At 42.6% G+C, this 47,111-nt stretch carries 46 protein-coding genes, 1 pseudogene and 1 CRISPR repeat array (1 of these 48 only partly in view); of the genes and pseudogenes, 40 read left to right on the plus strand and 7 right to left on the minus strand.

The features are described from left to right. Positions 1-842 carry the final stretch of an ATP-dependent chaperone ClpB gene (gene clpB, locus KH180_RS09495; protein ID WP_290759651.1) on the plus strand. Its footprint begins 1,741 nt before the window's first position, so the window shows 842 of its 2,583 coding nt (coding positions 1,742-2,583); its start codon lies beyond the left edge, outside the window; the stop codon is at positions 840-842. Between the two features lie 69 nt (positions 843-911). Here the strand turns inward: clpB and KH180_RS09500 are convergent, their stop codons facing one another. Both KH180_RS09500 and KH180_RS09505 read right to left on the minus strand, forming a co-directional pair. Continuing rightward, positions 912-1,742: an HAD family hydrolase gene (locus KH180_RS09500; protein ID WP_290759653.1), complete on the minus strand. Its 831-nt coding sequence runs from the start codon at positions 1,740-1,742 to the stop codon at positions 912-914. A gap of 102 nt (positions 1,743-1,844) precedes the next feature. Continuing rightward, positions 1,845-2,330, minus strand: a complete 486-nt coding sequence (locus KH180_RS09505; protein ID WP_290759655.1) for a peptidylprolyl isomerase — start codon at positions 2,328-2,330, stop codon at positions 1,845-1,847. 174 nt (positions 2,331-2,504) lie between these two features. Between KH180_RS09505 and mltG the strand changes: the two genes are divergently transcribed. The 6 genes from mltG (at position 2,505) to KH180_RS09535 (ending at position 11,439) form a co-directional block, all read left to right on the plus strand. Further along, complete coding sequence (mltG, locus tag KH180_RS09510; RefSeq protein ID WP_290759657.1) at positions 2,505-3,365, plus strand: endolytic transglycosylase MltG; 861 nt, start codon at positions 2,505-2,507, stop codon at positions 3,363-3,365. Positions 3,366-3,638: 273 nt separating this feature from the next. Then, positions 3,639-7,163, plus strand: a complete 3,525-nt coding sequence (nifJ, locus tag KH180_RS09515) for a pyruvate:ferredoxin (flavodoxin) oxidoreductase (RefSeq protein WP_290759659.1) — start codon at positions 3,639-3,641, stop codon at positions 7,161-7,163. A 306-nt stretch (positions 7,164-7,469) separates the two neighbouring features. Next, a complete protein-coding gene (locus KH180_RS09520; protein WP_290759661.1) occupies positions 7,470-9,110 on the plus strand; it encodes a Na/Pi cotransporter family protein in 1,641 nt (546 codons plus the stop codon). A 94-nt stretch (positions 9,111-9,204) separates the two neighbouring features. Next, the gene (gene rpe, locus KH180_RS09525) at positions 9,205-9,861 is read left to right on the plus strand and encodes a ribulose-phosphate 3-epimerase (RefSeq protein ID WP_290759663.1); all 657 of its coding nucleotides are present in this window, start codon (positions 9,205-9,207) and stop codon (positions 9,859-9,861) included. 2 nt (positions 9,862-9,863) lie between these two features. Further along, positions 9,864-10,685: a P-loop NTPase gene (locus KH180_RS09530; protein ID WP_290759665.1), complete on the plus strand. Its 822-nt coding sequence runs from the start codon at positions 9,864-9,866 to the stop codon at positions 10,683-10,685. Positions 10,686-11,025: 340 nt separating this feature from the next. Further along, a complete protein-coding gene (locus KH180_RS09535) occupies positions 11,026-11,439 on the plus strand; it encodes a 3D domain-containing protein (protein ID WP_290759667.1) in 414 nt (137 codons plus the stop codon). A gap of 74 nt (positions 11,440-11,513) precedes the next feature. Here the strand turns inward: KH180_RS09535 and KH180_RS09540 are convergent, their stop codons facing one another. Beyond that, positions 11,514-12,428 carry a nucleotidyltransferase family protein gene (locus KH180_RS09540; RefSeq protein WP_290759669.1) on the minus strand — a complete coding sequence of 305 codons (915 nt, stop codon included), beginning with the start codon at positions 12,426-12,428 and terminating at the stop codon, positions 11,514-11,516. Between the two features lie 357 nt (positions 12,429-12,785). Further along, a CRISPR array of direct repeats spans positions 12,786-13,211; the repeat unit is 30 nt; unit sequence GATAAACATTAACAAGAGTTGTATTGAAAT. Positions 13,212-13,520: 309 nt separating this feature from the next. Between KH180_RS09540 and KH180_RS09545 the strand changes: the two genes are divergently transcribed. The 11 genes from KH180_RS09545 to KH180_RS09595 all read left to right on the plus strand — a co-directional run bounded on the left by KH180_RS09545 (position 13,521) and on the right by KH180_RS09595 (position 23,554). After that, positions 13,521-15,449 (plus strand): BglG family transcription antiterminator, encoded by a 1,929-nt coding sequence (locus tag KH180_RS09545; RefSeq protein WP_290759671.1) that lies wholly within the window; start codon positions 13,521-13,523, stop codon positions 15,447-15,449. Positions 15,450-15,531: 82 nt separating this feature from the next. After that, entirely contained in the window at positions 15,532-15,897 is a 366-nt protein-coding gene (locus KH180_RS09550) for a winged helix-turn-helix transcriptional regulator (protein ID WP_290759673.1), read from the plus strand. A 78-nt stretch (positions 15,898-15,975) separates the two neighbouring features. Then, positions 15,976-16,485 carry a YbhB/YbcL family Raf kinase inhibitor-like protein gene (locus KH180_RS09555; protein WP_330624507.1) on the plus strand — a complete coding sequence of 170 codons (510 nt, stop codon included), beginning with the start codon at positions 15,976-15,978 and terminating at the stop codon, positions 16,483-16,485. Positions 16,486-16,687: 202 nt separating this feature from the next. Next, entirely contained in the window at positions 16,688-18,754 is a 2,067-nt protein-coding gene (locus KH180_RS09560) for a BglG family transcription antiterminator (RefSeq protein ID WP_290759675.1), read from the plus strand. After that, the gene (locus KH180_RS09565; protein ID WP_290759677.1) at positions 18,735-19,199 is read left to right on the plus strand and encodes a PTS sugar transporter subunit IIA; all 465 of its coding nucleotides are present in this window, start codon (positions 18,735-18,737) and stop codon (positions 19,197-19,199) included. The genes KH180_RS09560 and KH180_RS09565 overlap by 20 nt, the downstream gene beginning before the upstream one ends. A 50-nt stretch (positions 19,200-19,249) precedes the next feature. Next, positions 19,250-19,534, plus strand: a complete 285-nt coding sequence (locus KH180_RS09570) for a PTS sugar transporter subunit IIB (protein WP_290759679.1) — start codon at positions 19,250-19,252, stop codon at positions 19,532-19,534. Between the two features lie 32 nt (positions 19,535-19,566). After that, on the plus strand, positions 19,567-20,928 hold the full coding sequence (locus KH180_RS09575) for a PTS galactitol transporter subunit IIC (RefSeq protein WP_290759681.1): 1,362 nt from the start codon (positions 19,567-19,569) through the stop codon (positions 20,926-20,928). A 13-nt stretch (positions 20,929-20,941) separates the two neighbouring features. Then, positions 20,942-21,448: a hypothetical protein gene (locus tag KH180_RS09580; protein ID WP_290759683.1), complete on the plus strand. Its 507-nt coding sequence runs from the start codon at positions 20,942-20,944 to the stop codon at positions 21,446-21,448. Further along, a complete protein-coding gene (locus KH180_RS09585) occupies positions 21,442-22,314 on the plus strand; it encodes a class II fructose-bisphosphate aldolase (protein WP_290759685.1) in 873 nt (290 codons plus the stop codon). Before KH180_RS09580 ends, KH180_RS09585 begins: the two co-directional genes overlap by 7 nt. A 17-nt stretch (positions 22,315-22,331) precedes the next feature. Further along, on the plus strand, positions 22,332-22,853 hold the full coding sequence (locus KH180_RS09590; protein WP_290759687.1) for a YjbQ family protein: 522 nt from the start codon (positions 22,332-22,334) through the stop codon (positions 22,851-22,853). A gap of 11 nt (positions 22,854-22,864) precedes the next feature. Further along, on the plus strand, positions 22,865-23,554 hold the full coding sequence (locus KH180_RS09595; RefSeq protein ID WP_290759689.1) for a triose-phosphate isomerase: 690 nt from the start codon (positions 22,865-22,867) through the stop codon (positions 23,552-23,554). Positions 23,555-23,801: 247 nt separating this feature from the next. Here KH180_RS09595 and KH180_RS09600 read toward each other — a convergent pair whose 3' ends face one another. Further along, on the minus strand, positions 23,802-24,635 hold the full coding sequence (locus KH180_RS09600; RefSeq protein WP_290759691.1) for a class II aldolase: 834 nt from the start codon (positions 24,633-24,635) through the stop codon (positions 23,802-23,804). Between the two features lie 321 nt (positions 24,636-24,956). Here KH180_RS09600 and KH180_RS09605 point away from each other — a divergent pair, with 321 nt between their 5' ends. The 20 genes from KH180_RS09605 (at position 24,957) to KH180_RS09700 (ending at position 45,565) form a co-directional block, all read left to right on the plus strand. Beyond that, a complete protein-coding gene (locus KH180_RS09605) occupies positions 24,957-25,367 on the plus strand; it encodes a PTS sugar transporter subunit IIA (protein WP_290759693.1) in 411 nt (136 codons plus the stop codon). Further along, on the plus strand, positions 25,364-25,849 hold the full coding sequence (locus KH180_RS09610) for a PTS sugar transporter subunit IIB (protein WP_290759695.1): 486 nt from the start codon (positions 25,364-25,366) through the stop codon (positions 25,847-25,849). Before KH180_RS09605 ends, KH180_RS09610 begins: the two co-directional genes overlap by 4 nt. A 15-nt stretch (positions 25,850-25,864) precedes the next feature. Then, positions 25,865-26,659, plus strand: a complete 795-nt coding sequence (locus KH180_RS09615; protein ID WP_290759697.1) for a PTS mannose/fructose/sorbose/N-acetylgalactosamine transporter subunit IIC — start codon at positions 25,865-25,867, stop codon at positions 26,657-26,659. 1 nt (position 26,660) lies between these two features. Continuing rightward, entirely contained in the window at positions 26,661-27,500 is an 840-nt protein-coding gene (locus tag KH180_RS09620) for a PTS system mannose/fructose/sorbose family transporter subunit IID (protein WP_290759699.1), read from the plus strand. Positions 27,501-27,520: 20 nt separating this feature from the next. Further along, on the plus strand, positions 27,521-28,567 hold the full coding sequence (locus KH180_RS09625) for a zinc-dependent alcohol dehydrogenase (protein ID WP_290759701.1): 1,047 nt from the start codon (positions 27,521-27,523) through the stop codon (positions 28,565-28,567). 3 nt (positions 28,568-28,570) lie between these two features. After that, positions 28,571-30,049 carry a xylulokinase gene (gene xylB / locus KH180_RS09630; protein ID WP_290759703.1) on the plus strand — a complete coding sequence of 493 codons (1,479 nt, stop codon included), beginning with the start codon at positions 28,571-28,573 and terminating at the stop codon, positions 30,047-30,049. Positions 30,050-30,065: 16 nt separating this feature from the next. Further along, positions 30,066-30,644 carry a DUF4428 domain-containing protein gene (locus KH180_RS09635; protein ID WP_290759705.1) on the plus strand — a complete coding sequence of 193 codons (579 nt, stop codon included), beginning with the start codon at positions 30,066-30,068 and terminating at the stop codon, positions 30,642-30,644. 1 nt (position 30,645) lies between these two features. Next, positions 30,646-30,903: an HPr family phosphocarrier protein gene (locus KH180_RS09640; RefSeq protein ID WP_290759707.1), complete on the plus strand. Its 258-nt coding sequence runs from the start codon at positions 30,646-30,648 to the stop codon at positions 30,901-30,903. A gap of 210 nt (positions 30,904-31,113) precedes the next feature. Further along, positions 31,114-32,022: a quinolinate synthase NadA gene (nadA, locus tag KH180_RS09645; protein WP_290759709.1), complete on the plus strand. Its 909-nt coding sequence runs from the start codon at positions 31,114-31,116 to the stop codon at positions 32,020-32,022. A 44-nt stretch (positions 32,023-32,066) separates the two neighbouring features. After that, positions 32,067-33,374, plus strand: coding sequence for an L-aspartate oxidase (locus KH180_RS09650; protein ID WP_290759711.1), 1,308 nt, complete (start codon positions 32,067-32,069; stop codon positions 33,372-33,374). Next, on the plus strand, positions 33,343-34,197 hold the full coding sequence (gene nadC / locus KH180_RS09655; RefSeq protein ID WP_290759739.1) for a carboxylating nicotinate-nucleotide diphosphorylase: 855 nt from the start codon (positions 33,343-33,345) through the stop codon (positions 34,195-34,197). Before KH180_RS09650 ends, nadC begins: the two co-directional genes overlap by 32 nt. A 499-nt stretch (positions 34,198-34,696) precedes the next feature. Next, positions 34,697-36,502 carry a trypsin-like serine peptidase gene (locus KH180_RS09660; protein WP_290759713.1) on the plus strand — a complete coding sequence of 602 codons (1,806 nt, stop codon included), beginning with the start codon at positions 34,697-34,699 and terminating at the stop codon, positions 36,500-36,502. Further along, the gene (locus KH180_RS09665; RefSeq protein ID WP_290759715.1) at positions 36,499-37,065 is read left to right on the plus strand and encodes a hypothetical protein; all 567 of its coding nucleotides are present in this window, start codon (positions 36,499-36,501) and stop codon (positions 37,063-37,065) included. Before KH180_RS09660 ends, KH180_RS09665 begins: the two co-directional genes overlap by 4 nt. A 273-nt stretch (positions 37,066-37,338) precedes the next feature. Next, complete coding sequence (locus KH180_RS09670) at positions 37,339-39,312, plus strand: BglG family transcription antiterminator (protein ID WP_290759717.1); 1,974 nt, start codon at positions 37,339-37,341, stop codon at positions 39,310-39,312. Positions 39,313-39,589: 277 nt separating this feature from the next. Further along, entirely contained in the window at positions 39,590-40,288 is a 699-nt protein-coding gene (locus KH180_RS09675) for a ribulose-phosphate 3-epimerase (RefSeq protein ID WP_290759719.1), read from the plus strand. 4 nt (positions 40,289-40,292) lie between these two features. Then, complete coding sequence (locus KH180_RS09680) at positions 40,293-40,721, plus strand: PTS sugar transporter subunit IIA (RefSeq protein ID WP_290759721.1); 429 nt, start codon at positions 40,293-40,295, stop codon at positions 40,719-40,721. A 14-nt stretch (positions 40,722-40,735) separates the two neighbouring features. Further along, positions 40,736-41,803 (plus strand): PTS fructose transporter subunit IIC, encoded by a 1,068-nt coding sequence (locus KH180_RS09685; RefSeq protein ID WP_290759723.1) that lies wholly within the window; start codon positions 40,736-40,738, stop codon positions 41,801-41,803. 32 nt (positions 41,804-41,835) lie between these two features. Then, a complete protein-coding gene (locus KH180_RS09690; RefSeq protein WP_290759725.1) occupies positions 41,836-42,150 on the plus strand; it encodes a PTS fructose-like transporter subunit IIB in 315 nt (104 codons plus the stop codon). Between the two features lie 147 nt (positions 42,151-42,297). Beyond that, a complete protein-coding gene (locus KH180_RS09695; RefSeq protein ID WP_290759727.1) occupies positions 42,298-44,652 on the plus strand; it encodes a glycyl radical protein in 2,355 nt (784 codons plus the stop codon). Position 44,653: 1 nt separating this feature from the next. Next, positions 44,654-45,565: a glycyl-radical enzyme activating protein gene (locus KH180_RS09700; RefSeq protein WP_290759729.1), complete on the plus strand. Its 912-nt coding sequence runs from the start codon at positions 44,654-44,656 to the stop codon at positions 45,563-45,565. A 75-nt stretch (positions 45,566-45,640) separates the two neighbouring features. Here the strand turns inward: KH180_RS09700 and KH180_RS09705 are convergent, their stop codons facing one another. After that, positions 45,641-45,796, minus strand: a complete 156-nt coding sequence (locus KH180_RS09705; RefSeq protein WP_290759731.1) for a hypothetical protein — start codon at positions 45,794-45,796, stop codon at positions 45,641-45,643. Positions 45,797-45,879: 83 nt separating this feature from the next. On the opposite strand from KH180_RS09705, the pseudogene KH180_RS16845 reads away from it, so the two are divergent. Further along, positions 45,880-45,942 (plus strand): annotated as a pseudogene (locus KH180_RS16845) (helix-turn-helix domain-containing protein); the annotation flags it as partial. 115 nt (positions 45,943-46,057) lie between these two features. Here KH180_RS16845 and mobC read toward each other — a convergent pair. Together mobC and KH180_RS16965 are read right to left on the minus strand one after the other, a co-directional pair. Further along, positions 46,058-46,312, minus strand: coding sequence for a plasmid mobilization relaxosome protein MobC (gene mobC / locus KH180_RS09715; protein ID WP_290759733.1), 255 nt, complete (start codon positions 46,310-46,312; stop codon positions 46,058-46,060). Between the two features lie 178 nt (positions 46,313-46,490). Next, positions 46,491-46,568 carry a hypothetical protein gene (locus tag KH180_RS16965; protein ID WP_442859914.1) on the minus strand — a complete coding sequence of 26 codons (78 nt, stop codon included), beginning with the start codon at positions 46,566-46,568 and terminating at the stop codon, positions 46,491-46,493. A 389-nt stretch (positions 46,569-46,957) separates the two neighbouring features. Here KH180_RS16965 and KH180_RS09725 point away from each other — a divergent pair. Beyond that, the coding region (locus KH180_RS09725; RefSeq protein ID WP_290759741.1) for a MerR family DNA-binding transcriptional regulator at positions 46,958-47,111 on the plus strand (154 nt) is incomplete at its 3' end.

Below are 47,111 nucleotides of genomic sequence, written 5' to 3' on the forward strand. Positions count from 1 at the left end.
CAGATTCCATTATACGTTCCAAGGCAGGCATTAAGGATCCAAGCAAACCGATCGGTTCCTTCCTCTTTTTAGGTCCGACTGGTGTGGGTAAAACCGAACTTGCCAAAGCACTGGCAGAAAGCCTGTTTGACAATGAACAGAACATCGTCCGCATTGATATGAGTGAATATATGGAGAAGCATTCTGTAGCCCGTCTGATCGGAGCGCCTCCGGGATATGTAGGATATGAGGAGGGCGGCCAGCTGACAGAAGCAGTCAGAAGAAAACCATATTCTGTTGTACTGTTTGATGAGGTGGAAAAGGCGCATCCTGATGTGTTCAATATTTTGCTTCAGGTGCTGGACGACGGCAGGATCACGGACTCTAAGGGAAGAACGGTAGATTTTAAAAATACAATATTGATCATGACATCCAACATCGGTTCCACATATTTGCTGGAAGGTATTGATCAAAACGGCAATATTACAAAAGAAGCGGAAGACATGGTTATGGCAGATCTGAAGAACCATTTCCGCCCGGAATTCTTAAACCGCCTGGATGAGATGATCCTGTTTAAACCGCTGACAAAAGACAATATTACAAATATCATTGACCTGTTAGTGTCAGATCTGAATAAGCGTCTCAGCGACAAAGAATTGGCTGTGGAATTGACACCTGCTGCAAAAATCTTTGTAGCCGACAACGGTTATGATCCGATGTACGGGGCAAGGCCGTTAAAGAGGTATCTGCAGAAAAGTGTGGAGACATTGGCGGCAAGGCTTATCTTAAGTGATGGGGTCAACATGGAAGATACCATTTTGATTGATGAGCAAAACGGTGAACTTACAGCAAGAGTGAAATAACAGCAAAAACAAAAAGGGGATATGCCAGGTGATTTGGCATATCCCCTTTGTTATGTATAACAAGCAGTCTTAGAAAGCGGAACGCTGCGGCCGTAAGAAGCCGTAGTGGTCCAGTGCATTCCAGATTCCGCGGGCATCAATATCGGTGGTCACATACTCGGCTGCGTTTTTGATGCAGTCATAAGCGTTTCCGAGGGCAATGCCGTGTCCTGCAGCTTCAAACATAGGCAGGTCGTTGGGCGCGTCTCCAAAGGCATAGCAGTCATCTGTCGGGATGTTGAAATATTCTGCAATAAAAGTGATGGCAGTTCCTTTGGATGTGCCTTCCGGAATGATCTCATAGAAAGAATCATCATTTTGGATACACTTCAGCGGAAAATCCAGAGCCTTAATCTGTTCAATAAATAAAGCCATATCCTGGGGGACATCGGGGCGGGAAAAGCAGACCAGTTTGTCAAAGGACCTCACGTGGTCCCAGCTGTATTCAATGGTCATACCGTCTGAGTTTTTGCTTACTTGGATCATAGAGGCATAATAGGGATGGAACGAAATGTCATCGTCAGTGAAGTAAGAGCAGAGACTGCCTTCAAGACAGGCCCGAATGCCGTAAGTGCCGCAGAGTTCTATGATTGCGGTCTGGATGTTCTTTGGAAGCGTCCTCTGATAAAGTATATCCCCTTTATAACGGATATCAGTACCGTTTCCGCAGAGATAACCGTCAAAATCCAGGGAAAAGAAGTCAGCGCCTACATAAGCATACGGTCTTCCCGTATTTAAGAATATTTTGTGGCCGTTGGCCTGAGCACGCTTCAGGGCCTCTCCTGCACTGGGTGGAATCTGGCCGGTTTTATTGCTGTATAAAGTCTCGTCAACATCAAAAAATAAATACTTATGTTCCAAAAAAATACCTCCCTATCAGACTTATAATCTGTGCCGCGTTAAAAGACATGCCCAGAACAACGAAGTGTCCTAAGCATGTCCGGTACAATCTTTTGATGTCTTTTATTCTTCTACGGTCACAGATTTCATGACCTGTTTTTCCAATGGAGCATCAGAGTAATCAGTTGCAACTTCTGCAAGTTTATTGACCACATCCATTCCTTCAATAACCTGTCCGAAGCCAGCGTACTGACCATCCAGGTGCGGAGAAGTTTTATGCATGATAAAGAACTGAGAACCGGCAGAATCCGGATCCATTGCTCTTGCCATAGATAAAACGCCCGGGGTATGTTTTAAGTCGTTCTGCACTCCGTTTAAACTGAACTCACCTTTGATAGTGTGTCCCGGTCCGCCTGTACCGTTTCCGTTCGGGCATCCTCCCTGGATCATAAATCCGGAGATAATGCGGTGGAATGTCAGTCCGTCATAAAATCCTTCCTTTACGAGATTGACAAAGTTTTCGACGGTAACTGGGGCAATATCAGGGTACAATTCTGCCTTGATAACATCTCCGTTTTCCATTGTAATTGTTACGATTGGGTTTGCCATAATTCCTATTCCTTTCTATATCTTCCTATATAACTGATTATATAGCAAACCAAAAGAATGTCAATGAAGTTACAAATGTATTAAAAATATTAAAATAAATTAATAAAAAGGGTGGCTTTTCATAACAATATCAGTATAATGAGAGATAAAGAATGTCGAATTATGGAGGATTTTATGGGGTTAAGTTTTTACGAAAAGAAAAAAAAGAAAAAGAAGCTGTGGATTTTCCTGCTCGTTTTGATTATTGCTGTTCTGGGGGCGGCGTGCTGGATGTTTAAAGTAAAAAAAGAAGAGCGTCAGCAGGCAGCCGCAAAAAAGAGGGCGGAGCGGACAGTCAGGATTACGATCCCGGAAGGATATACGGCAGAACTTACAGCGCAGAAATTAGAAAAGCAGAATGTGTGCAGTGCAGAAGACTTTTTAAAGGCTGTCAATGACCTTGACGGATACTCCTACGACTGGATCAAGACGATTCCTGAAAAAGCAAAGGTTACTTATAAGCTGCAGGGATTTTTATTTCCTGACACCTATGAAGTATATAAAAACACGGATGCGAAGAAGATTGTGGGAATGATGCTGGACAATTTTAATTCGAAATGGGAGCAGATTTCCAAAGAAAGCAAGAGTAGCCTGACCCCGTATGAGATTGTGACCCTGGCTTCGGTTGTGGAGAGGGAAGCAAAAGTGGATGCAGAATATGCAAAGATTTCCGGTGTAATATATAACCGCCTGGATAAAAAAATGAAACTGCAGATTGACGCTACAGTTCTATATCCTCTCACAAAAGGCAAATATAATAAGAAGAGAACGCTGTATAAGGATCTGGAAGTGGATTCACCATATAATACGTACAAATACCAGGGGCTGCCTGCGGGGCCGATCTGCAATCCGGGAACCAACGCACTCAGTGCGGCAGTTTCTCCGCAGAAGAATTCCTATCTCTATTACCATACGGATAAAACAGGAAATGGAACTCATATTTTCTCAGAAACTTTCAGCCAGCACCAGAAATCATTAGAAAATCAGTCAAAATAGACAAAAGACACTGTTATTTTTTGGACAAGATTTTTATATAAAAAAATGATTCATAAAGTACTAAAAAAAATACGAAGAAATTTGGGCAAAATCCTTTAAAAACCCGCTTAAATGATGTAGAATAAAGCTGTATGCAGGATTGTATACAGTTTTATTTTGTTCTAAACAACGGTCTCGTTGTTGTGATAACATCCTGTCTCCGCTGGAAGGAGCAGGGGAAAACTTAAGTGTAGATTGTTAATATTTACACAAGATTTTTTAGGAGGAAGAAACATGGCAAGAAAAATGAAAACCATGGATGGTAACACAGCCGCAGCACACGTATCTTATGCGTTTACTGAAACAGCTGCAATCTATCCGATTACACCATCCTCACCAATGGCAGAGTCTACAGACCAGTGGGCAACACAGGGTAAGAAAAATATTTTCGGACATCCTGTAAAATTAGTTGAAATGCAGTCAGAGGCCGGAGCAGCGGGAACTGTTCATGGATCTCTTGCAGCAGGTGCATTGACAACTACATACACTGCATCTCAGGGATTATTACTGATGATTCCTAACATGTATAAGATCGCAGGTGAGTTAATGCCTTGTGTATTTGATGTATCTGCACGTGCAATCGCATCTCATGCACTGAATATCTTTGGTGATCATTCTGACGTTTACGCTTGTCGCCAGACAGGTTTTGCAATGCTTTGCAGCTCCAGCGTTCAGGAAGTTATGGACTTAGGCGCTGTTGCTCATTTATCTACAATCAAGGGAAGCGTTCCTGTTCTTCATTTCTTCGATGGATTCAGAACATCTCATGAGATCCAGAAGATCGAAATGTGGGACAACGAAGATCTTGCAGACATGGTAGATTATGATGCTCTTGAAAAGTTCAGAGCTAACGCTTTGAATCCGGAACATCCGGTTCTCCGCGGATCTGCTCAGAATCCAGATATCTTCTTCCAGGCAAGAGAAGCATGCAATAAATACTACGATGCATTCCCGGCAATTGTTGAAGATTACATGAACCAGGTAAATGCTAAGATCGGTACAGATTACAAATTATTCAACTACTACGGAGCTGCTGACGCAGAATCTGTTATTATCGCAATGGGATCTGTATGTGAGACAATCGATGAGACAATCGATTACTTAACAGCAAAAGGTGAAAAAGTCGGTGTTGTTAAAGTAAGACTTTACAGGCCATTCGTAGCTGAGAAATTACTCGAAGTTATCCCAGAGACTGTTAAAACAATCAACGTTTTAGACAGAACAAAAGAACCGGGATCTCTTGGAGAGCCATTATACTTAGATGTTGTTTCTGCATTAAGAGGAACAAAATTCGAACAGGTGACAATCAACGGAGGACGTTACGGATTAGGTTCCAAAGATACAACTCCTGCTGATATCATCTCTGTATTCAATAACAAAGATAAGAAAGAATTCACAGTTGCAATCAACGATGATGTAACAAACTTATCTCTTGAAAGAGGAGAAGCTGTTTCTTCTACACCGGAAAGCACAGTAAGCTGTAAGTTCTGGGGTCTTGGAGCAGATGGTACTGTTGGTGCCAACAAGAACTCTATCAAGATCATCGGTGACCACACAGATAAATATGCTCAGGCATACTTTGATTATGATTCTAAGAAATCAGGCGGTGTTACAATTTCCCACTTACGTTTCGGAGATGACCCGATCAAAGCAACATACCTGATCAACAAGGCTGATTTCGTTGCATGTCACTGTGCTCCGTACATGACAAAATACAACATGGTTCAGGACTTAAAAGACGGCGGAACATTCCTGCTGAACTGCAGCTGGCCGGTAGAAGAGATCGGAGATCACCTTCCGGGACAGGTAAAAGCTTACATGGCTAAACATAACATTAAGTTCTATGTGATCGACGGTATTAAGATCGGTAAAGAAATCGGACTTGGCGGACGTATCAACACAGTGCTTCAGTCTGCATTCTTCAAATTATCAGGAATCATTCCGGAAGCAGATGCAATCCAGTACATGAAAGACGCTGCTACAGCTTCTTACAGCAAAAAGGGTGATCACATCGTTAAGATGAACCATGATGCAATCGAAGCTGGTGCCAAGAGTGTCGTAGAAGTTCCGGTTCCTGCTGAATGGGCTGACTGCGGAGAAGAAAGCTTACTGCATCCGGTATCAGGAGACAGAAAAGATCTTGTTGATTACGTTAACAATATCCAGAATGCTGTCAACGGACAGATTGGTAATTCCTTAAAGGTAAGCGACTTAGTTCCTTATGCTGACGGACATATGCCTCAGGGATCTGCTGCATACGAAAAACGTGGAGTTGCTGTAGATGTTCCTACATGGAATCCGGATAACTGTATCCAGTGTAACTTCTGTGCTTATGTATGTCCTCATGCAGTAATCCGTCCGGTTGCAATGACAGAAGCAGAACTTGCTGCAGCACCGGAAGCTACAAAATCTCTTCCGATGACTGGAATGCCGGATTACAAATTTGTAATGACAACAACAGTTCTTGACTGTACAGGATGTGGATCTTGTGCAAATGTCTGCCCAGGAAAGAAAGGCGAAAAAGCCCTCACTATGGTATCTCTGGACAGCATGAAAGATCAGCAGGAAGTATACAACTACGGACAGTCTTTACCTGTAAAAGAAGATATCTTCGACAAATTCAAACCAGAATCTGTTAAGGGAAGCCAGTTCAAGAAACCTCTCCTTGAGTTCTCCGGAGCTTGTGCAGGATGTGGTGAGACACCATATGCAAAACTGATCACTCAGTTATTTGGTGAAAGAATGTACATCGCCAATGCAACAGGATGTTCTTCTATCTGGGGTGGTTCTTCACCTGCAACACCTTACACAGTAAACAGAGAAGGACAGGGACCGGCTTGGTCAAACTCTCTGTTTGAAGATAATGCTGAGTTTGGTTTAGGTATGTTCACAGGACAGACTACACTGAGAGAGCAGACAAAAGAAAAAGTTGCTGCTCTGGCAGAGACAACAGGAAATGCAGATGTAAAAGCAGCTGCAGCTGAATATTTAGATACTTTTACAGACGGCAAGAAAAACGGAACAGCTACTAAGAAGTTAGTTGCAGCGTTAGAGGCATGTGGATGTGAAGAAGGCAAAGAGATTCTTAAGATGAAAGATTACTTATCTAAGAAATCTCAGTGGATCTTCGGCGGTGACGGATGGGCTTACGACATCGGATTCGGCGGTGTTGACCATGTACTTGCAAGCGGTGAAGATGTAAACATCTTTGTATTCGACACAGAAGTTTACTCTAACACTGGCGGTCAGGCATCCAAAGCTACACCGGCAGGAGCAATCGCTCAGTTCGCAGCAGCTGGTAAGGCTGTGAAGAAGAAAGACCTTGCAGCAATCGCAATGAGCTACGGATATGTATATGTTGCTCAGATTTCTATGGGTGCTGATTACAATCAGACAGTCAAAGCAATCGCAGAGGCAGAAGCTTATCCGGGACCTTCACTGATCATCGCTTACGCTCCATGTATCAACCATGGTATCAAGGGCGGAATGAGCATTGCTCAGTCTGAAGAAAAGAAAGCAGTTACATCAGGATACTGGAATTTATTCCGTTTCAACCCTGAATTAGCTGAAGATGGAAAGAATCCATTCTCATTAGATTCTAAAGAGCCTACAACAGAGTACAATGACTTCATCATGGGTGAGGTTCGTTACAATGCTCTTGCTCGTCAGAATCCAGAAAGAGCAAAAGAACTGTTTGAGCAGGCTGAAAAGAATGCCAAAGAAAAATTTGCTCGTTTGAAAGAATTAGCAGATAAATAAAAAGCAGTTACGAAAAAGGCAGGTGCACTGAATAACTCAGTGCACCTGTTTTTTTGTTGCATAGGAAATTCCTTCAGAATCCCCTATGCAATAAAAAGCACTCCGTGCAGGATGCGCACAAATGCACAGAGAAATTATTTGCCTGTGGCAAATCGCATTTGGCGCGCAAAGTGAACAAGCCCACTTTGTTCTAATGTTTAACCTTGATTTTACAAGGATTTAACATTATTCTCCACAAAAATCATGTAAAATAAAATTGCTGTTAAATTACAGTGAAATGATTGTGAGACAAAGGAGAATAAAAATATGAATACAACGATTATATTAGGGCTGCTGGGTGGACTTGCTCTGTTCCTGTATGGTATGCAGATGATGGGCTCCGGGCTGGAAGCGGCTGCGGGCAACCGGATGAAACGGATTCTGGAGAGGCTGACTTCCAACCGGTTTTTGGGAGTTGCTGTAGGGGCCGGCATTACGGCTGTCATCCAGTCGTCTTCTGCCACGACTGTTATGGTTGTAGGCTTTGTGAATTCAGGACTCATGACGCTGAATCAGGCAGTCTGGATTATCATGGGAGCCAATATTGGGACAACCATTACCGGACAGCTGATTGCCCTGGATGTAGGGGCTATGGCTCCCGTCTTTGCATTTGCAGGGGTGGCTATGGTTTTATTTGTTAAGAAGCCTAAGGTCCAGTACATAGGACAGATCGTTGCAGGCCTGGGTGTTTTGTTTATCGGAATGGATATGATGAGTACGGCGATGATGCCGCTTCGGGATGCACCCGCATTTATTAACCTGATGACAAAATTCTCAAATCCGCTGATCGGTATTCTGGCAGGTGCAGGATTCACAGCTTTGATCCAGTCTTCCTCCGCATCTGTAGGTATTCTGCAGGCTCTGGCAGCCAGCGGGCTGATTGGATTTAACAGTGCGGTGTTTGTCCTGTTCGGGCAGAATATCGGTACCTGCATTACAGCAATTCTTGCGGCTATCGGGACAGGCCGGAGTGCAAAGAGGACCACGGTGATCCATCTGCTGTTTAATATTATCGGTACTATTATTTTTACAACAATATGCCTGACACTTCCTCTGAGCAGTCTGGTGGCATCCTGGACACCGGGAAACGCGCCGAGGCAGATTGCAAATATGCATACATTATTTAATCTGGCCACAAGTTTTCTGTTGATTCCGTTCGGAACCCAGCTGGCATCCCTTGCAGTTAAAATACTGCCGGAGAAGGAAGAAGAAAAACAAAAGCAGAAGCATCTGAAATATTTAAGGACTTGGGATGCAGGGCTGGATCCCCGTATTGGAGGTGCTGCCATCCATACGGAGGAAGTGGGCAAAGAGATCCGCAGAATGCTTGAAATGGCAAAGGAAAATGTGGACGAAAGCTTTCAGTCCTTTCTGATGGGGAACAGCCATAAGTTAAAAGAGGTAGAGGAGAGGGAGGAGTATATAGATTTCCTGAACAAAGAAATCTCCGCAATCATTTCTAAGATGATGGTATATGAGACCAATGAGACGACTTCCGAGATTATCAGCCTGTATTTTAAAATGACGGGAAATATTGAGAGAATCGGCGATCATGCGGTAAACATATGTGATTATACAAAAATCATTGAGGAAAAGAAGATTCAGTTTTCACGCCAGGCCAGAGCGGAGCTGAAAGAGATGAAACAGATCTGCCACAACATGTTCCGGTATTTTCAGAGAGAGATACAGGATACAAAGAAGTGGCTTGAGGATCTCCATGAGATGGAACATTTCGTAGATGCGAAGACCAAAGAGTTTTATGACAGCCATCTGAGAAGGATGAAGAGGGGAGAATGCAGCGATGAGGCATGTATCATCTACTCAGAGATGCTGGTGGACTTTGAACGGATCGGTGACCATCTGTGGAATATGGCTAAAGCCATGAGGGAAATTGCAGAAGAGGTTTAGTGTAAAGGGGGAGAGCTTTTCTTCCCCTTTTTTCTCTGAGGATATGTTATAATACAACTGTTAGTGTATTAGAGGATAAAAAGGAGAAGGTAGCATGGAATACATTTTATCGCCGTCGATTTTATCGGCAGATTTCAAGACACTTGGTGAAGACATTAAAAAAGCAGATGCCGCTGGGGCTCAGTGGATCCATATTGATGTAATGGACGGAGACTTTGTGCCGAATATTTCATTTGGCATGCCGGTTATCAAAAGCATCCGCAGCGTGACGGACAAAGTATTTGATGTCCATCTGATGGTGGAAGAGCCGGGCAGATTTATTGATGAATTTGCTGCCTGCGGGGCAGACTATATCACAGTACATGCAGAGGCATGCACCCATCTTGGACGTGTGATCCAGCAGATCAAGGAAAAAGGCTGTAAAGTTGGTGTTTCGCTGAATCCTGCAACTCCGCTGAGTGTGCTGGATTATGTGCTGGACGATCTGGATATGGTGCTCATCATGTCAGTGAATCCTGGATTCGGAGGCCAGTCTTATATAGAAGCGATGGATCAAAAGATCAGGGACCTGAGGAGCATGATTGAAGAGAAAGGTCTCGATGTGGATATCCAGGTGGATGGAGGCGTAACAGCAGACAATATCGCCCACATCATGGAATGCGGTGCCAATGTATTTGTAGCCGGATCTGCCGTGTTTAACGGAGATATAGAGGAAAATATAAAGAAATTATTTAAGGCAATGGAGGTATAGAGATGAGTGAGTGTACTCATGACTGCAGCAGCTGCGGAGAAAGCTGTTCCAGCAGAACGCAGTCACAGACAGATTTTATTGAACCATTATACAAAGACAGCAGTGTTAAGAAGGTAATCGGAGTTGTCAGCGGCAAAGGGGGCGTAGGAAAGTCTTTGACCACAGCTTTGCTTGCAACAGCGGCAAACAGGAAGGGGCTTCACACAGCCATTCTGGATGGCGATGTGACGGGTCCGTCTATACCCCAGGCATTTGGCCTGCATGAAAGGCTTCTTGGCAACCAGGAGGGCATCATCCTTCCGGCTCTCACAAATCTGGGCATTGAGGTGGTATCAGTGAATCTCATGCTGGAAGAAGAGACACAGCCGGTGATCTGGAGAGGACCGGTAGTTGCCGATGTGGTCAAGCAATTCTGGGGCAAGACGTTATGGCGCGATATTGACGTGATGTTTGTGGATATGCCTCCGGGAACCGGTGAAGTTCCTTTGACAGTATTCCAGTCTGTTCCTCTGGATGGAATTGTTGTGGTGGCTACACCGCAGGATCTGGTGGGAATGATCGTGGAAAAAGCAGTCAACATGGCAAAAATGATGAACATCCCGATTCTTGGAATTGTAGAGAATATGAGCTACATCAAATGTCCGGACTGCGGAAAAGAAATCTCCATTTTCGGTGAGAGCCATATTGATGGCATTGCTGATAAATACCAGATTCCTGTGTTAGGAAAGCTTCCGATTGATCCGAAGCTGACAAAAGCCTGTGATGAAGGACTGATCGAAGACGTAGAGGAATTATACTTGGATGGAGTGATCGAAACTTTATAGAAGATACAGATTAATTGTCTACGGTTATTTTGGATATAATGTCGAAATATTTGTGATATTATCAGTTTTTAAAAGAATTGAAACTGCATTGAATAAAAAAGAGATGAATCCTTTGGATTTGTCTCTTTTTTTGTAATGAATTCGTAATATATACTTGGGGATATTTGGAGATGAAATGCATTTTTTTAAGTACAAAGGTTGACAAATCGTTAATTGTTAAGTAAACTAGCACTAAGTTGTTACAAAAATATTTCAAATATTTAAAAAGTAAGAATAAATTTTAAATTATTATCATAGGTTATAGAGTAACCGAAATGATTTGCTTTAGAAAGAGGACATTATGAAGATTTTAAAAATAGCTGCAAAGAAAAAGTTTTTACTGCTGGCCATGATAGCTGTAGCATTAGCAGGTACATTTTTTACTGGCTCATCATCAACAGAAGCCAAGGCTAAAAAAGTACAGTACTTAGGAAAATATAAACTGACAGCATACTGCGGATGCAGACGATGCAGCGGAGGTTATGGAAACAGAACTGCTACCGGCAGAAAGGCAAAACAGGGCCGTACAATTGCCGTAGATAAGAGAAAGATCAAACTGGGAAGTAAGGTTAAGATCAATGGAAAAACTTATGTTGCCGAAGATGTAGGGGGCGGAGTTAAAGGAAAGCATATTGATGTTTACTTCAAATCCCATAAGAAAGTAAAACAGTTTGGACGCAAGAATAACGTCAAAGTATATAAAATTAAAAAGTAAATAAAAAACTGCTGCACTTCAAAAATTGTGCAGCAGTTTTTTATTTCATTAGGAAAGAGCATCGCACTGCCTGGCTAAAATTCTTCTGGATATAATCCCTCAGCCCTCATGGTTTTCAAAGCATCCATGACATGCTGTTTATCTTCTTTGTAAGTAACACCATACCATTGGTCTTTGGAGACAAGGACGTCCATGGTGGCTTTTCCGTTCTTCATCAGATGGCTGGCCACGCTCGGTATAAAGTACTCACATTTTAACGGATTTTCTTTCAGAGAATCCGTAAGGAATTCAGAGAAGCCTGTCTCCAGTTCTTCCATAATCATAGGACGGAATCCAAAAAAGTTCATGGATACGAGGGTGTCAAACGGCAGGGAAGTCCATGTAGTGCCGCCGTCCTCTGTATATTCTGCATGCTCTCCGCGTTTTTCAATATGAGTTCGTTCTGTGATGGAAACAAGCTGGTTGTTTTCATCGACTTCACAAATCCCTCTGGATACATATCCGCTGTCTGTGACAGTATTTCCAAGATGATAACCCACCATTGCAAATTTTGCTTTGTCAGAGGAAGTCTCTCTCATAAGGAACTGAGCCATTGCCTGATAGCCGTGGATTCCATAGTAGTCATCAGCATTAATGACAGCAAATGGTTCCTGGATAAATGGTTTGGCACAGAGGACTGCATGAGCAGTGCCCCACGGCTTTACCCTTCCCTCAGGAACAGAAAAGCCGGAAGGAAGACTGTCTACTTCCTGGAAGGCATAGCAGACTTCCATTCCTTCCGGAATACGGGATCCGACAGTCTCCTTAAAATCCTTTTCAATTTCTCTTTTTATAACAAACACAACTTTACCGAAGCCGGCACGTTTCGCATCATAGATGGAATAATCAATAATAGCATGTCCCTGGGCATCCATAGGGTCCATCTGTTTCAGCCCGCCGTAGCGGCTGCCCATGCCGGCGGCAAGAATAACTAACGCTGGTTTTTTCACTTTTCATACCTCCAAATCAAATTTCTGAATAACATTATACCATAGGTTGACGTGCAAAGCACGCTTATGGCTGCAATGCCTTTTGTTTGACAGGTTTCCTTTTTCAGCAGGTATTATGTCCATTTTCACCAGTGCTGAGAACTTAGGATAGAGTTCATGGCTCCAGCACTTTGTTTGAGAGATGTTTTCCCAACCTCATCAAATGTGGAAATGCCTGAATCATGCATAAAATGGCGGTTTTATGATAGTTTTAGAAAAAACTGAAAAAAGAGCAATCGGTTGGGAAAAATAAAGGAAACGTTGATTTTATCAGGAAAACTGGCTATAATAAAAACAAGAAATGGCTTAAATACGTTGGATAAACATTAACAAGAGTTGTATTGAAATAATTATTCAGCTTTCTGACCTGAATGTCGTAGTTGATAAACATTAACAAGAGTTGTATTGAAATTTTGTTCCGAACGGTCTACCCACAATTCTTCCAGAAGATAAACATTAACAAGAGTTGTATTGAAATTTCTTTTATATAAGTCAGCTTGATTTTTTCCACGCCGATAAACATTAACAAGAGTTGTATTGAAATCTGTTAATAGTAGAAACAATGTTCCCAAAAAGAGGTTGATAAACATTAACAAGAGTTGTATTGAAATACTTGCGGCAAATGCTCCAAAGATGGCGCAGGCGGCAGATAAACATTAACAAGAGTTGTATTGAAATAACCGATTCTTGATTGGCGTTTCGTCCATCGGAATAGATAAACATTAACAAAAGTTGTATTGAAATAGGGCTGCCCTACGGCGTCTCGCTTCGCCTGTCTCTGATAAACATCAGCAATCGTTGTTTAAAAACAGCTTTGTAAACCAAAGCAGTAAATATTTTTAATCCATAAGATCCGGTTTTCCCGGGTCTTTTCTTTTATCAGACTTTATAGTTTAACCAGTCTAAAGCAGCTGTTGTTTCAGCCTCTATATACCATTAATTCAATCAGCCGGCGGAAACCTTCTTTTTCACCAGTTGCGGAATAGGAGCCGGTTAAGGTATAATGATTAATATTACCAACGGATAGAACAGCAATACAAAAGAGGGATTTGAATGTTAAACCAACGACAAATTGAAATTTTATTAGAATTCTGCAATCATTCCGATGAGTACCTGACGGCATCCCATTTTGCAAAGAAACTGGACGTAAGTCTTCGGACGGTTCAGGGAGATATGAAAGTAATCAAAAAGGAACTGACGGATGAGACATGTGCAGAATTGGTTTCCAAGGCTTCCAGGGGAAGCTGTATTCAGGTGAAAAACTATGATGAATTTTCTGCATTTGTGAACTCTCTGTACCAGCAGTACACAACGGTGTCTCTCAATTATCCTACCAGCCGCATCAGCAAAATACTGCTCTTACTGTTAAACAGACATAGGGCCGTGTCAGTCATGGAGCTGGAGGATAAATTTTATGTATCAAGATCCACACTTCAGAATGACTTAAAAAAAGTAGAAGAAATACTGGAAAAGTTTCAGCTGGAACTGCTGAGAAGCAGCAATAAGATCATGATTGACGGGTATGAGATCAACAAAAGGCGCTGCCTGGCAGAGCAGGACCTTTATCTGGCCCACATAAAAAATGAGCAGGGTATGGTATACATTGATGAGAGACAGCTGGCAAAGATCAAAAATATACTGACAGATATTTTTGTAAATTATAAGTACCATATCATGGACACTGACTTTAACAATGCCATACTATTTTTGAATATTATGATCTGCCGGATGGGAGAAGGCTTTTACATACAGCCCGGGGAACTGGATATTACAGAACAGCTGGGAAATGAATATGAAATTGCCAGAGCAGTCTTTGGGAAGATCAGCCGGAGATTTTTCTTAAAGGTTACAGATGAGGAAATCAAATACTTTTCTCTGTATCTGAAAGGCCAGGGCAATAACAGAGATTCAGATACGATTACTCAGGAGATGGATAATTTTATCTCTCAGGCTTTTGAAGAGATCAACAGAAACTTTGGTGTAGACTTTACGGACAATATCAATTTAAGGATTACACTTGCCCTGCACTGCATGTCATTAAGCATCCGCATAAAGTATGATATGCAGGTGAAAAATGATATGCTCAATTATATCCGGGAGACATTTCCGCTGGGATATGATATCGGAGCCTACTTTGCATTTCTGCTCCACCAGCAGTATGGAAAGAGAGTATCTGAGGACGAAGTGGCTCTTCTGGCTGTCCACTTCTACAGCAGTCTTTTGGAATTAAACAGCCGCCAGGGCAATAAAAAGATCCTTGTTATATCTGCTTTAAAAAACAGTATGACGCTTCTCATGAAACAGACTCTTTTAAAATGGTTTTCGGAGTATGTGTCTGTCATTGATTTTGTAAATCCTATGGATGTGACGGAAGACATGCTGGACGAATATGATATCTTCCTTACAACAGAAAAGGAAGAGTTCTTTGAAAAAGGGCTGGCCATGTATGTGGATACATTCCCCAACCAGCATGATTATATGAATATTAAGCTGAATATTGATGGATTTAAGGATATAGAAGACGTGGCAGAAATATTCCATCCGGAACTGTTTTCCAGTGTGAAATCATCAAATAAGGAAGAAGTGCTCAGCATGCTCTGTGAAAAATCCACTGCCTATTTTGAGGTAGAGAACCTTCATTCCCAGGTACTCCAGAGGGAAGAGATCGGCAGCACATTTTTCAGCAAACAGATCGCAGTGCCGCATCCCATGTATGCAGTTTCATCCGATACATTTGTGGCTGTATGTGTATCCAAAGAGCCGGTCATCTGGGATGAGGAGAAGAATGAAGTCCACCTTGTAATGCTGATGCACATAGGGAAAAATAATCCGCAGGCGTTTCAGCTCTGGGACTATTTCTCCAAAATGTTTGCTGACAAATCTTTGGTGGACCGCCTGGTGGAGGATCCTGCATATCCTAATTTTATCAGGTTAGTAAAAGAAGCGCTGGAAACCGGCATTAACAGCACAGATACAATTTAAAAGTGTAAATTTATACGAGGGCGACAATCGAAGGCAGGATTGCCGCCTTTCGTATTGAATTCAGGAAAAGGAGGCTTGTGCATTGAAGATTCGCAGTGAGTTTACATGTCCGCTGGAGCTGGTGCACGATATGGTAAAAGGAAAATGGAAGCCCATCATCCTTTGGCGGCTTCGGCTGGGGCCTGCCGCACTTTCAAGGCTGCAGAGAGACATTGAAGGAATTACGCAGAAGATGCTGCTGGAACAGCTGGGGGAGCTTATGGAATTTGGATTTGTCCAAAAGAAAACCTATGAGGGGTACCCTCTTCACGTGGAATATTCTCTCACAGAGGAAGCGGGCCGAGAATTTTTGGAGGCGTTAAAAATCATGCAGCATATCGGGATTGAATATATGAAAAACAATGGAATGGAAAGTGTTTTGGCTGAAAAACAAGTCGTGCCGGAGTGATGCCCACAAAAAAGTGGGTAATTTACCCTTATTTCTCCTGCTGTTATAATGCAGATTAAGAACAGCAGGGAGGTATGCATGATGTTTATTACAAGCAAAGGAATTATTAACGGAAAAATACAGGATCGTTTTGGGGGAAGGGGAAGACTTTTCAATGAGAACGGAGTGCCGTCCTGTTCTCTTCCTTTCCGGATCGAAGAAGCACCGGAAGAGACGGTATCGTTTGCCATTGTGCTGGAGGACAAAGACGCACAGCCTGTCACAAAGGGATTTACATGGATCCACTGGCTTGCGGCCAATATCACCCGCAGTGAGCTGTTTGAAAATGAAAGCCGGACAGCAGATGATTTTGTGCAGGGAAACAATAGCTGGACCAGTATCCAGGGGAACGGCCAGTCAAAAGAACTCTCCTGTTATTACGGCGGAATGACCCCGCCCGACAGAGAACACATGTATGAGCTTCATGTGTTTGCACTGGACCAGATGCTGGAATTAGAAAGGGGATTCTTTCTGAATGACCTTTACCGGGCGATGAAAGGCCATGTGCTGGAGGAAGCTGTATTGTATGGGGTATATGATAAGATGTAATAAGGATAAAAAATTTACCGGTACACAAAAATCAGGGCAGAAATCCAATAAAACGGATTTCTGCCCTGATTTTAATTATAGGAAACAATGAGAACATGTTTGTTTAAAATAACCCAATTTGATGTATTTGAATTGCATTTGATTGGACTTTTTTGTCGAACAGAATAGATTTAGAATATAACTAAGCTCAAGGAGGAGAAAAATGAACAGACGAAGTAATAAAATCCTGAAGGATTTGATTCTTGGTATTCATGCAGATGTTTCTGAGTTGGAGGAGACATATAACATACAGGAGAGGACCATTCGGGCAGATATAAAAGAGCTGAATAAAGATCTGGAAATGCATCATTTGCCGCTTATTGCTTCTGACGCTGAGGGGAAATTATGGATCGAAACAGATGCGAAGATTGACATCCGGGCATTTGAGAAAATGATCTCCGAATATGACTTCTATACTTACTATCTTTCAAAGAAAGAGCGGTCTACAATTCTTGCGATGATTCTTCTGAATGCAAACGGATATGTAACGGTAGACCAGCTGAAGGATAAAATAGGGGTCAGCCGCAATACACTGCTGCAGGATTTTCAGGAGTTAAAAGCCTGGTTTAAAGAAAACGGTATGACGCTGGTATCCCAGGTGAGGCGCGGCTATATTATAGAAGCACCCGAGATGGAGATCAGAAACGGAATCTTAAAACTGCTGGAAGTAAACGGAGACGATAACTACTATAAGAATGGATATAATCTGAGTGTTTTTTGGAACTTGCTGCTGAAAGAGGCAGACAGTCTTGGAATTTATGAAATTATGAAGGACTGTATTCTGGAAGAGGAGGAAGCGCTGCAGACATTTTTTGCAGACTATTCTTTTTTTGAGGCGGTAACAGAATTAACGATTATTACAAACAGAATCACAAGGAGACAGTTTCTCCCCGGATATTATACAAACGAATGGAATTATTTAAAAGAAGGATCAAAATATACATTCAGTAAAAACTTATTTGAAAAGATATCCGAAATGTATGAAATTGATATACGTGAAGTAGAAATTCTTTACTACACAGAATGTCTGAACGGAAAAAGCTATTTAAAGGACGATGCCCAAAAGACAAATGCATTGGAGCTCAAGGTCATGATAGCGGAAACCATTTATCAAATTTCTACTTGCTTTGGAATCGATTTTTATCTGGATTTTTCACTGTATGACCTTCTTGTGGCCCACATGAAATCCGCAGTACACCGGCTGAAAAACGGTGAGATCCTGGTGAATCCGTTAAAGGAAACATTAAAACAGGATTATCCGAAGATTTTTGAAAATGTCCGGCAGCATCTGGGTTCCCTTGAGGAATATGTAGGCAAAAAGTTTTCTGAAGATGAAATGTCATTTATGGTTCTTTATTTTGCCTCAGTGCTGGAAAAAGAGAGAGCAGAGACGGAGAAAAGCAAAAAGGTAAAGGTAGCTCTGGTCTGTGCTACAGGAAGAGGAACGGCACAGTTTATGCTGGCGAAACTCCGGATGCTGGATGACATGATCCAGGTAGTGAGCATTTCTTCTTTCCATAACATGAAAGAAATTGAGACAAACGGAACCCAGATGATCATATCGACCATACCATTGGACAATGTCAGCCTTCCATGTGTGGAAGTACGGTCGCCGATGCTTGAGAAGGAAGATATTCTTGATATACAGAGGCTGGTACTGGACATCCGAGAGGGAAGTGATAAGGCGGTAAAAGAAAGGGTGCCGGAAACAGCCAGCTTGTCTGATGCAAGTATTCAGGGTGCCTTCTATGACCTGCTCTCTGAGGAAAGAATCCAGGTGGAGTACCTGGCCAAAGACTGGGAGGATGCGGTAAGGCAGTCGGGCAGGCTGCTTCTGGAAACAGGGGCAGTAAAACCGGAATATGTGGAAGAGATGGTTATGAACATTAAAAATAACGGCCCCTATATTGTTGTGTGCCCTGAGACTGCACTTCCGCATGCGAGTGCTGAGCAGGGCGTTATCAAAGAAGCGGCCTCAGTCTTAAGGTTAAAAGAGCCTATTGATTTTCACAGCGGAACCAATGATCCGGTAAGATATGTCGTTGGCATGAGCATCCAAAGCGCAAAGAGCATCAACAGCGCCATTTACGATCTGATGATGATCTTCGGCAATGAGAATATAAGGAAAAGATTAGATTCCATGCCGGATGCAAAGGCGCTTCTGCAAACTTTAAAAAATTTAGAAACCAGTAATGATAAGGAGAAAGACGATGAAGATGATAACCAATAACACAGATAAACATTACCTTGCAGTTTCTTTGTCAGGTACCAGCGATCAAGATGTGCTGGGGAAAATGGCGGATGCCATGTTCGGGGAAGGCTATGTGACAGACGGATTTCACGATGCCATTATAAAACGGGAGGAAAACTTCCCTACCGGACTTCCCACAGGAGAAATCAACGTGGCAATTCCCCATACAGATCCGGAGTTTGTGAAAAAGCCGGCCATATGCCTGGGGGTGCTGGATGAACCTGTAGAATTCAGCGTCATGGGAATGGAGGGAGAGAAAACCAGCGTGTCTCTTCTGTTTATGCTGGCAATCAAGAAAAAGGAAGAACAGCTGGGGCTGCTTCAAAAGCTTATCGAGGCATGTCAGGACCAAAAAGTTCTGGCAGTCCTGAAATCAGGAAGTGTTGACAAGATTGATGAAGTATTAGGCAATCTGATCAAGTAACAGAGCAAAACTGAACTTATTAATTATTTATATATAAAGGAGAATGTATCATGAAGAAAATTTTAATTGCATGCGGATCAGGAGTGGCAACATCAACAGTTGCAAACCAAAAAATTTCAGCTTACTTAGACGAACATGGATTTGCGGGAAAATACAAGATTGAGCAGTGCCAGGTATCAGAAGTAGTTGAGAAATCAGGAAATGTTGATTTTTGTGTTTCCACCACGCTGGTCAGCGGTGATGTGAAATGCCCTGTGTTAGCAGGACTCCCATTATTAACAGGGGTGGGCATTGACAAATTGTTTGCTTCTATTTTGGAAGAAATGCAGAAGTAAGAAGGAGAAGAGGATAAAAAAGGAGGATTATTATGCAAGCGATTATTGATGTATTTAGCTATATTAACTCACTCGGAGCCAATGTCATGATGCCGATTATCTTGACAATTATCGGTGTGGCTTTAGGTGCTAAATTTGGAAAAGCCCTGCGCGGAGGTTTGACTGTAGGTATCGGATTTATCGGATTGAATCTCGTCGTAGGTCTGATGGGTGAGAACCTGGCTCCGGCAGTTCAGCAGATGACGCAGCGTTTCGGACTGACTCTCTCTACGGTAGATATCGGGTGGCCGGCAGCGTCAGCGATTGCTTTTGGTACGACCATCGGACTGATTATCATTCCTGTCGGACTGATTGTAAACATTTTAATGCTGCTGACCAATACAACACAGACATTGGATGTGGATATATGGAATTATTGGCATTTCGCATTTACCGGTTCCTTAATTTATGCACTGACAGGAAATTTTGCTTATGGTGTTATCGCAGCTATTTTAAATATGGTCATTGTTATGGTCATTGCTGACTATACAGCACCGAAGGTGGAAGAAACGCTGGGAATGCCGGGAGTATCTCTTCCTCATGGATTTACTACAGCATTTGTGCCGATTGCCATTGTTGTAGACAAGATTATTGATGCAATTCCGGGAGTAAAAAATATTAACATTGATATTGAAAAACTTCAGAAACGTTTTGGTGTATTTGGAGAACCAATGCTGGTAGGAACTGTTTTGGGAATTATCATTGCGGCATTGGCAGGAAATAATCTTCAGGCTGTTCTGCAAATTGGTATTACTTTGGGTGCGGTTATGGTATTGATCCCCAAGATGGCAGCATTATTAATGGAAGGGCTGATGCCGATTTCTGATGCAGCACAGGAATTTGTATCATCTAAATTCGCAAACAGAGGGAAAATATATATTGGACTTGATTCTGCAGTAGGTGTAGGACATCCGGTTTGTCTGACTGTATCATTAATTCTGGTACCGCTGACCGTATTCCTGGCAGTTATCCTTCCGGGTAATACAGTACTTCCAATGACAGACTTATCTGTAATGCCGTATATGTTTGTTCTGATTGTGCCGCTGGTAGGAGGAAACGGATTCCGGGCATTGATTACAGGAATTGTATGTCTGATTGGCGGACTTTATATCTCCACAGATCTTGCACCGTCCATCACAGCAGTTGCAAAATCCGTAAACTTTGCGATTCCAAAAGGCGCAACAATGATTTCTTCTATTTGTGACGGAGCTAATCCATTATCATGGATTCTTGTAAAGGCTCATTCTGCCGGTGTAATCGGATTGATCATTGCAGTGGCAGCTGTTGCGGGACTGGCATTGATTAATAGAAAACGTATTATCAAAGAAGCAAAAGAATTACATGCGGAAGCATAAGGAAAGGTAAAAAATGATGAAGCGCTATGTATATCAACCATCTCATTTTTCTATACAGATGACAGCACCCGGGATTTTTACTGCGGCCATCGGAGTGTTCTGCCTTTATCAATATTTGGCCGCAGGACACCATCTGCTGTACTTACTGATTTTTGGACTGTGTGTGTATAATGTCTGGAATGTATTTGTATCTCTGAGCAATCCATCGGAAATCCGCATTGACGGCGGCAGAACAGTAGAGTTTTGTGCCTATGGGAAAAGCCATACATATGAAATCAGCAAAATCAGAAAGTACAGTATGAGACCGCTGGCAGGCGGGACAAAAATGTATATGACCTTTGACGGCGGCGCAATCATGAGGGGAAGGTACTGGGTAAGAATATCCGAATTCTCTGATGAAAAGGAACTGGAGGAGTTCTTTTATGATCTGGATGTGCAGATCAATCCGGATTCTATTGTCTCAAAGGCAAGGACACAGGGCCGGGAACGGCTGAAAAAAACGGGAGGATGTAAATGTTAGTTACATTAAAAGAATTACTTGATCAGGCAAAAAAAGAAAAGAAAGCAGTCGGTGCATTTAACGGCACTACACTGGAAGCAGTCCGTGGGATTATTCAGGCGGCAGAAGAGCTCGAATGTCCCGTTATCTTACAGCATGCGCAGAGTCATGACGAATTGATTGATCTGAATGAAATCGGACCAATTCTTAAATATTATGCAGAGCGCGCAAAAGTCCCGGTGGCTCTTCACCTGGATCATGGAAGCAGCTTTGAACGGTGTGTGCAGGCGCTCCATCTTGGATTTACTTCTGTTATGTATGATGCTTCTGCAAAAAGTTTTGAAGATAATGTGAGGGAAACCGCTGAGGTTGTTAAGACTGCCCATGCAGTAGGAGCCAGTGTCGAAGCAGAACTGGGACATATCTTTACGTCAGAGGTTGTCCAGGGAGAAGGCTCCGGATCTGACAATAAAGATGATTATGATAATTTAGATGACATTTATACAGACCCTGAGGTCGCCAAGGAGTTTGTGGAGAAAACAGGAGCCGACTGTCTGGCCGTGGCTTTCGGAACGACCCATGGCGTGTATCTGACCGAACCCAAGCTTGACCTTCCGCGTGTGGCAAAAATACGTGATGCTGCAGGAGTACCTCTTGTCATGCACGGGGGATCCGGTGTATCAGATGAAGATTATAAAGTGGCCATTGAAAACGGTATATGCAAAGTCAATTATTATACATACATGAATACAGCAGGAGGAAGGGCTTCCAGGGATTATTGGGAAGACGGGGATAAACCGCTGTTTTATGATTCCATGTCTCTGGCGGCAACAGAGGCGATTAAGGAAGACGTAAAAAAGGCACTGAAAGTATTTCAGAAAAAGTAATTTGGAGGGAAACAAAAATGGCAGTATATAAAGATACGATCAAAGTACAGTCACACGGAGGGACCCCTACTTATGTGGATGTCACTCCGGAGGTGAAGAGAATTATTGAAGAGAGCGGGATTAAAGACGGACTTTGCGCAGTAATTTCACCTCATACAACCTGTTCTGTATTTTTTGAGGAGTTTGTACATGATTATAATGAAAATGGAGATGAATTCCTGCAGGAAGACCTGAACAATGCACTGGCAAAGATAATTCCCGACCATGTAAGTGCTGATCAGTACAATTATCCCGGTGAAGAACACTACAGAGAAGTGGAAACCTGGCCGGATGTAGATTTTTGGCTCCCGGGAGGGGACAGAAAGGCATTATTTAACGGAGATGCTCATCTGCGCTCAACAATCCTTGGTTCAAGCGAAACTTTTGAGGTCGATGAAGGGAAACTGGGAGTGGGAGTTACAGGATATATTTATTTTGTAGACTTTGACCGCACACGCCCGCGCGAAAGAAAATGCAAAGTTGTAGTGATCGGTGAGTAAGGAGGAAGAAGATGAGCAAAATAGATTCTCCGTTTTTAGTTGTGAATCCTAAATCATATTTGTATGGAAAAGAGAGCCTGGCACTGGCAAAGGCCGCGGATGAAGCGGCCAGGGATACCGGGCTTACGGTCATCTTTACCTGTCCATATGCAGATGTCCGTATGATCCGTGAAAATACAGAAAATATTATTGTCTGTGTACAGTCTATGGATCCGCTGTCACCGGGACGCGGGATGGGGCATGTCCTTCCGGATTCACTAAAAGAAGCCGGAGCAGACGCAGTATTTTTAAATCATGCGGAAAATCCCAAGACTCTTTCTGATTTATATGCATGTATCCGGCGGGCAGCCGAGCTTGAAATGACTTCTATTGTATGTGCGGACTCTATCACGGAGGCAAGAGCCGTGGCGTGTATGAATCCGGATGTTGTGCTGGCAGAGCCTACGGATCTGATCGGAACCGGTCAGGTGGCAGACGATGCTTATACAATAGAAGCAATTCATCAGGTACGCAGAGTAAACCCTGATGTGCTGGTTGTGGTTGCCTCCGGAGTGAGCACGGCGGAGGACTGCTACAATATGATACGGTTAGGGGCAGATGGTACAGGAGGAACATCCGGTATTCTTAACGCACCTTCACCAGCCGGCCGCATCAGAGAAATGGCAGAGGCCATTGTGAGAGCAAAGAAAGATTCTGTTTAGGGAATATTATAATTTGATTCAACAACGGATAAATTTGTTTTAATGAGGAATACTGACTTTGTGAAAAAAACTGGAGGTAACGGAACTAATGGCAAAAGCTGGTATGAGACGGCCTGACCCCAAAGAACCGCATGGTACACAGAGCAACCATAAAGCAAATCCAATGTAATAATGATGATATGAAAAAACATCTATTCACTTCAGCTGAATAGATGTTTTTTTTGATGCAGGATATCTTTTAATGGATTTATTCGTTAATAATGGATACTAATTCTGCTGCCTTTTTGCTTACATTTTCAATAGACTGGATACTAAGTCCAATTACATTCACCTCATTTTGATTCTGTACATAAGCCTCTCCAAAAGTTGAAATAAAGGCTTTTCTCAGATCTGATCCATAATTAACTTTTAAAAGGTTAAATTCTCTTGCCTTTTGAATTGTTTCAAAAGGGATTCCGGAACCACCGTGCATGACAAGGGGTACAGGAGAAACCTTTGAGATCTCATCTAATAGAGGAAGGTCTACTTTGGGAGTCAGATCAAGGCCGTGGACATTTCCCACAGATACTGCAAGCAGGTCACAGCCGGTTCTTTCCACAAAATCAGCTACCATTCCGGGGTCCGTCTTGCTGTCCGCTTCATTTACAATATCCTCTTCTTTCCCCTGCAGTGCACCCAGCTCTGCCTCTACCGGTACTCCGTAGAAATGGCAGTACTCAACTGCACGTTTTACTTCTTTAATGTTTTCTTCAAATGGAAGGTGGGATGCATCAATCATAATAGAAGTAAAACCTGCATCCACACATGCTTTTACATGTTCGTAAGATTTGCCGTGGTCCAGGTGCAGGCCGATTGGCACATCGCTGTCTTTTACTGCATCCCTCGTCAGATATGTAATGGTATCGGGGCTGGACAGTCTCAGGTTATTGGAAGAAATCTGAATATACCCCGGAAGTCCTGCCTGATTTAATCCTTTGGCAATGGCATAAGTCATCTCCAGGTTGGTTGTATTAAATGCAGGCAGAATATAGTGATTGTCTTTTGCATATTTCATCAGGTCAAATCCATTTACAATTTTCATTTTCATATAGCGGCGGTGATAAAAAAGGCCGCTTCCTCCTATCTAATCTGGAATTCGTCGTTTTTACCGTTCACCTGTACGTACTAAGCTTGATTTGATTATAACAATGAAAGAGACTGGAATGAGTTTATTTATTGCGCAAATCATCCCGCAAAACCAGTGCAGGAATAAAGAGAGAACTGCGTAATAAATTGCGCAGTCAATCATGCAAAGTGCTGGCAGATACTGCGGTAATGTTCATGCAAATGTCTGTGAAAAACAGAGGATTTGCCGTGGTATACTTCAATTACATCAAAGGCCAGATGAAAAGGAGGTAAAGGAATGAAGGTCATTGCAGTATCCCACGGAAGCTATTCAAAAGGGCTGGTGGAAAGTACCCAGATGCTTGTCGGAGAACAGGAAAACCTGGTAGCCTACGGGCTGTTTCCGGAGCAGACCGTAGCAACGCTGACGGAAAAGCTGGAGGCAGAGATTGAAAAAACAGAAGAGGGAGAAGAAATTCTTTTTGTATCTGATTTATTTCACGGAAGTCCGTTTAATGCAATTGTCTCTTTAATGGAACATCATGATATTTATCATGTGACAGGGATTAACCTGCCGCTGATGGTAGAAGTAATGATGGGACGGTATGCAGGCAAAAGCGCAGAAGAAATTTGTGAAGAACTTTTAAAAGCAGCACCAGGAACCGTAAAGGATGTAAGGAAATTATTTGAGGAGGTAGACGAGGAATGAAAAATGTTGTATTAGCCAGGGTTGACGACCGGCTGATCCACGGGGAAGTCGTTTCTGTGTGGACACCCAGCTTAAATGTCAACAGAATTATCGTGGTGGATGACGAGGTTGCGGCGGATAAGTTTAATAAGAGGGTTATAAAGGCTCTTGCGCCGAACGGTGTTAAGGTGAATGTATATGGAACGGAAAAGGGAGCGGAAGTGCTCAAAAAGGATCCGAAGGAAGCCGGGGAAAGGGTCATGATCCTTACCAAAACGCCGATTACATATGACCGCATGACAGATTTGGGACTTGAATTAAAGGACGTGAATCTGGGCGGAATGGGACTTAGAGGAGAGAGAACACCATTCATTAAAAATGTGGCCTGCGATCCGGATGAGATTGTTTCTATTAAAAACCTGATGGCAAAAAATGTCCATGTCTATTATCAGCTGGTTCCGGAACAGCAGGTGATTGAAGTAACAGGATATTTGGATAAATAGAAGGAGGAAATATATATGGAAAAGATGACCATCATACAGGCAGTTTTATGCGGAGTTGTTTACTGGCTGGCAGTGGGCAATTTACCGTTTGTAGGCCTTTGGTCCTTACAGAGACCGCTGGTCTGCGGTATGATCACTGGTTTGATCCTGGGGCATCCGATACAGGGAGCGGTGATTGGAGCAACCATTAACCTTGTATATCTCGGATTTATGTCTGCAGGCGGAAGTATGCCGGCTGATATGGGGCTTGCGGGAGTTTTGGGAACGGCTTATGCGATTGTCGGCGGATTAGACACAGATACAGCGCTGGCATTGGCAGTGCCCATCGGTATCCTCGGAACCATCGTCTGGGCAGGACGTATGACATTTGACTGTTTCTTCGTACATATAGCAGATAAATATATTGAAAACGAACAGTACAATAAAATCTGGCGGGCCAATGTTCTGTTTCCTCAGATTATGTGTTTCCTGATGACGGCGATTCCTTGTGCGCTGGCTGCTTACTTTGGTTCTAACTATATCCAGGGAATTCTGAATATGTTAAGCGGAAAAGTGCTGACAGTGTTCCAGATCATCGGTGGTTTGATGCCTGCACTGGGAATTGCAATCACACTCCAGTATATCTTTAAAGGGGAATCCAAAGTATTCCTGTTTGTAGGATTCTTACTGGCTGTATACTCTAAGCTTCCGCTGCTGACATTAGGTATCATTGCCCTGCTCGTGGCAGTTGTATATGTTCAGGTTACTTCCGCTATGGAACCTGCAAAAGCAGCAGTAGTGGATGATGAAGATGATGAGGAGGACGACTAAGATGGAAAATAAAAAGAAGAGTTTGATCCCAAAGGCCGCCTTGATCAAAGCATGGTTCATTTGGGAGACATTCCCGCAGACTTGCTACAACTATGAGAGAATGATGGGTCAGGTAGTTGCCCATATGTTTTCAGCAATTATTAATTTCTTATACAGAGACAATCCTGAAAAGCGCAAGGAAGTCATGAAGCGCGAGATTGAGTTTTTTAATGTACATATTGAGTTTGGGGCATGTATCCTCGGTATGGCGGTTGCACTGGAAGAGCAGAAGGCCATGGGAGAAGAGATACCCGATGAATTTATCACAAACCTGAAAACCTCTTTGATGGGGCCTCTGGCAGGTATGGGTGATACTATCTGGCAGGGCGTGGTCATTCCGATCCTCTTGGCAGTATGTATTGATTTAACCCGTTCCGGAAGCGGAAATATATGGGGAGCTGTCATCTATGCGGTTGTAATCATTGCGGCAGCTTATGGCTTAAGCTACTGGAACTTTATGTTTGGTTATAAAGCCGGAAGCGAAGCAATCATGGACTTTCTTGAAAAAGGAATTCTCAATAAGCTCATCAAAGGAGCTTCTATCATGGGTTGCATGGTAATGGGCGGCCTGGTTGTGAACTATGTAAAAGCAAGCTGCGGACTGAAAGTTGTAAGCTCTACGTCTACTTATGACATCCAGACAAGCTTTTTAGACGCTATCTGTCCGAGCATTCTTCCGCTGGCAGTGACGATGCTTGTTTACTACCTGATGAATAAGAGAAGATGGTCTTCCTTAAAAATCATTGGACTGATCGTTGTGATCGGTATTGTAGGAGGAGTAACAGGAATCTTAGCATATTAAGTTCAGAAAGAGTGAGGTAGATGAAAGCAATTATATTAAATCAGCCAAAAGATTTTTCCATCAAAGATATTGAAGTGCCAAAGCTGAAAGAAGATGAGGTGCTGATCCGGATCAAGGATTCCGGCATCTGCACCAATGATGTCAGGGACTTTAACGGGGACTGTAATTACAGCTATCCAAGGATCGGCGGGCATGAGTACTGCGGAGTCATCGAAGAGATGGGCAGCGGAGTCAGCACCGGACGCCATTTTAAAGGACAAAAGGTTGTTCAGTATATTATTGATGACTGCAAGGAATGTTTTTTCTGCAAGCACGGGGAAGAAAATATCTGTGAGGAGCACCCGAAGAGCAGGATTTTCACCAATCCGGACGGACTGTCAGGATACGGAGGGTTTGCAGAATTTGTTGTGGCAAAGGCAGAGGACCTGTTTGTATATCCGGACAGCACCTCTTTTGAACAAATGGCATTTACAGAGCCTCTGGCCTGTGTGGTCAACAGCATCAACCGGACTGTAATACAGTTCGGAGATGATGTGGCTGTCATCGGCGGAGGCACCATGGGAATGCTTCATGTGATGCTGGCTAAATTAAAAGGGGCAAGAGTCATACTGAGCGAGCCGCTGAAGGAACGGAGAGACCGGGCATTAAAGCTTGGATGTGACGATGTTGTGGATCCAATGAGTGAAAATGCTGTTGAAAAAATTAAGGAGCTTACCGGAGGAAGAGGTGCCCAGGTTGTATTTAATACCACTGCCATTCCGGCCATTGCGGCGCAGGCTGTGGAGATGACTTCTCCCGGCGGAATGAGTGTTATGTTCAGCTCTATGCATCCAAATGATCCGGTTCCGGTCAATATGGGAGCAGTGCATTCTTATCAGAAGACAGTGACGGGGGCTGTAAGCCCGACGATTACCTCTTTTCATCAGGCAGTACAGCTGATCGGAAAAGGACTGATTGACCCTACAGTGCTCACAGAACAGATTTATGATTACCGGGATTTTGACAAGGCCATCGCGGCGGCGATGAAACCGGATACATATAAAGTGATTCTTAGATTTGGAGAATAGCAAATGGAACATTATATTGGAATTGATATAGGAACTTCTTCTGCTAAACTGACACTCATCAATGAAGCGGGAGAGATCAGAAAAGAAAGCAGCAGGGAATATGGGATTGATGAGCCGGCACCCGGATGGAAAGAAATTGATCCTGAGATCTGGATGAATGCAGTGGAGGAAGCGATGAATGAGCTTCTTCAGGGAGAAAATCCTGAGAGCATCGGAGCCATCGGAGTGACAGGGCAGATGCACACGGTTGTGTTTCTCGGATGGGACGGCACATCCATCCGGCCGGCATTGATGTGGAATGATACAAGGACCATTGATCTTGTTAAGGAAACAAAAGAGAAGATCCAAAAGATCCCGGAAGTATCCTATATCTCCAATATCATTTCCACAGGCAGCCCGGCAGTGAACCTGCTGTGGCTGAAGCAAAATGAGCCGGAACAGTTTCAGAAGATGAAAATGTTTCTGATCGGCCCGGACTATATTGTTTACCGGCTGACCGGACAATGCCAGACGGATTACTGTGAGGCATCCACATCATCCCTGTTTGATCTTAAGAATCGACGATGGTCCCCGGAGATAAGAAAGATTTTAGGGTTTCCGGAAACGATTTATCCAAAAGTAAAAGGAAGCGGAGAGACGGCCGGATATGTAACAGAAGCCTGGAGGAAGAAGTTTGGTTTCCGAAGGCAGGTGCGGGTCATCGTCGGCACCGGTGACAATCCGGCCGCTGCTGTTTCCACAGGATGCTTTTCCAGCATGTATCCGGTGCTGTCATTGGGTACCTCCGGGGTTCTCATGTTCCCGAAAGAACAGATGGATTTTCAGGCAAAAGGGAAGAATATCATGTTTTCCGCTGACGGAAAGACAATTTTGACGCTTGTGCAGGGAGTGATACAGTCTTCGGGCAGCAGTTATGGATGGTGGGTCAGACAGATTCTGGGCACAAAAGATTTTTCGGCGGAAACCGAAGGAACAGACCTTGCAAAGCTTGGTGAAAATGATCTGATCTTTTATCCTCATTTGGTGGGAGACAAAACTATTTATGCGGATCCTGCACTGAGAGGAGCCATCGTAGGCATTGGGACAGAGACGACCAGACAGGACATGACAGTTGCGGTCATGGAAGGGATCTGCCTTGGTGTAAGACAGCTTGCAGAGGTCATGAAGATTGACAGGCCAGATCTGCAGAATCTTAAGGTAACCGGAGGAGGCTCCAAGAACAGAGTTTGGATGCAGATCCTTGCGGATGTTTTGAATACGAAAGTAGAACAGCTTAAAAGCGGTTCGGGAGCAGGCTATGGAGTGGCCCTGATGGCAGCCGCCGGTGCCGGACCGGATACAGACCTGGAACAGCTGATTGCAAATACTGTAGAAACGAAGGAAGTTTTTTATCCGAGAGAATACAATGCAGGCCTTTATGAGAAAAAGTACAGAAAGTATAGTAAACTCTATAAGGCATTGACTGAAGTATTCCGTGATTAGAAAGGGTGGTATGGAAATGAAGACATGTGATATCTGCCATGCATCTTTGGGCATGCTGAAAAAATTCCGTTATTCAGATGGATTTATCTGCAAGGACTGTTATGAAAAGGCCAGCAATCATTTTACAGAAACGATCACCAAGAAAAGTTTTGAAGAAATCAAGGAATTGTGTGAAGAGAAGAAAGAATTCACGGAAGACTTTGAGATAACCGGAAGAATAGGAAACTATATTTTGTTCGATGAGAAGAACGGAAAAATCTGTCTTCTGAATAACCGTATCAACCAAAAAAAGATGCAGGATCCGGAATTTTATACTCTGGATGAGATCAGCGGCTGCAGGATAGAAGTGAGACCCGCCGTGCCTTTGGATGAATTACAGGAAAAAATGAAAAAGAAAGATGCGGGAACCGTAAATCAGCTGAAAGTTACGATTGATTTACAGGGCGGCAGGCAGAAGGATATTACCTTAATCGAAAACCCTGTCAGAATCAAAAGCTTTGCGATGAAGCAGTCCTTCTCTTTTGCAGAACGGATCACGGAGGCAATCGGGAGGCTCAGAGACGGAGATGCCCAGGAATCAGCAGGAAGGAGATAAAATGAAGCAGTTTGATTTTGAAGTGCAGTCACCGGTGGGGATTCATGCACGGCCGGCTGTGCTTCTGGTGGAAAAGGCAAAGACCTACAGCAGCAGGATCGTAATAAAAAAGGGAGATCTGAAAGCCAATGCAAAAAATATAATCTCTCTTCTGACACTGAAGGCACAGCAAAATGAATCGGTCACGTTTGTTATCGATGGAGACGACGAGGAGCAGGCAGCCAAAGAACTGAGAGAGTTTTGTATCCATAATCTTTAAACAGACAGCATCTTTATCAACGGAATCGGCGCCGTTGATAAGGATGCTGTTTTTAAGGACTTTCAAGTTACCTGAATATTTTGTCAAAAGTAAAGCATTTATGCCGGAAACACCTCCTAAATACTTGATAAGGGCTGTTCAAAGTGGTATATTAAATCTTAGTATGGAATCATATCAGTTGGGAAAATTCCCTTGCTAAGGAGGAAAAGGATGGACAACCTCGCAAAAGAGATTGAAGAGTTAAAAAAAGAAAGAAATGCGGTCTTATTGGCCCATTATTATGTAGATGACGAAGTACAGGCAATAGCAGACTATGTGGGAGATTCCTACTATCTGGCAAAGGTGGCACTGAAGGAGTCAAAGGATGTGATTTGTTTTGCCGGTGTCAGCTTCATGGGTGAAAGTGCTAAGATTCTGAATCCTGACAGAACAGTCATCATGCCGGATCAGCTGGCAGACTGTCCTATGGCGCACATGGTAGATATAGATAAGATACAGAAGGTACGGGATGAGTATGATGACCTGGCCGTAGTCTGTTATATAAATTCTACAGCGGAGATCAAATCTTATTCTGATGTCTGCGTGACGTCTTCCAATGCCATGAAGATTGTCAGTTCACTGCCTCAGAAAAATATTTTCTTTATCCCGGATGAAAACCTGGGAAGGTATATTGGATCAAAGCTTCCAGAGAAGAATTTTATTTATAATGATGGTTTTTGCCATGTACATACAAGTATCACCGCAGATAACGTAAAAAAAGCCAAGGAAGCACATCCGGACGCAGAGATTCTGGTGCATCCGGAATGTACGATGGATGTAGTGGATCTGGCAGACTATGTGGGAAGCACATCCGGCATCATCGATTATGCCACTGCCTCCAATGCAGAGAAATTTATTATCTGCACAGAGATGGGCGTATTATACGAACTGAAACAGAAGAATCCGAACAAAACGTTTTATTCTGTGGGGCACAGACAATTCTGTCCGAATATGAAAAGGATCACGCTGGAGAATGTCAGAGATACATTAAAAGACCTGAAAAATCAGGTGGAATTGGATGAGACATTGCGGCTTAACGCAAAGAAAGCGTTGGATGAGATGCTGCGCATCGCTCAGTAAACGAAAAGCAGCGTTTCGTTCAGGGGAAAGGATTAATTTTAATTATGAGATCAGCAGATGTAATTGTGGTTGGAACCGGGGCCGCCGGATTGTTTCATGCCCTGTTTCTTCCTAAAGATTACAGAGTTATTATGATGACAAAAGCAGAAGTTGAGGAAAGTGATTCTTTTCTGGCCCAGGGCGGTATCTCGGCTTTGCGGGATGAAAAGGACTACGACCAATATTTTGAAGATACCATGAAGGCCGGGCATTATGAAAATGACAAAGCGGCTGTGGACAAAATGATTGTCCGTTCCAGAGAGATCATTGATGACTTGACAGCATTCGGCGTAGAGTTTGATGAGAGAGACGGGGAGATTGAGTATACCAGAGAAGGCGGCCATTCTATTTTCCGTATTCTTCATCACGATGATGTTACGGGAAAAGAGATCACCAGCAAGCTTTATGAGGAAGTCAAACGGCGGGATAATATTGAGATACTGACCCATTGCACGATGATTGATCTGATTGAAGCAGAAGGCGCATGCCGTGGGATTGTCTATGTAACTCCGGAGGGAGAGGTAGACTGTATTTATGCAGGCAAGACAGTGCTGGCCACAGGAGGTATGGGCGGGCTGTTTAAGCATTCTACTAATTACAGTCATATAACAGCTGACGGTCTGGCCATCTGCCTTAAGCACAATGTGGAGATACAAAATATCAACTACATACAGATTCACCCTACTACTTTTTATTCAGACAAGCCTGGAAGAAGTTTTCTGATCTCAGAGTCTGTGAGAGGGGAGGGGGCTTACCTCTACAACAAAGACGGGGAACGCTTTGTGGATGAGCTTCTTCCAAGAGATATAGTGACTGCTGCCATCCGGGAGCAGATGGAAAAAGACGGCACAGACTATGTGTATTTGTCTGTGACCCATCTGGACGGTGAGCGGATTAAACAGAGATTTCCTAATATTTATAAGCAGTGTCTGGAAGAAGGCTATGATATGACAAAAGAATGGATCCCGGTTACGCCGGCCCAGCATTATTTCATGGGAGGGATTAAGGTGGATTTACGAAGCCGTACTTCTATGAAAGATTTATATGCAGTAGGGGAAGCCAGCTGCAACGGTGTCCATGGAAAGAACCGTTTGGCGAGCAATTCTCTGCTGGAGTCTCTTGTCTTTGCGCTGGAATCCGCAGAAGATATTACAAAAGAACCAAAGAAACCTGAGCAGTGTCAGGTGGATTTAGGAATGTATCAGGATGTGTCCGGTATACAGGAGGATAATAAACGACTTGTACTGGAGGAGATCAAAAGAAAGGATGGGGATTTCTATGATAAATGGTGTAACAATGGCGGTAAACATTGATGATTATCTTTTGAATGCGCTGAAAGAGGACATCACAGGTGAGGATGTCAGCACAAACTCCGTGATGCCGGAGCCGAAACAGGGAAAAGTAGATCTGATCTGCAAGGAAGATGGAATCGTGGCAGGACTTGAGGTATTTCACCGTGTGTTCACCCTTCTCGACGAGAAGGTAGAGTTTGAGACGGAACTTTCAGACGGGGATGAGATCAAAAACGGCCAGCTCATGGGGACTCTCCGGGGGGATATCCGTGTCCTTTTGTCAGGAGAGAGAACAGCACTGAATTATCTCCAGCGCATGAGCGGAATTGCGACCTTTACCAATTCCCTTGTAAAAGAACTGGAAGGATCTTCTACACAGCTTTTAGATACCAGGAAGACAACTCCGAATATGAGACCGTTTGAAAAGTATGCGGTTACCGTAGGCGGAGGGAAAAACCACAGATATAATCTGTCTGACGGGGTTATGTTAAAGGATAACCATATCGGTGCTGCAGGCGGCGTGCGGGAAGCTATTTATATGGCCAGAGCGTATGCTCCGTTTGTAAGGAAAATTGAGGTTGAGACAGAAAATCTTGCCATGGTAAACGATGCTCTTGAAGCAGGAGCGGACATTATTATGCTGGATAATATGTCTGACGACATGATGAGGGAGGCTGTGCAGATTATCGGAACCCGTGCCCTCACTGAGTGCTCCGGCAATGTGACGAAAGACCGGTTAAAGAAAATCAAAGAGATTGGGGTTGACTTTGTATCATGCGGTGCACTGACACACTCCGCACCAATTCTGGACATCTCATTAAAGAATCTGGAACCGACAGAGTAAGAAACTAAAAGGCTGTAGAATCGATAAGATTTTACGGCCTTTTTTACACTTCACGTTCATGTTCGATTGTAATAAAATATAAAAAAGTTTGATCTATCAATTGTCTTTACGTGGTGTTTATCCTTTATAATATACTTATAGTTAAAGCGTTAAAAAATTCACATACCAAATGGCGGTACATAGCCATCTCATTATCAATCACCTTGTTTATATAGATTCTTTCTACGGTCATAATTCTTCTAAAAGCATAATAGACAACTTCCCTATAATTCTAGAGACAGAGGGGATAAGTCCTTCATTTCGGTACTGTGCAAAATGAATGGCCATCCTTGGCAGTAGAATATTTTTTGCAAAGACCAGAAATATTGTTAAGAAAAGTTTGCCCACAATGTCCAAGTCTGAACTGATAAATTAATGATAGGGAGATAAAGAAAAGCTGGTTACTTTATTTCTTTTTGCAAAGAACTTATAATCATTATTTAAATAAGGAGGAAGAATTATGCAAGATTATATGACCATGAATATGGTAGAACAAGAATATGTTACAGGAAAGAAAATACGAAGACTTTCAGCACTTTCGTTTCCAAATGTACCATATGATAAGGTACAGGCAATGCCGGATGATTCAAATGATTCTAAGAACGAACATAATACAGATAATCTGCTTTTAAGAGGTGCCGTTGGTACGGATAATAGAACCGTTGTAAAAAATCCTCATAAATTAGGATATGCCAGATATAATGGGAGGGTAGAATCTGAGTTTTTCCAGGAAGATGGAAACATAATAGTTAAACATGGTACAGGATTTGTATTTGCAAATAATTGGGTGATGACTACTGCATTTAATATTTATGATCCAAAAACAGATAAATTTGCAGATCGTATTTTATATTATCCTGCTTTGGGAGGAAATCTTGATAATTTAGTTTATAACCCTGTTGATATTACTAGGGCATTTGTTCATCAAACAGTTATATCATATATTGGAACAGAAATGTTTCCTTTATATAACATCGCTTTTTTAAAGTTAGATGAAATAGCTGAGAAACCAGAGGGATATTGTGGTTTCAGATATCAATATCAAAGTTATGTTGATGAGGGAGTAATGCTGCTTGGATATCCAGAAGATTTACCAAAAGATGCACAGGACAGTGTAAAAGGAACCTATATGTATCGCGGAATGGGGACTATCACTCGCTCTGATGATTCTTATTTATACCATTATGCAGATACATCAAAAGGATATGAGGGAGCACCTATGTATATGTATTGGGGAGATCAAAATGGTTATGTTACAATTGGCATCAATGCCTATGAAGGAACAGGAAAAAATATTGGGCTTAGAATCAATCAGTACATTTTTGGAGCAATGAAAATGATTAGGAATAATGGAATGCAATTAATAAATTATTCCCAACCACAAAAACCTGATAACTCTAATAAAGTAAATATTTCAACAATATTTGATGCTATCAGATTATTAGGAGAAATGTTTATAGAGTATAAATTGAAAACAGTAGAGATTAAACCTGATATGAGGACAGTGATTATAGGGATATGTAATTATTTACGTCATATTCGTTATGACGATGTAATGTGGGCTGTTTCTTTATTTGATCCAATAGATACTGCATTTGTTAATTATGTAAAGTCAAATAATTCTGAACTTGCAGATGAACTGAATGAATACATTGGGGAAAAATCCATGGAATTAAAGGATGATGGAGACGGAATTATTGATTTTGCACATTTTGCAGCAACGCTAGAAGGATATGTTGGACTAACACCAGTTTCAGATTTTTGGACTGGGTGGGGAGCGGATTTAGCAACAGGTATGGCTAAAACTTCAAAAGTATTAATAGAAAATTATCCACAGGACAGTATAAGCAAGTATTTGATAACCAAAATTTCTTATGAACTCATAGGAGCAGATGATAGTATAAGTCCATGTAATTTCAGTGATTTTTGTGCAGATTTTGATGCAATAAAAGTTTCTGAGCTTGTGACGCAAATGGAAAGGGAGCAAATTCTTCATTCAGAGCAAGCTACAGGACATGAACTTGCCAATATTTTAGAGGAATATTATACTGGAATATATAAAAATAGGTTTCAGTTCATATTTATGGATCTACAGTGTTCATTAAGTTCGGGGGTACAACAGATTAGTGATGCAATTTATGAAAAAATGACTGGAGCAGATGAGGAGCTTGGACTTTTAACTACTTTTGGGAATAATCCATCAGAACAAGTAATTCAAGATTGCTGTAACGCATTGGCAAATTATATTCAACAGGAGATTAAATGAGACGATTTGACTATTTAAAATGTTTTACTTATATTTTAATTATAATTGCTTTAGTAATTTGGTGCGGACTCAGCGAAGGATATGCCTTCTATATAAATTCATTTTTACAGTATAATCGTTTGCTTATATGGATGTTAGCAATCATAATAATCCTATGTTTTTTCTTTGTTATCCCTGCAGGATCAATAGCTGCACATATATTTATTTTAGGTTTAGGGTGTTGTTTGTTTTTTGGAATGAGTCTTTCGCAGGGGATAGGAGAACAGCAGTATTTTATGGAAATTATGCCAAAAGACAGAGCGCATAAAATAATAATAAACGAACGAAAGGAAATGTTTCAATGCCGTGGAACTATCTATGAAAGAAAAAATGCTATATATATAAAGAGGATTGGTGAATATACAACGGATTTTCTGTTTCCGGTTAGAGATGGAGACTATACAATAAAATGGGAAAAACAAGGGTTTGTTATTAAGTATAAGCATATCAAAAGAGAGATTAAATTACAAAATGGTGAGAAAAGAAGCAATGAAGAAAGCATAAAAATTTTATATGATAATTAGTAAATTGAATTGGCTTAAAGAGTCTGAAGGCTAGTTGGGAAATTAATAATTGAAAATAAAGGATAGCAGACGCCAAGTAAAATAAGCAAGTCTAATCTATCCTTTATTTTTTTACCAAAAAATATTTGCAGATAAGCAGAATAGTCAATAATTTTAAAAGAGTGAAGAGAGGGTTTGTATAAATTGTTTGGAAATTGACAGAAGTACAAAAAAGGTATAAAATAATAAAAATTAATAAATTATAATAAAAAATAATAAAGGAGGAGCCTCAATATGCTTTCCAAAACTGCATCTGAAATTATGAAAGTACTGATTCATCAGGATGACGAATTTATTACATATGAGAAAATTGCAGGATTGTTGGAAATCTCCCAGCGCAGTGTTCATAGCTATATGAAAGAAATAGCGGGGTTTTGTGATAAAAGAGGCTATCAGCTGATCCGGCAGAGGGGAAAAGGGGTTTGCCTGCATGCGGGCATTCACAAGAAGGAGCTGGAGGAAACATTTCCGAGAGATCAGGTGTCCTGTGAGACGAGAAAGTACCGTATCAATTATATTGTCAGAACTTTGATCGAAAGCGGGGAACCGTATACGGCGGCACTGTTTTCAGAGGAATTGTTTGTGTCCAAAGCTACCATACGAACAGATATTGAAAAGGCAAATAAGACGTTAGAGCCTGACAGAGTATTGATTCATCAGATTGTTGGAAAGGGCATTGAGATCCGGGGAAAAGAATTTGATTTAAGGAAAGTGTTAGTGTGCAGGAACCAAAAAGTTCTTTATGAGCAAAATAAGCAGGATTGGATTACACCGGACTACAGGATAGATCAGTTATCCTATGTAAGGCTCATATCTCAGTACAGGAAAAATACAGTAGATAAAGTAATCGGCAGCATTCAGCAGCTGGAAAGGCAGATCGGCTGTCAGTTTAATGACTATACGTTCTGTATGATCACAGAGTATGTGAGCAATCAGATAAACCGGCTGAAAGCCGGACACTTTTTGGAGGAGTCTATGATCAGCCGGCTGACACTGGTAGAAGAGATTGCTGACTGGACTGATATTTTTACAGGAATTTTAAACAGGCAGTTTCAGATGAATATAAATCCTAGGGAAGGGCTGTACCTCTATATTCTGCTTCTGGGAGCAGAACTTCAGAATAGCAGCAGGATTGTCAATAAGAAGTTTCTTATAGAAAAAGAAATCTGTATCGAAGAAGTAGCTCAGAATATGATTCAGTATATTTCATCTATTGTAGGAAGAGATTTTATAGAAGATCCGCTTCTTAAAACAAGTGTGGCTTTATTTCTGAACAGCTCCTTTGTGAGAGTGAAGTTTGGTTTTGAAATAAGAAATCCATTTTTGGAAGATATCAAACAGACTTACTCTGCTATTTTTTCTGCTTGTTTTACCGCCAGTAAAGAGTATGAGAGCCTTGTGGGGGCGCTGCCTTCAGAGGATGAGATTTCATATATGGCGATTCTGTTTGGCGGAGCAATAGTACAAAAAAAGCGGGATGTAAATACAGTTATCATTGGAAGCGGCGGCGTGGGTATTGCTCAGATCATTGCAAGAAAGATTGAAAATAAGATTTCGGATATCAATATTATCTCTGTACTGCCGGCTAATGCAGGAGTAATGATTGATGAGAGCCAGTATGATTTGGTTATCACAACGGTTCCATCACTGAAAGCAAGGCATCCCCACATTGTGTATACAACACCCGTGGTGGGAGAGCAGGATATTTACCGGATCAAAAAACAGTGCAGTGAGATGAAAGCCGAACAGAAGAATCTGGAACAGCAGTGGACGATTAAAAATCTGATGCAGGATGATTTGATTCTGATAGAATCTGAAGTAACGACAAAAAAAAGTCTGCTGAAAAAAGCCTGTGACTTGCTGGAAGGCGGAGGGTACGTTGAAGAAGGATTTTTTGAGGATGTTCTCAGGAGAGAGTCGATCAGTGCGTCGGTTCTTGGAGGAGGCGTGGCTGTCCCCCATGGGATGGCAAACCTTGTGAAAAAGCCGGCTGTTGTCATTATAAAAACAGACCAAAGAGTAGAGTGGGAGGAGGGCAGTGTGGATGTGATCTTCCTGCTGGCTCTGAATTTTGAAGATATTCAGTCAACCAGAGCCTTTTTTGCAGCCTTTTATGAAATGACAATGGAAAAAAACTCTGCACGCCTGATTCGGAAGGCCAAGAGTAAGGAAGAAATAAAAAAAGTCATCATGATGAATTCTGATTGAGTGATGACAAAATTCAGTGTTTTAAAAAGAACAGCTGTGGTATTTGATATGTCCCATAAACTTTAATCTTGGAACATATCAAATACCACAGCTTTTTTCATTACTGCAATTTAACATTTACATTTGTTATCCTGCAAAAAATGGATTTGTACAATGCGTATGTTCTCTTTTTGCAGTTGGATTTCTGCAAAAAGAGAAGAAAGCACCTGTTGAATAAGAGAAAGAATGAATATAAAATAATATCAAACAAAAGAAAATAATAAAAGAAAGGAATGTTATGTTACAGGCAGAAGAGAAACAAATTATGGTGTCTGCATCGGTTTCCTGCATGGATCTCTGCCATCTTGGAGATGCGGTGAAAGAAGCAGAACAGTCAGATATCTCATTTTTTCATTATGACATGGTTGACGGCCGGTTTAATAATTGCTTCATATTATCAGAAACCCTTCTGGAACACATGAGAAGGGCAGCGAATCTTCCTGTTGAAGCACATTTGGCAGCCTATGAGCCAGAACGCTATATAAATTTATATGCAAATGCCGGAGCCGATTATCTTGCAGTACACTATGAGGCTATGGAAGAACCATTCAGGATATTTGCTCAGATCCGAAAGGCGGGATGTGTGCCGGTACTGGCATATAAGGCGGAAACACCTCCGGGAGATGATTTTGCAGAATTGGCCGCAGAGGTGCCATGGGTTTTAAAGCTTACAGTTAATCCCGGTTTTTCCGGGCAGAAAATGCAGGAGGGTGCTGTGAGCCACATCAGCAGAATGAGAGAGATGCTGAATACTGCAGGGCTGAAAACGAAGATACAGGCGGACGGAAATATCAGCCAGGAAACAATCCCTAAAGTAGTAAAAGCTGGGGCAGATATTTTAACCGGAGGGACATCAGGATTGTTTGTAAGAGGGAAAGCGGTGAGGCAGTGCTGCAGTGAGATGATTGAGACAGCGAAAAAGGCGAAGGGAGAATAAACAGATGGAGCTGATGAATGAAGGACTGATCGTATTTGACATGGAAGCGGAAACTAAGGAAGCGGTTGTTGCAAAAATTGCTGATGTTATGGACAGACAGGGACGGCTTAGAAATAAGAACGGGTATGTGGCGGATGTTTTAAAAAGAGAGGAGGGAGCGCCTACAAGCATTGGGTTTCTCATAGCTACACCCCATGCAAAATCTGTACATGTCATGGAACCTTCACTGGCATTTGCAAGACTGAAAGAGCCTGTACAGTGGGCAAATGAGAAAGTAAAAATTGTATTCCAGATTGCTGTGCCTGATCCGGGGCAGGGAGAAAAACATCTGGAGATTTTAGCGAAGATCTCCAGGAAGATTATCCATGACGATTTCAGAGAAGGGTTGATGAGGGCAGCAAATAAAAAAGAAGTGTTGGAACTGGTTCAATAAAAAGGAGAGAGAAGATGAATGAGTTTGCAGGAATTTTTAGAGATACAAGAAAACATTTGATGAACGGCGTTTCTCATATGATCCCATTCGTTGTGACAGGAGGGATTCTCATGGCTGTGGCGGTCATGGCTTACGGACAGGGAGGTGTTCCGCCGGAGGGAACGTGGATGGCAACTCTGTGGACATTCGGATCTACTGCACTGAACCTGATGGTACCGGTGCTTTCTGCGTATATCGCAGCTTCTATTGCAGACAGAGCAGGAATCTGTCCGGGCTTTGTAGGAGGCATGATCTCCATCAATGTGGGAGCCGGTTTTCTGGGAGGTATTGTCACCGGACTGCTGGGAGGCGTTGTATGCTATTATTTAAAAAAGGTCAAAGTGCCAAAAGCACTGAGCTCGATCATGCCTATCATGATTATTCCGATTGTAGGATCACTTGTAACTATGGGATTTATGCAGTATATCTTAGGAGCGCCTATCGCCGGAATCATGGATGGAATGACAAAAGTCATGGAACATTTAGGAAATGGAAACAAAGTAATTCTGGGGGCTGTGTGCGGGCTGCTTGCAGGATTTGACTTTGGAGGACCTTTTAATAAGGTGGCATATACATTCGGCGTAGCTACTGTAAGTGCCGGAGTCTATACATATGCAGGGCCTATGGCAGTGACGATGACAGCTCCGCCGCTTGGATGTGCGCTGGCAGCATTCCTTGCAAAGAAAAAGTTTACACAGGAAGAAAGAGAAGCAGCAAAGAGTGCCGTTGCCATGGGATGCGTGGGTATTACAGAAGGGGCGATTCCTTTTGCTGCAAACGATCCCCTGCGTGTGATTCCGTCTACGATGATCGGAGCGGCTGTGGGCGGAGCTGTGGGATATCTGTTTAACATCACCAATCCGGTTGCCTGGTCCGGACTGATTATGCTCCCTGTACTCGGCAATCCAATCGGATTCCTTATTTCCCTGGCTGCTGCTGTGGGAGTAACGGCTGGACTCATCATCCTGCTGAAAAAGGATATCACAGAGAGTGCAGAGGATACAGACGGAGATAATCTGGAGATTGACCTTTCATTTGAATAATCAATAAAATATATTTACAGGAGGAACAGAAAATGAAGTTTTTAGCAGTGACGGCCTGTCCGTCTGGAGTGGCACATACTTATATGTCAGCAGAAGCATTGGAAAAGGCGGCAAAAAAGCATGGAATCGAGATTAAAGTAGAAACCCAGGGCTCCATAGGAATTGAAAACCAGATCAAAGCGGAGGATCTTTGTGGTGCAGATGCGGTTATTCTTACAAAAGATATGCCTATTAAGGATGAGGAACGTTTCGAAGGAATTCCAAAGGTGAGAGTTGGTGTCAGTGACGCTGTAAAAAAGGCGGAAGCGATCATAATAAAGCTTGAAAAGATGGTAAAAGAGCTTTGACGGATTTTAAAGAGCAGCTTAGAAATAAGCTGCTTTTCTATTGCATTAAAATAGCGTCAAGGCCTTGAAAAATAATAAAAAATAATATATAATAATAAAAAATAATAAATTATGAGTTTAAAAAGGCTGCCAGGAAAGGAGCGGGAGATGAACGAATTATTTCAGACAGAGAGAGTAACATATCTAAAAGATAAAATGTTGTCAGAACCAAGATATGCATCCATTGAACAGGCATTGATCATCACGGAAAGTTACAGGAAGAATGAAGATAAACCAAGAATTATACAGAGGGCACTGGCGCTGAAAGCTTCGCTGGAAAACATCGGAATCAGTGCAGAACCCGAAGAACTAATCGTAGGAAACAGGACGGCCGGAGTACGCTATGGTGTTGTTTTTCCTGAGAGCGGCAGCACGTGGGTAGACCGGGAGTTTGAAACTCTCCCCACCAGGCCGCAGGATAAATTCAATGTTCATCCGGAGGATATAGATACATTCAGAAAAATCATAAAACCATACTGGGAAGGGAAATCCCTGGAGGATGTGCTGAACAAGCGGTATGGAAAAGAAATAGACGAGATTGCAAAAGTGGTAAAGATTAATCAGAAAGACCATGCGCAGGGACATATCTGCCCCAACTGTACAGAATGGCTCAGGCTTGGGCCGGCAGGACTTGAGGAGCAGGCCAGAAAGAAGCTTCAAACCTGCGGCAAAGATCAGAGCGATTTCTACGAAAGCGTGATCCTTGTTATGGAAGGGGTGAAAAAATTCATGGTCCGGTACTATGATTTCATCATGTCCATGGCAGAGACTGAAAAAAACGAGGATAAAAGAAAGTCCATGGTCCAGGTGGCAGAAAACTGCAGGAAGCTCAGCAGCCATCCGGCAGAGACATTCCATGAGGCGGTCCAGTCCGTCTGGTTTTTATTTGTGGTGCTTCAGATGGAATCCAATGCGTCTTCTTTTTCTCCCGGACGTCTGGACCGGCATCTGATCCCGTATTATGAAAAAGATATAAAAGACGGAAAACTTACAAAACAGGATGCCCTGGAGATCATTGAATGTATGTGGCTTAAATTCAATGAGATTGTATATATGAGAAATTCCCACGGTGCAAAATACTTTGCGGGATTTCCCATTGGTTTTAATATCGCAGTCGGAGGCCAGGATGAGGAAGGGAATGACTATTCCAACGACCTTTCTTTCCTGTTCCTTCAGGCGCAGAAACACCTGGGCCTGCCTCAGCCGAACTTATCTGTAAGACTTCACGAGGGTACAGGGGATGAACTGCTCCACGAAGCAGTGCGGGTTGTGGCAAAAGGAAGCGGTATGCCGCAGTTTTTTAACGATAAGGCAGTGATCCCATCCATCATGGAGCTTGGAATTGAAGAAAAGGATGCCATGGACTATGCTGTCGTGGGCTGTGTAGAGCTGACAACTCAGGGGAATAACCTGGGATGGAGTGATTCTGCCATGTTTAATCTGAATAAAGCGCTGGAAGTTGCCATGACCGGAGGTACATGTCTTTTGACCGGGGAAAAGATAGCCCCTGATTTTGGGAATCTTGAAACTTATGAGACCTTTGAACAGCTGGAGGCGGCATTTCAGAAACAGATTGACTATTTTATGGATAAAATGATTCTTGCCTGCGAGGAAGTAGAAAAAGCCCATATTGATCTGCTGCCTTCTCCATTTCTGTCAGCTTCCATTGATGAGTGCATGGAGAAAGGAATGGATGTGACTGCAGGAGGGGCAAAGTATAACTTATCGGGGATTCAGATGATACAGGTGGCAAATCTTGCAGACAGCCTGGCCGCAGTCAAAAAGTTGGTTTATGATGAGAAAAAGGTTTCTCGAAAAGAACTGCTGGATGCACTGAAAAATGACTTTGAGGGCTATGAAATTCTCCGTACGATGATGCTTTATAAGGTTCCGAAGTATGGAAATGATGTAGACTGGGTGGATGCTATGGGTACCAAATGGGCTGATTATTTCAAGAATCGTCTGAGGACATTTACCAACTACCGGGGAGGTCCTTATCACACAGGAATGTATACGGTGTCAGCACACGTGCCTATGGGAGAGAATGTGGGAGCTACACCGGACGGGCGTCATGCTCTGGAGCCTCTTGCAGACGGCGGTATGTCACCGGTTTATGGAAGAGATGTGACAGGACCTACAGCAGTTTTGAAATCTGTCTCAAAGCTGGATAAAACACTCACCACAAACGGCGGCCTGCTCAATATGAAATTCCTTCCTGAATTTTTTCAGAATGAAACCGGAATCAAAAAATTTGGCAGCTTTTTAAGAAGCTTTGTGGATTTGGAAATACCGCATATCCAGTTTAATGTGGTGAGAAAGGAAGACTTAATTGCTGCCAAAGAGCATCCGGAACAGTACCGTGGGCTGACTGTGCGTGTGGCCGGTTACACCGCATATTTTACAGAGCTGGCCGATGAACTGCAGAATGAGATTATTGCCCGCACAAGCTATGGAGATATTTGATATGGACGGGAGAGTATTTGATATTCGGAGGTTCTCCACTCATGACGGGGATGGTATACGAACCACTGTATTTCTAAAGGGCTGCCCCCTGTCCTGTGTGTGGTGTCAGAATCCGGAGGGAATTGCCTGGGAGAGAAGGCCTGTCTGGTTTGAAAACCGATGTATTGGCTGCAGCAGCTGCGTTCACAATTCCAAGGCCCGGGGAGTCAGGATGGAAGGGACAAGGGTGGTGTTGGATCCGAATGCCCCTGAGGACTGGAACGCCCTGGCTGATCTGTGTCCTTCAGGAGCTCTTCAGATGGATTCCCGGGTGTGCAGCACCGGGGATGTGATGAAAGAGATCCAGAAAGATCTGGTGTTTTACCGGCATGGAGGAGGGGTTACTTTGTCCGGAGGAGAGCCGCTTTTTCAGTGGGAATTTGCGCTGGAGATTTTAAAGAAGTGCAAAGAGAAAGGGATCCACACGGCCATTGAGACTTCCTTGTCTGCCTCACAGGATGTGCTGGAACGCCTGCTGCCTTATCTGGACAGTATTTTTGCGGATTTTAAGATTGCAGACGATGAAAAACACAGAAAATATACAGGGGTATCCAACCAGCAGATCAAAAAGAATTTGAAATTCCTGCTGGAGTCAGATAAAAAAGACAGGGTTACAGTACGTACTCCTATGATTCCGGGGCTTACTGCCTGCCGGGACAATATAAAGGAGATTGCCTCATACATCAGCGGTATCTATCCTGCTGCTGCCTATGAAATTTTAAATTATAATCCTCTGGCAGAAGCCAAGTACCATTTGATTGACAAAACGTTCTGCTTTGAAGAAAATCCTAAGATGTATTCAAATGAGCAGATGCTGGAATTTAAACAGTGGGCAGAAGAGGGCGGTGTAAAAAATGTGATAATGGAATTATAAAGTAAGTGATTCTTCACTATCTCCAGTCGGCTCTGGAAAGGCCTCCTTCCGATAGTGAAGAATCACTTATTGTTATCAGTTCTCTTTTTCTTCTGACTCTTTCATTTCTATGAGCCTGCCGAGTTTTTCATCAATGCTTTTTAATTTTCTATAAAATAATATTATAATGATGGCTATTAAGGCTATATAAAAAAATCCTATTAAATTAAATGCTAAAGCTGTAACTGTCATTGTGGTCTTCTTTCTTTTGAGTTTAATTGACAATTAAGTTTTTATTTTAATGAGCAATTATGAAGAAGAGTTATAGTTTTTTGGAGCTGACCCTAAAGGCAAAGGGCTTGTTGTCGCAAATGCTGTCCTTGCCGGAGGACTGGGACTAACAACACGTCCATCGTGGACGAACTGGAAGCAAAGATAAAAGCCGGGGGCAGATTTTCCTGCTGATCTTGCCTCTGCCGTTTGTGCTTTTGATAGGCTTAATCTTTGTAACCGTCATATTTCTGCAAGTACCCCCTTGATTTTCTCTATGTACTCTTGGTATACGCTGCCCGTGGCGTTCATCCGGCGCGCTATCTGGTTGACGTTGACCCCCCCTCCGATTTTCTGTATCTCTGCTGTCATTGCCTTAATGTCGCTATGGTCTATCTGAATGATATATCCGTCAATCAGCAGTTTCTGCTCTATCAATTCCCTTTCCTGTTTGTTGACCGGGACGCGCAGGATAAGCGGTCTTGTCCTGTTTGCCATTGTATCGCTCCTTTCTGTTTTTCGAGGGTTTGGGACACTTCCTAGTGCTTGCTACGAAACTTTCTTCTCACTACCTACAACACCGGGAACCTCTGATTTGGCGGACTTTTGCAAAAGAAAAACGCCGCAATTTGCGACGTTTCCAATAGCTGCACAGACAAAGAAACGGAGGAGTTTATTACCCCGTTTCCTTGCTGTTAGCTTCCTGTATTCCCTTTGCAGTTGCCGTCATAATCATTAAGTTCCGGCTGCTCATATCGGCAAGCAGACTGTCGAGCTGCCGCCGCCCAGTGGATTTGTTCGTTTCCTCGTTCGGAAAAAAGAACTGGTCTACCGACACATCTAAAAAGGTGACAAGTTCATAGAAGATTTGCAGGCTTGGGTGCTGTCCGCTAACTGATTGCGCTATATGCCCTTTGCCTTTCTTACTTCTTTTATGGCTTGACCGAAAGCCTTAAAATCATACTTCACTTTGTCCTGCTTCATATTTTTCACCCTATTACCGTTCATTTTTATTGTTTGGATATGAATACACATATCATGGTATTGATAAGAATAGAACATATTATTATTAACTTTCAGAAGTGCAAAATCGGCTTGAAGTGTATGAAACTTCAAGTATAATTATGTACAGGTGGTGATAAGATGTTTAAAATAGGTGAGTTTTCAAAGATAACACAAGTATCTATTCGTATGCTTAGGTATTATGATGAAGTAGGGCTGTTAAAGCCGGAAGAAGTCGATAAATGGACGGGGCACCGAATGTACTCGGTAACTCAAATACCCCGCCTAAATAGAA

The sequence above is a fragment of the Anaerostipes sp. genome, from assembly GCF_018381315.1.
Taxonomy (GTDB): Bacteria; Bacillota; Clostridia; order Lachnospirales; family Lachnospiraceae; genus Anaerostipes.

What these genes read in the sequence shown, in the direction of transcription:
- KH180_RS09505 (WP_290759655.1), bottom strand. Translation starts at nt 2,330, where the DNA reads ATGGCAAACCCAATCGTAACAATTACAATGGAAAACGGAGATGTTATC.
- mltG (WP_290759657.1), top strand. Translation starts at nt 2,505, where the DNA reads ATGGGGTTAAGTTTTTACGAAAAGAAAAAAAAGAAAAAGAAGCTGTGG.
- nifJ (WP_290759659.1), top strand. Translation starts at nt 3,639, where the DNA reads ATGGCAAGAAAAATGAAAACCATGGATGGTAACACAGCCGCAGCACAC.
- KH180_RS09520 (WP_290759661.1), top strand. Translation starts at nt 7,470, where the DNA reads ATGAATACAACGATTATATTAGGGCTGCTGGGTGGACTTGCTCTGTTC.
- rpe (WP_290759663.1), top strand. Translation starts at nt 9,205, where the DNA reads ATGGAATACATTTTATCGCCGTCGATTTTATCGGCAGATTTCAAGACA.
- KH180_RS09530 (WP_290759665.1), top strand. Translation starts at nt 9,864, where the DNA reads ATGAGTGAGTGTACTCATGACTGCAGCAGCTGCGGAGAAAGCTGTTCC.
- KH180_RS09535 (WP_290759667.1), top strand. Translation starts at nt 11,026, where the DNA reads ATGAAGATTTTAAAAATAGCTGCAAAGAAAAAGTTTTTACTGCTGGCC.
- KH180_RS09545 (WP_290759671.1), top strand. Translation starts at nt 13,521, where the DNA reads ATGTTAAACCAACGACAAATTGAAATTTTATTAGAATTCTGCAATCAT.
- KH180_RS09555 (WP_330624507.1), top strand. Translation starts at nt 15,976, where the DNA reads ATGATGTTTATTACAAGCAAAGGAATTATTAACGGAAAAATACAGGAT.
- KH180_RS09560 (WP_290759675.1), top strand. Translation starts at nt 16,688, where the DNA reads ATGAACAGACGAAGTAATAAAATCCTGAAGGATTTGATTCTTGGTATT.
- KH180_RS09565 (WP_290759677.1), top strand. Translation starts at nt 18,735, where the DNA reads ATGAAGATGATAACCAATAACACAGATAAACATTACCTTGCAGTTTCT.
- KH180_RS09570 (WP_290759679.1), top strand. Translation starts at nt 19,250, where the DNA reads ATGAAGAAAATTTTAATTGCATGCGGATCAGGAGTGGCAACATCAACA.
- KH180_RS09575 (WP_290759681.1), top strand. Translation starts at nt 19,567, where the DNA reads ATGCAAGCGATTATTGATGTATTTAGCTATATTAACTCACTCGGAGCC.
- KH180_RS09580 (WP_290759683.1), top strand. Translation starts at nt 20,942, where the DNA reads ATGATGAAGCGCTATGTATATCAACCATCTCATTTTTCTATACAGATG.
- KH180_RS09585 (WP_290759685.1), top strand. Translation starts at nt 21,442, where the DNA reads ATGTTAGTTACATTAAAAGAATTACTTGATCAGGCAAAAAAAGAAAAG.
- KH180_RS09590 (WP_290759687.1), top strand. Translation starts at nt 22,332, where the DNA reads ATGGCAGTATATAAAGATACGATCAAAGTACAGTCACACGGAGGGACC.
- KH180_RS09595 (WP_290759689.1), top strand. Translation starts at nt 22,865, where the DNA reads ATGAGCAAAATAGATTCTCCGTTTTTAGTTGTGAATCCTAAATCATAT.
- KH180_RS09600 (WP_290759691.1), bottom strand. Translation starts at nt 24,635, where the DNA reads ATGAAAATTGTAAATGGATTTGACCTGATGAAATATGCAAAAGACAAT.
- KH180_RS09605 (WP_290759693.1), top strand. Translation starts at nt 24,957, where the DNA reads ATGAAGGTCATTGCAGTATCCCACGGAAGCTATTCAAAAGGGCTGGTG.
- KH180_RS09610 (WP_290759695.1), top strand. Translation starts at nt 25,364, where the DNA reads ATGAAAAATGTTGTATTAGCCAGGGTTGACGACCGGCTGATCCACGGG.
- KH180_RS09615 (WP_290759697.1), top strand. Translation starts at nt 25,865, where the DNA reads ATGGAAAAGATGACCATCATACAGGCAGTTTTATGCGGAGTTGTTTAC.
- KH180_RS09620 (WP_290759699.1), top strand. Translation starts at nt 26,661, where the DNA reads ATGGAAAATAAAAAGAAGAGTTTGATCCCAAAGGCCGCCTTGATCAAA.
- KH180_RS09625 (WP_290759701.1), top strand. Translation starts at nt 27,521, where the DNA reads ATGAAAGCAATTATATTAAATCAGCCAAAAGATTTTTCCATCAAAGAT.
- xylB (WP_290759703.1), top strand. Translation starts at nt 28,571, where the DNA reads ATGGAACATTATATTGGAATTGATATAGGAACTTCTTCTGCTAAACTG.
- KH180_RS09635 (WP_290759705.1), top strand. Translation starts at nt 30,066, where the DNA reads ATGAAGACATGTGATATCTGCCATGCATCTTTGGGCATGCTGAAAAAA.
- KH180_RS09640 (WP_290759707.1), top strand. Translation starts at nt 30,646, where the DNA reads ATGAAGCAGTTTGATTTTGAAGTGCAGTCACCGGTGGGGATTCATGCA.
- nadA (WP_290759709.1), top strand. Translation starts at nt 31,114, where the DNA reads ATGGACAACCTCGCAAAAGAGATTGAAGAGTTAAAAAAAGAAAGAAAT.
- KH180_RS09650 (WP_290759711.1), top strand. Translation starts at nt 32,067, where the DNA reads ATGAGATCAGCAGATGTAATTGTGGTTGGAACCGGGGCCGCCGGATTG.
- KH180_RS09660 (WP_290759713.1), top strand. Translation starts at nt 34,697, where the DNA reads ATGCAAGATTATATGACCATGAATATGGTAGAACAAGAATATGTTACA.
- KH180_RS09665 (WP_290759715.1), top strand. Translation starts at nt 36,499, where the DNA reads ATGAGACGATTTGACTATTTAAAATGTTTTACTTATATTTTAATTATA.
- KH180_RS09670 (WP_290759717.1), top strand. Translation starts at nt 37,339, where the DNA reads ATGCTTTCCAAAACTGCATCTGAAATTATGAAAGTACTGATTCATCAG.
- KH180_RS09675 (WP_290759719.1), top strand. Translation starts at nt 39,590, where the DNA reads ATGTTACAGGCAGAAGAGAAACAAATTATGGTGTCTGCATCGGTTTCC.
- KH180_RS09680 (WP_290759721.1), top strand. Translation starts at nt 40,293, where the DNA reads ATGGAGCTGATGAATGAAGGACTGATCGTATTTGACATGGAAGCGGAA.
- KH180_RS09685 (WP_290759723.1), top strand. Translation starts at nt 40,736, where the DNA reads ATGAATGAGTTTGCAGGAATTTTTAGAGATACAAGAAAACATTTGATG.
- KH180_RS09690 (WP_290759725.1), top strand. Translation starts at nt 41,836, where the DNA reads ATGAAGTTTTTAGCAGTGACGGCCTGTCCGTCTGGAGTGGCACATACT.
- KH180_RS09695 (WP_290759727.1), top strand. Translation starts at nt 42,298, where the DNA reads ATGAACGAATTATTTCAGACAGAGAGAGTAACATATCTAAAAGATAAA.
- KH180_RS09700 (WP_290759729.1), top strand. Translation starts at nt 44,654, where the DNA reads ATGGACGGGAGAGTATTTGATATTCGGAGGTTCTCCACTCATGACGGG.
- KH180_RS09705 (WP_290759731.1), bottom strand. Translation starts at nt 45,796, where the DNA reads ATGACAGTTACAGCTTTAGCATTTAATTTAATAGGATTTTTTTATATA.
- mobC (WP_290759733.1), bottom strand. Translation starts at nt 46,312, where the DNA reads ATGGCAAACAGGACAAGACCGCTTATCCTGCGCGTCCCGGTCAACAAA.
- KH180_RS16965 (WP_442859914.1), bottom strand. Translation starts at nt 46,568, where the DNA reads ATGAGCAGCCGGAACTTAATGATTATGACGGCAACTGCAAAGGGAATA.